The sequence below is a fragment of the Aeromonas sp. FDAARGOS 1416 genome (assembly GCF_019048085.1).
GTDB classification, from domain to species: domain Bacteria; phylum Pseudomonadota; class Gammaproteobacteria; order Enterobacterales; family Aeromonadaceae; genus Aeromonas; species Aeromonas veronii.
In genome coordinates this window covers 3,662,501-3,718,868 of the sequence record NZ_CP077301.1, presented here as the reverse complement: position 1 = coordinate 3,718,868, position 56,368 = coordinate 3,662,501, and the positions used below count along the sequence as shown (strand labels likewise).

Here is a 56,368-nt window from a genome sequence, read left to right as displayed (position 1 = left end):
ATACTCCCCTCAGCGATCTGCTGGAGGCGGGGTTTGAGCGGGATCGGGCGCTGGGCTATACCGGTGTCGGTCCACAGAAAGCCGATGTGCGCCTCAAGGCGAACGGGGTGCCCGCTCAGGATATTTTGTCCCGGGGTCAGCTGAAGTTGCTGGTCTGCGCCATGCGACTGGCCCAAGGGCTCTATTTGAATCAACATAGCAGCCGTGGCTGTATTTTTTTAATTGACGATTTTGCCTCTGAACTGGATGTCGACAAGCGCCGCTTGCTGGCCGCAAGGCTGAAGCAGTGTGCGTCCCAGGTGTTTATCACCGCCATCGACACCGGTCAGCTCGCAGACATGATGGATGCGAATGACTGCAAGTTGTTCCACGTGGAACAGGGTAAAATCTCCGAAACGTTAGAGAAGGCAGAGAGTAAGCTATGAGTGAAAATACTTACGACTCCTCGAATATCAAGGTGCTGAAGGGCCTGGATGCGGTCCGCAAGCGCCCGGGGATGTATATCGGCGATACGGATGATGGCTCGGGTCTGCACCACATGGTGTTCGAGGTCGTCGATAACTCCATTGACGAGGCGCTCGCTGGCTACTGCTCCGATATTCAGGTCAAGATCCATTCCGATGGCTCCGTCTCCGTGCGCGATAACGGCCGTGGTATTCCGGTCGATATTCATCCGGAAGAGGGCCGCTCCGCTGCCGAAGTCATCATGACCGTGCTGCACGCAGGCGGTAAGTTTGATGACAACTCCTACAAGGTATCCGGCGGCCTGCACGGCGTGGGTGTCTCCGTCGTTAACGCCCTCTCTGACAAGCTGTTGCTGACCATTCGTCGTAACGGTCACGTCTACGAGCAGACCTATCATCTGGGTGAGCCGCAGGCGCCGCTCAAGCAGATTGGCGACAGCACCGGCACCGGTACCGAAGTTCGCTTCTGGCCGAGCCCTGCCATTTTCAGCGATACCCTGTTCCATTACGAGATCCTGGCCAAGCGCCTGCGCGAGCTCTCCTTCCTCAACTCCGGTGTCTCCATCCGTCTGCAAGACGAGCGTGATGGCCGCGAGGCGCATTTCTGCTACGAGGGTGGCATCAAGGCATTCGTTGAATACCTGAACCAGAACAAGACCCCGATCCACCCGAAGGTGTTCCATTTCACCACCGAGCAGGATGGTATTGGCGTTGAAGTGGCGATGCAGTGGAACGACGCTTATCAGGAAGGGGTCTACTGCTTCACCAACAACATCCCGCAGCGGGATGGTGGTACTCACCTCGTTGGCTTCCGTACCGCGCTGACCCGTACTCTGAACTCCTATATGGACAAAGAGGACTACAGCAAGAAGGCCAAGTCTGCCGCCAGTGGCGACGACGTGCGTGAAGGTCTGATTGCCGTTATCTCCGTCAAGGTGCCGGATCCCAAGTTCTCCTCCCAGACCAAGGACAAGCTGGTCTCTTCCGAAGTGAAGACCGCCGTTGAGCAGGCGATGGGTGAGAAGCTGGCCGACTTCCTGCTGGAAAACCCGGGCGATGCCAAGATCGTGGTCAACAAGATCATCGATGCGGCCCGTGCCCGTGAAGCGGCCCGCAAAGCCCGCGAACTGACCCGCCGCAAAGGCGCGCTGGATATCGCCGGTCTGCCCGGCAAGCTGGCTGACTGTCAGGAAAAAGACCCGGCTCTCTCCGAACTCTACATAGTGGAAGGGGACTCTGCTGGCGGTTCCGCCAAGCAGGGTCGCAACCGTAAAAACCAGGCCATCCTGCCGCTCAAGGGTAAAATCCTGAACGTAGAGAAGGCCCGTTTCGACAAGATGATCTCCTCGCAAGAGGTGGGCACCCTGATTACCGCACTGGGTTGCGGTATCGGTCGCGACGAGTACAACCCGGACAAGCTGCGTTATCACAACATCATCATCATGACCGATGCGGACGTCGATGGTGCGCACATCCGAACCCTGCTGCTGACCTTCTTCTATCGTCAGATGCCGGAAATCATCGAACGTGGCTACGTCTATATCGCCCAGCCGCCGCTCTACAAAGTGAAGAAGGGCAAGCAGGAGCAGTATCTGAAAGACGAAGACGCGCTGCTGCAGTACCAGACCGCCATGGCGCTGGATGGTGCCACTCTGCACGTTAACGAGTCTGCCCCGGCTATCGGTGGCGAGGCACTGGAGCGCCTGGTCAACCAGCACCGCTCGGTGACTCACCTGATCACCCGCATGTCTCGTCGTGCGCCGGAAGCCGTGCTGACCCAGCTGATCTATCAGCCGGAGTTGAACGAAGCGCTGCTGAACAGCGAGAGCGATCTGCTGGCCTGGTGTCAGGGTATGGAAGCCGTGCTCAACGAGAGCAACCACGGTATCCAGTACCAGATCCAGGTTCGTCGTGACGAAGAGCGCAGCCTGTACGTGCCGCACGCCGTGGTACGTCAGCACGGTGTCGATCGCGAATATCCGCTCAGCTACGACTTCCTGCAATCCTCCGAGTACCGTCAGCTGGTCTCGCTGGGCAAGGAGATCGCCAACCTGATCGAGGAAGGCGGTTACATCAAGCGTGGCGAGAAGGTCAAGCCGGTCTCCAGCTTCGTCGAAGCGGTCGAGTGGCTGATGGGCGAAGGCAAGCGCGGCATCTACATCCAGCGCTACAAAGGGCTGGGCGAGATGAACCCGGACCAGCTGTGGGAAACCACCATGGATCCGGAAGCCCGTCGCATGCTGCGCGTCACCATCGACGACGCCGTCGGTGCTGACCAGCTCTTCTCCACCCTGATGGGTGATGCCGTTGAGCCACGTCGTGACTTTATCGAGACCAACGCCCTGCGCGTAGCCAACCTCGACGTTTAATCGACACTGTCAGCTCGATATAAAAATAGCCGCTCCCTGTGAGCGGCTTTTTGTTTTTGGGCGGAGTAGGTGGCACGTTCCACGTGAAACATCGTGCTTTGGTATCAGGGGTTTTGGCCACGAAAAGATCGTCGCCACTCGCTGGGGGAGATGGCAAAGCGGGCGCGGAAGTGATTGCGCAGGGAGGTGGCACTCTTGAAGCCGACCAGCTCGGCGATGCGGTCGATGGAATGGCCGCTTACCTCCAGCAGCTCCTGACTGCGCCTGAGCCGCTCTGCCAGCAGCCATTCACCCACCGAGAGGCCAGTTGCCTGATGAAAACGGCGGGTAAAAGTGCGCCGACTCATCAGGGTATGGGCCGCCAGAGAGTCCAGGGTGTGAGGCTCGGCCAGATGGGCACGCAGGTGATCGAGCAACTGGTTCATCCGGACATCGCGGGTGGAGGCGGGCACCGGCTGCTCGATAAACTGGGCCTGACCCCCTTCCCGGTGGGGCGGGATCACCAGCCGCCGCGCCACCTTGTTGGCGATGGCCGAGCCGTGGTACTGGCGTACCAGATAGAGGCAGCAGTCCAGCCCGGCGGCAGTGCCTGCCGAGGTGACCAGCCCTTCGTCATCCACATAGAGGGCGTTGGTATCGAGCTGCACGCAGGGAAAGCGGTGGCAGAAATCCTGCTCGTACTCCCAGTGGGTCGATGCTTTGCGACCATTAAGTAGTCCGGCGTAGGCGAGCACATAGGTGCCAAGACAGAGCCCGACCAGCCGGGCACCTCTGGCTCTGGCGGCAATCAGGGCATCGAGCAGCGCTGCGGGTGGCTGTGCTGCCGGGTCGTGCCAGAAGGGGATGACGATGATCTCAGCCTCGGCCAGTACCTCCAGCCCATGGGGAGCCTGAATGGTGAAGCCTTGCGCCGAGTGTGCATGATGGTTGCCATCACCGCAGCAGATCTTGAGCTCGAACAGCGGCTGGCCCGGCAGGATGTCGCCGAAGATGAGACAGGGGACGGCGCAGTGAAAAGGGCTGAAGTGATCGAAGGTCACCACGGCAACGATCGGGGTGGGCATTATGTTGGCTCCTCTCTGTGCGCAGACCACTCATCATAAGCGTCTGGCAGTGAAAGCCGAAGGGCCATGTCTGGCATGGCCCTCCTGCGGGTCACAGTGATATCGCCTCTCCATCTTCTGGCACCCGTACCCGATCCATCATGCCCCGTTCCGCCAGATAGTCGTGCAGCTCCTGGCGTGACAGCACGGCGTGGTTGACCGCCTCCATATGGCTGGCGATCAGCGTGGCTTGCGGTGCGGCCTGATAAACGGCGGCGACATCCTCCTTGCCCATGATGATGGAACCGAGTCCGGGCACCTGTGCATCGCCGCAGTTGAGGATGATGACCTCGGGTTGATGCTGTTGCAGGGCTTGCTCGACCGAGGGATGCCAGATGGTATCACCTACCAGATAGAGGCTCTGTTCATCGGGATGGGAGAAGATCACGCCGCACACTTCTCCCATGCGCTCGCCCAGTACCGCCATCAACTGGTCGCTGCCGTGCTGGCCACCGGTCTGTTGCAGGCGAATGCCGGCAAACTCGGGCTGGTCGCTCAGCAGCCGCACATCCTCAAAGCCACTGGCACGAATGGCATCGGCATCTTTCTGATGTTGCACCAAGAGCGGCAGATGCTTGGGGATCAGGGCTCTGGCGGCGTCATCCCAGTGGTCGGGGTGGTCGTGAGTGACGATCACGGCGTCCACATTGACCAGCTCATCGAGCGGTAGCGGCAGCTCGACCAGCGGATTGCGCAGCTGGCTGTTGGAGGTGCCCTCAAAGCCGGGGAAAGCCCCTTTAGCCGAGAGCATGGGGTCGATCAGAAAGCGGGTGCCGGCATAGTCGAGCAGCAAGGTGGCGTTGCGAACCTGGGTAATCTTCATGGGATGGCTCCATGTTGGCTGGTGGATATGCAACCAATTATGGGGTGCGGAGCGCATTGCCATCAGTGGCCCACGGGTCGATTATCATCACTATCGGGCCAACTGGTTGATGTTCCAAAGGTCGGCGAGGCCATTTAAAAAATTTGAAAAAATCCCCTTGAAAGGAAAAAGTGAGCCCCTATATAGGTAACAAGGCCGGAACGCTCGACAGAGGTTTCGACCAGGTGCCCGTCCATAAGGAGGGCAAACAATCCGTTATCGCTCACAAGAGGGTAATACTATGCGTTCTATCGACTTTTCTCCGCTCTATCGTTCTGCCATCGGTTTCGATCGTCTGGCCAATCTCATCGAATCTGCGGCCAGCAATGGCAATGCCGGTTATCCCCCCTACAACATCGAGCAGCTGGGTGACAACGACTACCGCATCAGCATGGCGGTGGCGGGCTTTACTCAGGAAGAGCTGGAGCTGAGCTTCCAGGAAAATCTGCTGACGGTGAAGGGCAACAAGCAGGCCGACACCGGGCGCAACTATCTCTATCAGGGGATCGCCGAGCGTGGTTTCGAGCGCCGCTTCCAGCTGGCCGACTATGTGAGGGTGAAAGGGGCCGACCTGAAAAACGGCTTGCTGCACATCGAGCTGGTGCGTGAAGTGCCCGAGGCGATGAAGCCACGCAAGATTGAGATTAACGGCTGATAGCCTGAATTCACTGAAATTTTAAAATTTCCCGGGTGCCGATAACGGGCCTGTGGAGAGTTGAACCTGTTGCTTATTAGAAGGATAGGATTATGCGTAACCTCGATTTTTCTCATCTCTATTCCAACGCCGTCGGCTTCGAGCGGATGGCCCGTGAGCTGGAAGGTCTGTTCGAGCAGAAGACCGCCGCTTACCCCCCGTACAACATTGAAAAGCGCGATCAGGATGGCTATCGCATCACGGTCGCCGTAGCTGGCTTCGAGCGCGAAGAGCTGGAGCTGGAGACCGAAAACGGCACCCTCAAGGTGAAGGGGCGCAAAGGGGCTGCGGCCGGTGAGCGTCAGTTCCTCCATCAGGGAATTGCCGAGCGTGACTTCGAGCTCGCCTTCAAGCTGAGCCAGCACGTGGAAGTGCAGGGCGCCAAGCTGGAGCATGGTCTGTTGACCATCGATCTGGCTCGCGAGCTGCCGGAGGCGCTCAAGCCCAGAGCCATCCCCATCGGCAAACCCGAGCAGCTGGCGCTGCCCGGCTAAGCAAACCGGATCGCGATAAATAACAAAGGCCTGCATCTGCAGGCCTTTCTGTTTTTGTATCGCCGGATTGGATTAACCAGCGTAGAGGGTGTTGATCTCGTCGGCCAGAATGGCGATGCCGCGACGCACCAGCTCCTCGCTCTGGGAGTAGTTGAGGCGGATGCACTCCTGGCTGTGGCGCCACTCGGGGTCATCGATACCGGGGAAGAAGTAGTGACCCGGTACGATCAGCAGGTTTTTCGCCTTCAGTCGCTCATAGAGCTCCTGACAGTGGATCGGCAAGCCTTCAAACCAGAGCCATAGGAAGAGGGCGCCTTCCGGCTTGTGAATGTGGAAGCGCGGGTCGGGGATCGCTTCACGCAGCAGCTGCACCGCCAGCTCCGCCTTCTGCTGATAGAAGGGTTTCACCACCTGTTCGCTGAGGGCAATGATATCGCCGCTCTCGATCATCGGGATGGTGATGGCAGGCCCCAGACTGCCCGGTGCCAGATTGATGATGCCGCTCAGGTTGGTGATGGCCTGAATGATCTTCTCGTCGGCGATGACTATGCCGCAACGGGTGCCCGGCAAGCCCAGCTTGGAGAGACTCATGCAGAGGATGGTGTTGGCGTTCCAGAACGGCTTGGCTTCGCTGAAGATGATGCCCGGGAAGGGGACGCCGTAGGCGTTGTCGATCAGCAGCGGAATTCCCTTGTCGCGGGCGATCTGATCGAGATGTTCGATCTCTTCGTCGGTCAACACGTTGCCAGTGGGATTGGTCGGGCGGGAGACGCAGATCACCCCGATATCGTCACCCACCTGCAGGCTCTCGAAGTCCACATGGTACTTGAACTGGCCGTCGGGCAGCTTCTCGATGGTGGGCTTGTAGGCCACGAAGTAGTCGTCGGCCAGCGCCGAGTCGGCATAGCCGATGTATTCGGGGGCGAGCGGGAACAGCACCTTCTTCTTGCGGCCATCAGCAAATTCACCGGCCAGCAGGTTGAACAGGTAGAAGAAGGCATTCTGGCTGCCGTTGGTCAGGGCGATATTGCGGGCCGAGATATCCCAGCCCAGCTCTTTGCTGAGCAGGGCCGCCAGCGCCTTGGTGAACCTGTCCTTGCCCTGGGGGCCATCGTAGTTGGCCATCGCCTTCACCAGTTCGCCGTTGTCGAGCAGGGTTTTGGCCTCGGCCTGAAAGCGCTCCAGCATGGCGGGGATGGGGGCCGGATTGCCACCACCCAGCATGATGGCGTCCGGATTGGTCAGCCCCTGATTGAGGTCATCCATGAGTTGGGTAATGCCGGCGTGGCGAGTGAACTTCTCGCCGAACAAGGAAAATTCCATTCAGTGACAGATCCAGATTTGAGTTACGGGGATGTAGCACCATAGCTCAGTTTAAAAGCGGGTGTCGATCAAAAAGATGGGACGTTCCACGTGGAACATGGTGCAAAAATCAAGCGTGGTTAAAAGCGCCAACTTTTGGTTTAAAAATGACCGAGCGGGATGCATTTTGCGACTCAATTTGGTATCGAGATATAGTTAATTTAAACAAAATCATCATGTTATGAATTGCGTGAGGATTGGCACAACTATTGGAATAGCTATCTGGTCATCTCAACCATACCGGAGCAAACCAGATGAAAAGCCTGATCGCCACCCTGATTGTGAGTGTCCTGAGCCTGAACGTGATGGCCAACGAAAACCCGCGGCCCGAGCTGGAGAGTGTCCAGCTGGAGCAGGATGTGCAGAGCGAGTTGCAACAGGCATCCCATGCCGTGGTGCAGGATGCGTTGCACAATCTCAAGCCGCTGGCGCTGGATACCATGGTGGTGGAAGCGAGCCAGGCTGTGGCGACTCACCCCGAGAGCTGAGATAGCGCAGGGGGGTCTGTCCCGTATGTTGTTTGAAGAAGCTGATGAAGGCGCTGTCGCTGGAGAATTCCAGCGCAGCGGCAATCCGGCTGATGGACTCGCTTTCTGCCAGCAGCTCCATGGCGCGCAACAGCCGCCACTGCTGACGCCACGCCTGATAGCTCATGCCGGTCTCCCGCATGAAGATACGGCCAATGGTCTTGTCACTGGCACCCACCCGCTCGGCCAGACGGTTGAGCCGATCGGGCAGGGCATCCCCCCGTTTCAACTGCTGTAGCCAGCCGCCCAGTCTGGGATCGGTCGGCAGCGGCAACTGCCACGACTCCCGTGGCGCCAGCCCCAACTCCTCCATAAACAGTGCCACCGTTCGTTGCTGCTGCTCTTGCGGTTTGTCCCACGGCCAGAGCGCCATCCGCTCGATCAGTTCGTGCAGCAGCGGATTGACCGCCAGCACCTCCACCGTGCCGGGCAACTCGGGGTGCGGCTGGAAGTAGAGGGAGCGGTAGGCCACCACACCGCGCATCAGTACCCGGTGGGCGGTGCCCGCTGGCAGCCAGGCGGCGCGGGTGGGCGGCAGCAGGCAGACCCGACCTTCCAGCTCCATGGTCATGCAGCCGGATTGGGCGAACAGCAGCTGATGGCGTTGATGTTGATGCAGGCCCGAGTCGTGCCAGCCGAGGGCGGAGGCAATGCCGATCACGCTGCCGGTCAGCTGGTCAGGGTCAAAAGGGTGATCGGGAAGAATAAAGGCCATATGTCCGATTTTTGATGTTTATAGTCCTGCTTATTGTAATCAGACAATTGGCATCTCTCTAGAATGGCGACCTCTTGTGAAGGAGGTTTGTCATGAACAACAAGTTGCCACCGCTCTGGCTGGTGGTGGGATTGATGATGTTTCCCCAGATTGTGGAGACCATCTATAGCCCGGTCCTGACCCACATCGCTACCCAGTTTCAGGTGAGCGAAGGGCAGGCATCCCAGACCCTGTCGGTCTATTTTCTGGCGTTTGCGGTGGGCGTGGTCTGCTGGGGACGGCTCTGCGATCTGATAGGGCGGCGTCCCGCCATGCTGGCGGGTCTGCTCACCTATGGCGTCGGCACCTTGCTGGCGCTGCTGGCCAACCAGTTTGAAACCCTGCTGCTGGCCCGGGTTATCTCGGCTTTTGGCGCCGCGGTGGGATCCGTGGTGACCCAGACCATGCTGCGCGACAGTTATCAGGGCAGCGATCTGGCGCGGGTCTTCTCGGTGATGGGCATAGCGCTCTCACTCAGCCCGGTGCTGGGGTTGCTCAGTGGCGGGCAGCTGGCGAGCGGGTTTGGCTATCTCGGGGTGTTCAGCGGTCTGCTGATTCTGGCGGCTCTCTTGCTGTTGGTTGCCTGCTGGCAACTGCCGGAAACCCGTCCGGCCACCACACGGCAAGTCGCACTCTGGCCGCTGGCGTGCCGGATGATGAAGGATGGCGGGCTCTGGCGCAGTGCCATGCTGGTCGCCCTGTTCAACACCATGCTGTTTGGTTACTACAGTCTGGCGCCGTTCCTGTTTGCCGGATTGGGATTGAGCACCAGCGAGTTTGGTTATTCGGGGATCTTGCTGGCGCTGGCGACCCTGCTTGGCAGCCTGCTCAACAAGCATCTGCTGGGGAGGGGGTGGCTGCCGTCCTCTCTGATCAGACTGGCTTGCGTTTTGGCACTGGTCACCGGGCTGCTGGTCTGGACGACTCAGGCCAGCCTCTGGTTCCTGCTGCCCATGATGGGAATCGTGGTGGCCTTCGGACTGGCGATCCCCAACGTGCTGAGTCAGGCGCTGCTGGCCTATCGCGAGGTAGCAGGTAGTGCAGGCGCCCTGTTCGGGCTTGGTTACTACCTGCTGCTCAGTCTGGGATTGGCGGTGGCGGCCGGATTGCAGGATCTCGGCCTGTTGCTGAGTGGCTGTGGCTTGCTGGTGCTGCTTTGCAGCTGGCGTCGTTCCACGTGAAACGTCAGTTGCCGATAAAGCGGTAGCCGATACCAGATTCGGTCTCGATAAGCGTCGGTTGCTGGGGGTTATCCCCCAGTTTTTTGCGCAGGCTTGCGATAACGATGCGCAGGTAGTGGGTGTCCTCTTTGTGGCTCGGCCCCCAGATGTCGTTGAGCAGCTGGGTCTGCATCACCAGCTTGCCGGGGTGGCATACCAGCGCTTGCAGCAGGGCGAACTCCTTGCGGGAGAGGGGGATCTCCTCCTCCTTCATGGTCACCTTGTGGCTGCTGATATCCAGCGTCAGGCCGCATTGGGGGAAGTGGCGCCGCTCGCCACTGCTGACGCCAGCACGCTGGCGCAAGAGCACGCGAATGCGGGCCATCATCTCGCCGATGCCGAACGGCTTGCTCATGTAGTCGTTGGCGCCGGCATCCAGCAAGCGCACCTTCTCCTGCTCCGAATCACGGGCCGACAACACCAGCACCGGGTTGGGGTGGTGTTCGCGAATGGCCTGCAATACCTGAATACCATCGCCATCAGGCAGGCCGAGATCGAGGATCACCAGATCGGGGTTGAGATGGCGGTATTGCTCCAGCCCCTCGGTGACGCTGACCGCTTCGCTCACCTGATGCCCCTCGGCAATCAGGCTGATCCGCAGAAAGCGACGGATCGCCGCTTCATCATCTATGACCAGAATGTGCGCCATCAAACCTCCGGTGAATTGAGCGCGAGCGGCAGGGATATGCGCATGCAGGTGCCGTTGCCATTGGGGCCGGAGAAGGCCCAAATCTTGCCGCCGTGGGCCTCTATCATAGCGCGGGAAATGGCGAGGCCAAGCCCGGTGCCACGGCTGCCGCAATCACCCACCGGCTGGGTGTAGAAGAGGTTGAAGATCTTCTCCCGATCCGATTCGGCGATACCGACCCCGATATCGATGATGTCGATGATGAGGTCGGGCTCGGCCACCATCACCTTGAACTCGATGGGGGTGCCTGCCGGCGAGTAGCGGGAGGCGTTGTCGAGGATGTTGACCAGCACCTGCTCGATCAGGGCGCCATGGACATAGAGCTGGGGTACATGCTGATCGAAATGGACCAGCAGCTTGTGCTGGCGCCAGGAGGAGTCGAGTCGCTTGCGGGCGCTCTCCACCAGATCCGCCAGATCGACCCAGTCCCGTTTCAGCTGGAAGTCGGGGGAGCCGATGCGGGTCATATCCAGCAGATTCTGCACATAGCTGTGCAGGCGGCGCGCCTCCTCCTGCACCGAGTGAAGCAGTTCGTCACGGTCTTCGGCGGGGATCCGGTCACCATATTCCAGCAGGGTGCTGCCGGCACCCATGATGGTAGCCAGCGGCGTCTTCAAGTCGTGGGAGACCGAGGAGAGCAGAGCGGCCCGCATCCGGTCTGTTTCCGCCTGCAGCTGGCTGTCGGCCAGCCGCTCGTTGAGGTCGATCCGCGCCAGCGCGGCGCGAATGTCGGTGAGCAGCGCCTGCAGCTGATGTTCGGCAGAGGAGGAGAGCGGATTGGCCAGCGTTATACCGATCACCAGGTCATCGCTGAGGTGGTGATACTGCGCCTCGGCGGCATTGAGGGTGGCGGTGTGGGCACCGGCGCTCTGCTTCTGGGCCAGACACCAGTCGATGGCCGCCTTGTCGGTCTGGCCGGGTCTGTGCTTCTCGTTGCCGAGGCGGTCGTGAAAATCCTTGTCGATCACTACGGTCGGCTGGCCCAGCGCCAGCGAGATCGCTTGTGCCCCTTGTCTCAGGACCTCCTCCGGGCTGTTGGCGGTCGCCAGCCCCTGACTGAGGGAGAGCAGGGCATTGCCCAGCTGCTGGGTCTCGCGCAGGCCGATCAGCTGCTGGCGCTGGCGGGAGGCGAGGCGCCCCGCCGTCATGCCGACGATAAGCAGCACGAACAGGGTGAGCAGATCGCTGTGGTTGGCGACGCTCAGGGAGAAGTAGGGGGCGGTGAAGAGCAGATTGTGGGCGATAAAGCCCAGCACCGCCGCCAGCGTGGCGGGTACTAGGCTGGTGGTGAGGGCCGTCGCCAGCACCCCCAGCACGAAGATGAGCGGCAACGCTGCGGGTGGTAGCCAGTAGGAGAGCCCCCAGGCGGCAGCCGAGGTGATCCCCATGATGGTCACCGCCAGCAGGCTGTGGTGAATATCCTTCGGGGTCGGGATGCGCATCCCCACTTCGGGCTTCTGCTTCTCGGTATCGACCAACGTGATTTCGAGCCCCTGAGCCTGCTTGAGCAGGTGTTGCACCAGCGAGCGACGCCACGGTGCCTTGTGGGGTTTGCCGAGCAGCAGCTGGGAGACCTGCTGCTGTTCGGCGGTCTCCAGCAGGGTGTTGGCGACCGCCGGACTGGAGAGGGTCAGCACCTTGGCACCGAGGTGGGAGGCGAGCGCCAGCGCCTGCTCCACATCGGCCGAGCGGCGGCCATTGCTGTCGACATGCACTACCAGCCAGGGGAGTTGGCGGCGCTGGGCAAAGCGGTGGCCGTAGCGCACCAGCGCCGAGCCGTGCAGGTCACCGAGGCAAACCATCAGCTTGCCCCGTAGCGGCAAGGTGCTCTTGCCTGCAGCCTGCCACTGCAGTTGCAGATCGCCCTCCACATGGCTGGCGGCGGTCTGCATCGCCAGCTCCCGCAATGCGGTGAGGTTGTTGAGGGAGAAGAAGGATTGCAGGGCAGCCTTGGCCTGATGGGGCACATAGACCTTGCCCTCCTTGAGGCGGCCGAGCAGCTCCTTGGGGGGCAGGTCGATCAGCACCAGACTGTCGGCTTCCAGCAGCACCTGATCGGGCAGGGTCTCTTTCACCCTGACCCCGGTCAGCTGCCACACCAGATCGTTGAGACTCTCCAGATGCTGCACGTTGAGGGTGGTGTAGACGTCGATCCCGGCGTTGAGCAGCTCCTCTACATCCTGCCAACGCTTCTCGTGGCGGCTGCCGGGGGCGTTGCTGTGTGCCAGTTCGTCCACCACGGCGATGGCCGGTTTGCGGGCGAGCAGGCCGTCGAGATCCATCTCCTCCAGTCGCTGCTGGCGGTGCATGTGGATCTTGCGCGGCATGATGGCGAGCTTGTCGAGCAGAGCCAGGGTCTCCTGCCGGCCGTGGGTCTCCACCACGCCGATCAGGATGTCTACCCCCTCTTTGGCCTGCTCCCGCACCGCCTGCAGCATGGCGTAGGTCTTGCCGACGCCGGGAGCGGCCCCGAGAAACACCTTCAGCTTGCCCTTGTGCTCCTGTTCCAGGCTCGCCAGCAGGGCGTCGGCCCTTACCTCATCACGCATCCCCATGCTCCTGCATCAAACTTGTCAGCAGGGCGTCAGCGCTTGCTACATCAGCCATTGTTATCCCTATCGAGCCAACCGCCCGTTGCGAAAATCGAGGTCATCACCAAACCGGAATGGGCACCATCAGGCGCCCTTTTGATGATCCAGTTGCAGATTCAGCTGGAGAATGTTGACCACCTGCGGGCCAAGGATACCAGCTTGTGTGGCCGACTTGACCTGCTCCGTCAGTTGGGCGGGATCCAGTCCACGTTCTTTGGCGACGCGGTCGACCTGAGCCAGTACCGCATCCAGCGGCAGGTGGGGATCGAGGCCGGAGGCGGAGCGGGTCAGCATGGCGGGGGAGCTGGTTCCCGGCTGTGCCTTGGCGGCCTGTTCAGCAAACTCTGCCCGCAGCGGTGAGCTCATCCCCAGATTGCTGGCGCTGCCGCCTATGGTGTTGAAATCGCTGGCGGAGGGACGGGGATGGAAGTAGTCAGCCCGCTCGAATTTCTGCCCCAGCAGGGCGCTGCCGATCAGTTGCTGCTTGCTGTCGGTCAGCTGGCTGCCGTTGGCCTGCCAGGGGAACAGCAGTTGGGCCAGCCCGGTCACCGCCAGCGGATAACCCACGCCCAGCAGCAGGGTCAGGGTCAACAGGGTTCTGATTGCTATCATGATTCTCTTGCTCCAAAAGGATGGTTGGGGATGCGGGTCTGACCCGCATCCCGGTTATGTCGTTACACCAGACCCAGGCCGGTAATGACCAGATCGATCAGCTTGATGCCGATAAACGGCACCAGCAGGCCGCCGACACCGTAGATCAGCAGGTTGCGGCGCAGCAGGCTGGCGGCCGAGCCTTTCAGGTCGACACCATGCAGTGCCAGCGGCACCAGCGCCACAATGATCAGGGCGTTGAAGATGATGGCCGACAGGATGGCGCTCTGCGGGCTGCCCAGCTGCATCAGGTTCAGTGCCCCCAGTTGCGGGTAGGCGGCGATGAACAGGGCTGGCAGGATGGCAAAGTACTTGGCCACGTCGTTGGCGATGGAGAAGGTGGTCAGGGCGCCACGGGTCACCAGCAGCTGTTTGCCGACCAGCACCACATCCAGCAGCTTGGTGGGGTTGGAGTCGAGATCCACCAGATTGCCCGCCTCCTTGGCGGCCTGGGTACCCTCGTTCATGGCCAGACCCACATCAGCCTGTGCCAGTGCCGGTGCATCGTTGGCACCGTCGCCGCACATGGCGACCAGACGACCATCGGCCTGCTCCTGCCGGATATAGGCGAGCTTCTTCTCCGGCGTCGCTTCGGCGATGAAGTCATCCACCCCGGCTTCGGCGGCGATGGCTGCGGCGGTTTTCGGGTTGTCGCCGGTGATCATCACGGTACGGATCCCCATATGGCGCAGGATCTGGAAGCGAGCCTTGATACCGGGCTTGATGATGTCCTTGAGGTAGACCACCCCCAGCAGTTTCTCCTGAGTACAGACCAGCAGCGGAGTCCCACCCTGACGGGCGATGCTGTCGACTGACTTGAGCACCAGCTCAGGTACCGCCTTGCGGTCGAGGCTGAGGTAGTTCAGCACGGCATCTACCGCACCCTTGCGATATTGATGACCGTTGCGATCCAGTCCGCTCAGCCGGGTTTCGGCGCTGAAGGGGATCACCTTGTCGCTCTCCAGCTGACTCGGCTTGGCCATGCTCTTGCTGGCCAGAGTCAGGATGGATTTGCCCTCCGGGGTGTTGTCACCCAGCGAGGCCAGCATGGCCGCTTGTGCCAGCAGGGCCGGGTCGACGCCGGGGGCCGGGATCAACTCGTCGGCCATCCGGTTGCCGAAGGTGATGGTGCCGGTCTTGTCCAACAGCAGGGTGCGCACGTCACCGGCCGCTTCCACGGCACGGCCAGACTTGGCGATGACGTTCAGCTTCACCAGTCGATCCATACCGGCAATGCCGATGGCGGAGAGCAGGCCGCCGATGGTGGTCGGGATCAGGGTGATGAAGAGAGCGATCAGGTAGAGACGCGGTACCTGGGTGCCGTTGTAGTCGAGGAACCAGGGCAGGGTGGCGACCACCAGCAGGAAGATCAGGGTCAGACCCACCAACAGGGCATCGAGTGCCATCTCGTTGGGGGTCTTCTGGCGCTTGGCCCCTTCCACCAGTGCGATCATCCGATCCAGCGTGCTCTCGCCCGGATTGTTGCTGACGCGCACCCAGATCTCGTCGGAGACGACCGTCGTGTTGCCGGTCACGCCGCTGCGGTCGGTACCCGACTCGCGGATGACGGGGGCGGATTCGCCGGTGATGGCCGCCTCGTTGACCGAGGCGATACCGGCGATCACTTCACCGTCGGCCGGGATCATCTCGCCGCTGCGTACCAGCACCAGATCCCCCTTCATTAGGCTGGTGGCGGGTACCCATTCGCCCTGACCATCTTTGGCATTCGCCACCCGACGGGCCTTGAGCTGGCTCATGCCTGCCTTCAGGCTGTCGGCTCGCGCCTTGCCGCGCCCCTCGGCCAGGGTTTCCGCGAAGTTGGCAAACCAGAGGGTCAGCCAGAGCCAGGCGGTCAACTGCCAGGCCAGTGAGGGAGCAACGCCGGAGAAAGGCTGCCCCATCAGGGACTCCACGGTCGCCATGACTGCGGCCAGCCAGAGGGTGAACAGGATAGGGCTGCCAAACAGCGCCTTGGGATTGAAGCGATAGAGGGCCTCAACCATTGCCTGGATGATCTGTGATTTCTGTTTTTTGCCCTTCACCAACATGGTGTCAGTGCTCATTGCAGTGGACTTGCTCATTGGAAAGCTCCCAGCATCAGATAGTTGGCCATTGGCATCCGGATGGTGATCGACAGGGTCAGGTTCATCAGAATGCTCCTCCGATCAGACTCAGATGTTCGGCCACCGGGCCCAGTGCCAGCACCGGCAGGAAGGAGAGGCCACCTATCAGCAGGACGGTGATGATCAGCAGGGTAACGAACAGCGGGCCGCTGATGGGGAAGTCCCCTTCGCTCGTCTCCTGACGAGGCGCGCGGGCCAGCTGACCGGCGATGGCCAGTACCGGAATGATGTAGCCGAAGCGACCGAGCAGCATGGCCAGACCGATGGCGATGCACTGCCAGTTGTCACCGGCGGCAAAACCGGCGAAGGCGGAGCCGTTGTTGCCGGCAGCCGAGGCGTAGGCATAGATGAGGCGCGACAGACCGTGCGGGCCATCATGGCCGATGATGGTGCTGGCATCCGGCATCAGCAGGGTGACACCACCGATCACCAAAACACCGACCGGCATGACCAGCATGCTGGCGACCACCCACTTCATCTCGGTGATACCGAGCCGTTTGCCCAGATAGGTCGGGGTACGTCCCACCATCAGGCCGCACAGGAACACGGTCAGCAGTACGAACAGCATCATGCCGTAGATACCGGAGCCGACCCCGCCGAAGATGACCTCACCCAGCAGCATGTTGATCATGCCCACCATGCCGCCGAGCGGAGTAAAGCTGTCGTGCATGGCGTTGACGGCACCGTTGGAGGCGGCAGTGGTCGCCACTTCCCAGATGCTGGAGAGCACAGGGCCGAAGCGGCTCTCCTTGCCTTCCCAGTTGCCAGCCATGTTGCTGGCGTCAGTGGTGAGCTGGGCGAGGGCGGGATCCGGTTTCAGCTCTTGGGAGAGGGAGACGAAGAGCCCCAGCACCAGCATGAGGGTCATGGCACCGAGAATGGCGCGGCTGTGGGCCATGTCCTTCACATAGCGGCCCAGAGTAAAGACCATGGCGGCAGCGATGGTGAGCAGGGCGACCATCTCCAGCCAGTTGGAGAGGGCTGTCGGGTTCTCGAACGGATGCGCCGAGTTGATGCCGAAGAAGCCGCCGCCGTTGGAGCCCAGCTGCTTGATGGCGATCTGCGAGGCCGCCGGGCCGAGGGGCAGCAGCTGCTCCTGACCTTCCACACCGTGGAACGGTAGATAGGCGGAGAGGCTTTGCGGCACCCCTTGCCATACCAGCACCAGCGCCATGATCAGCGCGATGGGCAGCAGCACATAGAGGCAGAAACGCACGAGATCCTGCCAGAAATTGCCAAGGTTGATAGTCTGCTGGCGGGCGATACCGCGGAACAGGGCAATGGCGACGGCGGCGCCCGTCCCTGCGGAGACGAAGTTCTGGGTGGTCAGGCCTACCATCTGGCTGAAGTAGGAGAGGCTGGCCTCACCGGAATAGGCTTGCCAGTTGGTGTTGGTCATAAAGCTGACCGCGGTGTTGAATGCCAGTTGCCAGCTCAGACCCGGCAGTTGTTGCGGGTTGAGGGGCAGCAACCCCTGCGCCATCAGGATCAGGAACAGTAGACCGAAACCGGCGCCGTTGAAGGCCAGCAGGCTGAGGGCGTAGGACTTCCAGTCCTGCTCCCGTCCATCGGTGCCACAGCAAGCCAGGGTGGCACGCTCAAGCGGGGCGAGCCAGCGACTCTTGCCTTCAAATACCCGATACAGGTAGTTGCCAAGCAGAGGCGCCGGCAGCAGCACCAGCAGCACGAAGGCCACCGGATAGATTATTTCTTGCCACATGTTCTAGTTCCTCACTCGTGAGTGCGCGTGAGTGCGCGCATCAGATAGGCCATCAAGGCGAGGACGAGCAGCAGATATAGCCAATTCATATCGACTCCATTGAGATAATTAGCTGCGAGAGCCGATGTAAGACCATATCGACTCTGTTGGTGTCATTGACGCTGAAAAGGGTATGTAAAACAGGCGTAAAGGCGCCATAAAGCGCCATGTGGCAGGCGTAAAATCGGCGTAAAGAACGACGGATTTGCGAGAGAAAAAGCGAGGAGGGATCAAAAAAACCCGGCCTGAGCCGGGTTTGGGTGAAGGGGCTACATGGCTGTAGACGCCGGCTGCTCGTGACAGGCCAACTTCATCTGCCCTTAGCGCATAGTGACGAACTCTTCCGCGCTGGTCGGATGGATAGCCACGCAGTTGTCGAAGTCCGCCTTGGTGGCACCCATCTTCATGGCGACGCCAAAGCCTTGCAGGATCTCGTCCATCGCAAAACCGATGCCATGCAGACCGACCACCTTCTCTTCCGGGCCGACGCAGACCAGTTTCATCCGGGTAGGCTGGCGATGCTGGGTCAGTGCCGAGTACATGGCGGTGAACTGGCTGCGGTAGACCTTCACCTGGTCCTCGCCGTATTCGGCGATGGCTTCCGGTTCGGTCATGCCGATGGTGCCGATGGGCGGGTGACTGAACACCACGGTCGGCACCAGATCGTAGTTGAGGTGTTCGTTCGGCTTGTTGTTGAACAGCCGTTCGGAGAGGCGACGGCCCGCCGCGACTGCTACCGGCGTGAGCTGGATGCGACCCGTGTTGTCACCCACCGCATAGATGTTGGCGACTGAAGTGTTCTGGAACTTGTCGGTCGGGATAAAGCCCTTCTCGTCCAGCGTGATGCCTGCGGCGGCCAGATTGAGGTTGTCGGTAGCCGGTACCCGGCCGATGGCCCAGATCAGGCAGTCAACGGTGAGGTGACGACCATCTTCCAGTTGCAGGGTCAGGCTGTTGTCAGCGTTTTTGAGCACGGCTTTGGGAATGGCGTGGGTGTGCAGCTTGGGCCCTTCCTGCGCCATGATTTCTACCAGTGTCTCGTGGATCATGGGGTCGAAGTTGCGCAGCGGCGCGTGCTTGCGCACCACCAGATGGGTCTCTGAGCCGAGTGCCTGCATCACGCCAGCGATCTCGACTGCGATGTAGCCCGCACCCACTACGGCAACCCGCTTGGGTTGGCTTTGCAGGTCAAAGAAACCGTCGGAGTCGATACCCAGCTCGGCACCCGGGATCGCCGGAATTTCCGGGCGGCCACCGGTGGCGATCAGAATGTGATCGGCCGTGTAGTGCTCGCCATTGACCTCGATGGTGTTGCTGCTGACGAAGCGGGCGAAGCCCTTGATGACGGTGATCTGGTTCTTGCCCAGCACGTTCTGATAGGACTGGTGAATGCGGCCGATGTAGGCCTGGCGGGACTCGACCAGCTTGGCCCAGTTGAAGTGGTTGAGGGTGGTGTCAAAGCCGTAGTCGGCGCCATATTTCAGGGCATCGGCGATCTGGCCTGCATACCACATGGCCTTCTTCGGTACGCAGCCTACGTTGACGCAGGTTCCACCCAACTCTTTGGCTTCAATCAGGGCAACTTTCTTACCGTACATGGCAGCCCGGTTGGCAGACGCAATACCGCCGCTGCCGCCGCCGATGGCGATATAGTCAAAATGCTGTGCCATTGCGAGGTTCTCCGCTCATTAAGAATGCAATCACAGCATGATGGGGATAAAGCGGCTGGCTCACAAGAGCCAGCGCTCAGTTATGTTGGATCGGCAGGCGAATATGGAACTGGGCGCCCTGGCGCGGTTCGCTGGCACAGCTGATACGGCCTTTCAGCAGTTGCACCACCAGGTTGTAGATGATGTGTGTGCCCAGACCGCTGCCACCCTGACCCCGCTTGGAGGTGACGAAGGGATCGAAGATTCGCGGCAATATTTCGGGCGGGATCCCGCGGCCATTGTCCGAATAGTCGATAAACAGCTCCTCTCCCTGCTGTTCCACCTTGATGGTGATCTTCTTCGGTTTATCCCAGCTGTCGAACCCGTGGTTGATGGAGTTGAGGATCAGGTTCGAGTAGATCTGGGTAAAACTGCCCGGGAAGGAGAAGATCGACAGCTTGGGATCGCACTGGATATCCACTTCGCACTGGCTCTTCTTCAGTTTGTGGCCAAGCGAGACCACTACCTGATGGAGGTTGTCGGCGAGGCTGAAGTTGTAGCGTGCTTCCGATGACTGGTCGACCGCTACCTGTTTGAAGCTGGCGATCAGCTCGGAGGCGCGCCGCAGGTTGCTCTGCAGCAGCTGCATCGATTCGTCGAGGTTGACGGTGAACTCGTTGAGGTAGGTGCGCGACAGCTGCTTGGAGTCGATATGGGACTTGAAGTCGGCGACCCGCTCCTGCAGGTAGGAGGAGGCGGTCACGCTGATGCCGATCGGAGTGTTGATCTCGTGTGCCACCCCGGCCACCAGCGAGCCGAGGGAGGCCATCTTCTCCGACTCCACCAGGGTCTGCTGGGCCTGTTTCAGGTCGTCGTACGCTTTGCCGAGCTGGTTGTTGGCTTCACTCAGGCTGCGGGTACGTTCCACCACCTTGCCTTCCAGCTGTTCGTTGAGCTGGATTATCTCCCGCTCGACCTTTTTCAGCTGGGTGATGTCGTAGCCGAAGCCGATCTGGTACTTGAGGTTGGGACCATCGTAGAAGGGTACGAAGGTCCATTGCAGTACCAGCTCATGGGCCTGCTGGTCATGCATGATGACCTCTTTGTCGGCCAGTGAACCTTCCGCCGCCAGAATATCGTTCAGCTCTTCCCGTTGCGCCGGGCTGACAAAGAGATCCAGCCAGTTGTGCTGCAACAGCTCCTGCTGGTGGTAGCCGGTCAGCAGGATGGCTGCCGGGTTGATGCTGGCGATGGTCAAATCCGGTTCCATGCAGCAGATGACCATGTTGGCGGAGTTGATCAGGGTGGCGGAGAAGTCCCGTTCCTTTTGCAGTTGTTCGACCGCCCGATGGCGGGCAACCAGCTCGTCACGCAGTCGGGTACGCATCTGGTTGAGGGTGGATACCAGGGTATCCAGCTCATCGGGTTTCTTGCGTGGCTGCGGGCGGCCTTCCAGCTCCAGCGCCATGTCGAGCCGATCGAGGTTGAACTTCTGGGCGTAGTTGGCGATGCGGTTGATGTGCCTGACCACCAGATAGTAAATGATGATCAGGATGCAAAATGAGACCACCAGGGTCTTGATGGTCTGGCTGACCATGATCAGCACCGATTTTTCGATGAGGCGCTGGTAGATCTGCTCGAGAGAGGCGGCAACGAACAGCTTGCCGACAATCTCTCCCTGATAGGTGAGGTTGAATTCTCGGGAGATATCATAGCTTTCCCGCTCGACCCCCTGGGTCAGCAGCGGGACTTCGGAGTTGCCGAGCATCTCCTTGACCATCACGAACTGCATGTTGGGCAGGTTCATGATCCCTTCAATTTGCACTTTGACCTGCTCTTCATCCAGGTTCCACAAGCTGGCGGCGATGGGTTGCAGGAACGAGGCCTCGATCTGGCCGATGCTGTCTTCGATGACGGCGACATCCTTGCGGTAATCCCACGCGAGTTGCAGCGCCGTAATGATCATCGCCAATACGGTACTGCAGACCAGAATGTAGGAGAGCAGGCGATATGAGAGTCCGTTGCGGCCTACGGCCCTGGCGGTCTTGGTGAAGAGTCCTGACATGGCGTCCTTGCGGTCTGGATGTGGTGTTTTTTAGTTTAACTGCTTCATGCACTTATGTCGTCTTTCCTGCGAAGCATAAAAAAGGCCCCGTATCGGGGCCTTCGCATGTGATTGATGATTAATGTCCGCCGTTTGCTTTGGGCGGAATGGTTTCATCGAATACCGGCAAGGGTTTGTGCTCGGAAGCCAGATAGGTGTAGATCACTGGCAGCACGAACAGGGTGAACAGGGTACCGATGGCAAGACCGGCCACGATGACGATACCGATACTGAAACGCTGTGCCGCACCGGCGCCTGCGGCGTAGAGCAGCGGGATCAGACCGGCAATCATGGCGGCCGTGGTCATCAGGATCGGACGCAGACGCACCTTGGCGGCCTGCATAACGGCTTCCATCCGGTTCATGCCGCGCAGCAGCTGCTCTTCCTTCGCTACTTCACAGATCAGGATACCGTGCTTGGTAATCAGACCCACCAGGGTGATGAGGCCCACCTGGGAGTAGATGTTCATGGTCGCCATACCCCATGCAAGGGCAATCAAGGCCCCGCTGATGGCGAGCGGTACAGAGACCATGATGACCAGCGGGTCACGCACCGACTCGAACTGGATTGCCAGCACCAGGAAGATGATGGCCAGTGCCAGCGCGAAGGTGGCATAGAGCGCATTGCCTTCGGTGACGAACTGACGGGCTTCACCCATGAAGTCGTAACGATAGCCTTGCGGCAGCTTCTCGTCGGCGGTGGTCTGGAACCAGTTGATCGCATCACCCATGGCCACGCCCGGAGCCGGAACGGCGCCTATGGTGGCGGAGTTCAGCTGGTTGAAGTGGGGCAGGGCGCGGGGCTCGCCAACCACTTCAATGCTGATCAGGCTGCCGAGCGGGATCGACTTGCCGTCGGCGGCCCGCACGTAGTAGCCCTTGATGGACTCCGGATTGAGACGGTATTTGCGCTCGACCTGCGGGATCACCTCGTAGGAGCGGCCATCCAGGTCGATACGGTTGACGTAACCGTCCGCCATCATGGTGCCCATGGTGATTCCGATATCCTGCATGGTGATGCCGTAGGCACCCGCCTTGTCCTTGTCGATGCGGATCTTCATGGTGGCGGAGTCGTAGTTCAGATCAAGATCCGAATAGACGAACTGACCGTTACTCTGCGCCGCTGCCAGAATTTCACCGGCCACCAGGAACAGGCTTTCGAAGCTGTTCGGGGTGGTGATGACGAACTGGATCGGCAGACCACTCGATGCACCCGGCAGTTCCGGGAACTGGAAGGTGGTGATGGCCATACCCGGGATGTCTTTCACCAGATTGGCGACCCGATCCAGCACCTCTTTCTGGCTCGCTTCACGCTGGCTCCAGGGCACCATGGAGGCGATACCGAACGCCTGGTTGGCGTTGAACACCCCTGAGAAGACCTGGGAGAAGGCTATTTCGGGCTGGTCGTCCAGGATCTTGTTCACATCCGCCATGGTGTTTTCGATGTAGTCCAGGTTGGCGTTAGACGGTGCGGTACCCAGCACGGCCATTACCCCCTTGTCCTCTGACGGTGCCAGTTCGCTCGGGATGAACTTGAACAGCAGCGGCAGGCTGGCGAAGACTATGACGGCGAACACCACGATGACGGGGCGCTTTTTCATCACGGCGTGCAGCATGCTGTCGTAGCGATCGGTCATCCGCTCCAGCAGGTGGTGGACTGTGCTCTCGAACTTGCCCGGCTGCTCGTTGGCCTTGAGCATCTTGGAACACATCATCGGTGACAGAGTCAGGGCGATGATGCCCGAGACGAACACGGCGCCAGCCAGCGTCAGGGCAAACTCCTTGAACAGAGAGCCGGTGATGCCCCCCATCAGGGCGATAGGCGCGTATACCGCCGCCAGAGTAACCGTCATGGCGATAACCGGCACCGCAATTTCACGGGTACCGATAATGGCGGCCCGGAAGGGTTCTTCCCCCTCCTTGATATGACGGTCGACGTTCTCCAGCACCACGATGGCGTCATCCACCACCAGACCGATCGCCAGCACCATCGCCAGCAGGGTCATCAGGTTTATCGAGAAGCCGAACATATCCATCATCATCACTACGCCGATAAGACTGAGCGGAATGGTGATGATCGGGATGATGACCGCGCGGAACGAACCGAGGAACAGGGTGATGACCACCAGAACGATGGCGGCTGCCTCCAGGATGGTTTTGATAACCTCGTGGATGGACTCGTTGATCGCCACGGTGGAGTCATACATCACGTTGAGACGCATGGTGCTCGGCATATTGCGCTCAAGGCTCGGCAGCAACGCCAGCACATCGTGGGCGATGTTGATGGGGTTGGCTGTCGGCGCGGCGTTGACCGCCATGACCACTGCTTCGCGGCCGTTGGCGCTGGCGCGATAGATGTCGTGGCTCTTCTCGAGGGTCACCTTGGCAATGTCGGAAAGGCGGATCACCTTGCCGTCACGGGTAGCAACGACCAGACGCTTCAGCTCGTCGACATCCTTGACCTGGGTCTCGGCGTTGCCGTTGAACAGGGTGAAGTAACCGGTCGCCTGACCTGTCGCGGACTGATAGTTGTTGCTGTTGAGCACCGTCATCACGTCACTGGCCGTCAGGTTGAAGGCCGCCATCTTGGCCGGATCCAGCCATACCCGCAGGGCAAACTCGACACCGCCGTAGAGGTCAACCTTGGAGACCCCGCCCACGGTAAAGAGCTGCGGCTTGATAACCCGCTCCAGATAGTCGGTGATCTGGCTGGAGTTGAGCTCCGGGCTGGTAAAACCGAGGTAGAGTACCGCCGTGGTTGAACCGGTGGAGGAGGTGACCGACGGGTCTTCCGCCTCTTTCGGCAACTGGGAGCGCACCGAGTTCACCTTCGCCAGGATGTCGGACAACGCGGCGTTGGGGTCGGTGTTGAGCTTCATGTACGCAGTGATGGTTGAGCTGCCCAGCTGGCTGGAGGAGGTCATGAAGTCGATGTTGTCGGCTTGCGCGACCGCCTGTTCCAGCGGTTGGGTGATGAACCCCTGGATCAGATCAGAACTGGCGCCATAGTAGCCAGTGCTGACAGTGATCACCGTGTTGGTCACCTCGGGGTATTCCCGTACCTGCATCTTGAAGATGGCCTGAAAGCCCAGCAAGGCGATCAGGAAGCTGAGCGAGATCGCCAGCACAGGCCGTTTTATAAATATGTCAGTAAATCGCATCGCAGATCTCCGCGCTTACAGCATCGGGGTTTGTGCCGGAACGGCCAGGGCATCGTTCTCGACCACATGCACCTTGGTGTCGTTGCTCAGGCGAACCTGACCCGACAGTACGATCTGGTCACCGGCCTGGATGCCGGAGAGCACATGCACATCGTTGCCACGGCGCTCACCGGCCTTGACCACCACCTGCTTGGCTCGCAGCACTTTCACCTTGTTACCCTCTTTGTCGGTCTCTTCGCCCTCTTTGAGCACGTAGACGTTCTGACCGTAAAGGGTGAAGGAGATGGCGGTCTGCGGGATCACGATCTGATCTTTCACCGTCGGCAGAATGATGCTGGCGCGGGCGAACATACCGGAACGGAGCTGACCGTCGTTGTTCGGTATGTCTGCCTGTACCTGGATCAGGCCGCTCTGGAAGTTGACCGCAGGTTCGATGGCGGTGATATGGCCGTCAAACTGGGTTTGTGGATAAGCATCCACATTGATCTTGATGGTCTGGCCCAGCTTGATTTTGGAGATATCGGTCTGGGGCACGGTGAAGCGCAGGCGCATCACGCTGGTATCCTCCAGGCGCACGATATCTGTGCCCGGCTGCAGATACTGACCGAGGAACACATTGCGCAGGCCGACCACGCCGCTAAAGGGCGCACGGACTTCACGACGGGCAATGCTCGCCTTCAGACTCTCGATATCCGCTTCCAGTGAGCGATAGGCCGCTTCCGCCTCATCCAGCTGCTCTTTGGAGATGGAGTTGGTCTTGTAGAGGTTCTGGAAACGATCGAACTTGGCTTTTGCCGCCGGCAGTTTGGCCTGGGAGGCGCGCAGATTGGCCCGCTCCACGGTGGAGTCCAGGCTCAGCAGCAGCTGGTCAGCCTTGACCGGTTTGCCTGATTCGAAGGTGATGGCGTCAATGGTACCGGCCAGTTCGGTGGAGAGGGTCACCCCCTGATTCGGCTCGATGAAGCCGATTGCTTCGATGGTCGGTACCCAATCCTGCGCCTTGGTCACCATGGCGGTGACGGGGAACTCGGGTTCCGGCCGGTTGGCCATGTATTGGGCAATCATCTTCTGTTTGAACAAATTGAAGCCGATGACGCTGCCAAACAAGGCGATCGCTATCAGCAACATAATGGCCATCCACTTTTTCATGAACAGGCTCCTGAGGTGGAAAGATTGGGGGATAAAATGGCATTCCAGCTGGCCCGGATCGCGGTTTCCAACTGCGATTCGGTCAGCGTGATGTTGTGCACCCTGCACTGCAGGGCCAGATGCATGACACTGTCCAGACTCAACACCTGGAGTGCCCGTATCGGTAAATCAATAAACAATCCTTGTTCAACGCCCTGTTCAAAAAATCGGTCCAGAGGCTCCCAGGCAGCCAGAATGACAGGATTGGTCTCCAATTCTGCCCCTAGCGGAGAGCTCTCGTACTGCAATTTGCACCTGATAGCGTTGGGTTCGTTAACAAAAATGGCATGAATATTGAGCCATAATTGGCGAAATTGTTGAAATGAAACTTTATCGATTGCTACATTGGCCATGACCATGGGCACACACTGCAAGATAGTGTGCTGGTGCAGTTGCCGGATCAGATCATCCTTGTCGCCGAAGTAGCGATAGATGGTGCCGGTGGCAACATTGGCCTTCTTGGCGACTTCCGCAATCGACAGACCATGAAAACCCCGTTCACCCAGCACCTCATGGGCCGCGTTGAAGATGCTCTCTTTTTTATCCAGAATCATCAGTGTGACTTTCGATTGAATGAACGTTCATTCATTCTAGATGGGCATCAAATCAAGTCAAGGCAGCAAGGCGATTTGCGACTGCGATCTGCCCCTTTTCGGCTGTCAGCTGGGGAATAGTGGAAGAAAAGTGCGCAATGTGCTTGAAAAAACAACGAACAGTGTTTCGGTGGCAGAAAAGTGTAGACAAACCAGCAACCATCATTAATAATGCGCCCCGTTCGACAGCGTAGCGCCCGTAGCTCAGCTGGATAGAGCGCTGCCCTCCGGAGGCAGAGGTCACAGGTTCGAATCCTGTCGGGCGCACCATCAAAAGTGCGTCGGTTAAACGGGCGTTGTTGTGGAACGAAAACAGCTGTGGTGGCTGTAGCTCAGTTGGTAGAGTCCCGGATTGTGATTCCGGTTGTCGTGGGTTCGAGCCCCATCAGCCACCCCATTTTACAGCTTGTCAGGTACGCGAAGGTGGCGGAATTGGTAGACGCGCTAGCTTCAGGTGTTAGTGCCCCCCGGGTGTGAGGGTTCGAGTCCCTCTCTTCGCACCATACTTGCTGTATGACGAGGATGACCATCAGGTCGTCTTTGTTTTTTTGAAGTAAACTATTTTGAAAGAAATAGCCTCGGTGATTAGCGCAGTCCGGTAGCGCATCTGGTTTGGGACCAGAGGGTCAAAGGTTCGAATCCTTTATCACCGACCACATTTAGAAAAACCTCGCTTCGGCGGGGTTTTTTGCTTTCTGGCCTCCGTTGGGCCAGCATTCTCTCCCTGTTACGTCTGTTTACACTCTATTTGGGCAGCGCGCCCCGCCTTTCGGTTATGCTTCAGTCTCGAGTCACTGACAACCGGATGTCATCGGCCCATTTCAGGCATTTTTCCATGAATAACAAAATTTCCTTTGCTTGCTCTCCTGCCCTGCTGGCTGCCTTGCTGCTAGGGGGCTGTACCATCAAGCCGCCATCCACCGATGTGATGATGGGCTCCATTGCATCACAACCGCAGGAGGAGCATGCGCGCTCCCCCTTGCTGACCAGCGGTGATTTTTGCGTTGCGGTGTCCCAACAGAAGGTGTTGGCACAACCTTGCAGCGGAAAAGACGATCAACTGTTCGAGTGGGATCTGGGTGAGTTGCGCCTGCAGGATCTCTGTTTGCAAGCCAAAAACGACAGCGAGTTGATGCTGGCACCCTGTGACGGTCAGGCGCAGTGGGAGTGGCAGAAAGACAAGCTGTTCAACAGCAAGGTTGCCCGCTGCCTCGATGTGGCCGGGCGACGCCATACCCCCGGCACGCCGCTGCGGCTGGCTGAATGCTACGGCGGGGCGAACCAGAGCTTCAGCTGGCAGCGGCCCAATCCCTGGCTGGAAACCCTGAAAAAACAAAGCCTCACATGGTGAGGCTTTGCTGAATCGGATGTCGGGCTGAAGAGGATCAGGCAGCGCTGACGCTCTCCAGCTCGAACAGCTTCTCCAGATAGACGGCGACGCCATCTTCATCGGAGGTGAGGGTCTGCTCATACTCCGGCAGCGCCATTTTCAGACGGTCATGGGCGTTGCCCATCACGATGCCGCGTCCCACCATGGTCAGCATCTCGAAGTCGTTCATGCCATCGCCGAAGGCGATAGCCTCCGACATATCTAACCCGTTCTGCTCCAGCACGGCACGCACCGCATTGCCCTTATGCACCCCGGCGTGCATCACTTCGAGGCAGTCCGGCAGGGAGAAGGTGACGTTGAGCTGGTCGCCGTAGCGCTGGTTGAGGTGCGCCTCGATCTTCAGCAGTTTCTCGTGGTCGCCGATGTAGAACACCTTGTTGATCTGCTCTTTCGGTTCCTGTTTCAGGTCATCGACCAGGCGGTAGGTGAACCCTGACTCGTCGTGGAACTGCAGCAGCCAGGGCAGCTCCTCTTCCACCACCCAATCATCACCCTGATAGACATTGAGGTGGATAGAGGGGTCGCGCTCCAGCGCAATCAGTTCGGCGGCGATCTCGGTCGGCAGCGGCTGGTTGAAAATCAGTTGATCCTGTTTGTCATGGACCACGGCGCCATTGGAGGTAATGAGGTAGATGTCCATCCCCAGCGCATCGCGGAAGCTGCGAACGTCAACGTGATGACGGCCGGTGGCGACCACGAATTTCACACCTTGTTCTACCAGGCGGTGCAGGGTATCCCGGGTACGGGGAGAGATCTGGTGCTGCTTGTTGAGCAGAGTGCCATCGAGATCGGATACAACTACCTTGAACATCATTACCTCGGCATCGATTGAAAACAGGGGCAGTTTACCTTAGCCCGCACTGTCACCCCATTTATTTAGGGTTACAAAAAATAGCCAGCTCAGAAGCGGGCGAAAAAGTCGACCACCGCGGTCAGGGCGGGCTGGCGCTTGTCATCGGATTCGATAAACAGCTCGTGCCAGGCACCCTCGATGCGCAGTGGTTTGCCCCCTTCACACTTGGCAATGGTGCAGAAGCGATCCTGAGCGGCATTGTCCACCACACTGTCGTCGCCAGCCTGCAGCACCAGCAGCGGCGTCTTGATGGCGCCCGCATCGGCGATGGCGGCATCGGCACCTGTGATCCCCTGATAAATCCAGTGGGCGGTGGCGCCACCCAGCTTGATCTGCGGGTGCTGCTCGTAGATTTGGCGGAAGGCTTGATAGCGGGGCTGGCTGTGAGTCAGCTCGTTATCAGCAAAGCCGTGATCCTGATAGGCGCCCTGACCGGGGCCGTAGGGAGGCTCGCCAATCCAGCCGCCGACCGTGCCTATGGTGCTCGCCAATCCCTTGGCCAGCCACTTGGGCAGACCGCCGAGATTGATGCCCAGCATGGGGGAGGAGAGCACGGCCGCCTTGATATCATCGGGCCAGCGCTCCAGATAGCGGGCCGAGATGGCACCGCCCATGGAGTGGGCCAGCAGGAACAGCTTGGCAGGTTGGTCCGCCATGATGATCTGGTCGTGAAACTGCTTCAGATCGACCACATAATCGTCGAACTGGTCGACATATCCCTTCTGAGGGTCATTCAGCATCCGGCCGGACATCCCCTGACCGCGATGGTCGATGAGATAGAGGCTGTAGCCCTGACGCCAGAGATCCCACGCCAGCTCCTGATACTTGAGGTAGCTTTCGACCCGGCCATTGACGATGAGGATGGCGCGATCGACCTTGGCTTGCCGCAGCGCAGCATAGCGTATTGTCACCCCGTCCTTGCCCTTGAACTCCCCTTCAACCGCATGCTGGCGCCAGAAGTCGGGCAGGGTTTGCTGGTAGAGGCTGGGTACATCGGCTTCGCTGGTGAGCTGATAGGTATTGGTCACGGCAAGGGCTCCGGCAGAAAACAGGGTCAGGGCCAACAGGGAAAGAGAGAGGGGTTTCATCAGGCACACTCCTGTTGCCAATGGTGATAAAGGGCGGCGATATCCCCCGAGCAGAGCAGCGCCATGCAGGCTTGCAAGCGAGGCAGGGGCCAGTCCCACCACTGCATCTCTTGCAGCATGAGGATCTGCTCATCGCTGAAACGGCGGCGGATCGGTTGGGCCGGGTTGCCGCCGACTATGGTGTAAGGGGCCACATCTTTGGTCACCACGGCGCGGGTGGCGATGACGGCGCCATCACCTATGGTGATGCCGGGCATGATCATCGCTTCCGAGCCGATCCAGACATCGTTGCCAATCCGGGTGTCCCCCTTGCGCAGAAAGCCGCTGCGGGCCCCTTCGCCAAAGGTGCCGGGATTGAACGGGAAGGTGGAGACCCAATCCAGCCGGTGGCCCTGATTGCCCGCCAGCATGAAGGTGGCGCCCGAGCCGATGGAGCAGAACTTGCCGATGATCAGCCGGTCCACCTCGCCCCAGAGGCCGCTCTCCCAGGTGTCGCGGGTCGAGCCATCGCCGAGCAGGTAACGGACGCAGTGATCCTCGAACGGCTTACCGTGGTAGTAGCCGGAGTAGTAGCTGTAGTCGCCGGCCTCTATGTTCGGGTTGGTCAGGTGATCACGGATGATTTGCGATTCCAGCCAGCTGCCAAAAGGGTTATCCATCACTCCTCCTGCGGATCGTCCTGCTCGCTCTGCTGTGCCCACCCTTTGCGGGTCAGCTGCATCCGTTGCCACCACTCTTCGTCTGCCAGAATTTCACCGGCCGGACCGAGCTGGGGGTAGGGCATCTCTTTCTCTTTGCAGAGCTGGGCATAGATAGGATAACCCCCCTCGAACAGGATGCTGTTCTGCTCCTCCAGTGTGAGCGGGCAGCCGCGCTGATAGTAACCGGCCAGCTCGCGCTGGCGCTGCGCCTCGTAGAGGATGGCGGCGGCAGCCACCGAGACGTTGAGGGACTGCACCATGCCCACCATGGGGATGACGATATGGTGGTCGGCCAGCGCCAGCGCCTCTTCACCGATGCCGTGTTTCTCCTGACCCACCAGAATGGCGGTCGGTTTGGTGTAGTCGATAGCGCGAAAATCGACCGAGCTGTCTGAGAGGTGAGTTGCCAGGATCTGCATGCCGGAGGCTTTCAGCTCGGCAACGGCTGTGCCGATATCCGGGTGCAGTTTTACATCCACCCAGTTCTGGCTGCCGCGGGCGGTGCCCTTGCGCTTGTGGATCCAGGTTTTGGGCCAGACGGCGTGTACCCGGTGGATGCCGATGGCATCGGCGGTACGCACGATGGCGGCCAGATTGTGAGGTTTGTGGACCTCTTCCATACAGACGGTCAAATCGAGCTGACGCTGGGCCAGCATATCGGTGATGCGCTTGAAGCGTTCGGGGGTCATGGCTTGTCTCTATAAAAGCAGCAGGCGGCTTGCGCCGCCTGTGTTCAGTTCTTCTGTCGGCTCACCTTGAGCACGTTGGGCATCACGCGGATCTTGCGCATGATGTTGGCCAGGTGGATGCGGCTCTTGGTGGTGATGAGCAGGCTGACCTGATAGACCCGGCCATCCTTCTCTTCGGTGCTGATGGCGTGAATGTTGGCACCGGTGGCGGCAATCACGTTGGCCAGCTCGGCCAGCGCACCCTGATGGTTGACGATCTCGATGCTGATGCCGGTGCGGAACTCCTGTTCCTGCTCCTTGTCCACTTCCCACTGCACTGGCAGGTACTTGTCCGGCTCCTTGCTGTAGCCCTTGATGTTGCGGCAGGCTTCCTGATGGATCACCAGCCCCTTGCCCGGGCTGATGTGGGCGATGATGGCATCTCCCGGGATCGGACGGCAGCAGTTGGCGAAGGTGACCAGCATGCCGTCGGCACCCTTGATCGGCATCTTCTTGCTGCTGGTTTTGGGCTGCTCTTCCGGCGGCAGTTCATCCCCCAGCATGCGGCGCGCCACCATGACGCTCATGGCATTGCCGAGGCCCACATCGGCCAGCAGCCCCTGCAGGTTCTCATGCTTGGTATCGGCCAGCACCTGCTTGATGCGCGGCTCGGGGATGTCTTCGATATTCTTGGCGCCCAGCGCATGGTTGAGCAGGCGGCGACCCAGCACCACCGACTCTTCGGTGCGCAGGTTCTTGAGGAACTGGCGGATCTTGGAGCGAGCCTTGGTGGTTACCACGAAGTTGAGCCAGGCTGCATTGGGGCGAGCCCCCGGCGCCGTGATGATCTCCACCGTCTGGCCCGAGTGTAGCGGGCTGCTGAGCGGGTAGGGGTGGCGGTCGACCCGCGAACCGACGCAGGCGTGGCCGATGTCGGTGTGCACCGTATAGGCAAAGTCCACCGGCGTGGCGCCAGCGGGCAGCTCCATGATGCGTCCTTCCGGCGTGAACACGTAGATCTCGTCGGGGAAGAGGTCGGTTTTGACCCCTTCGATAAATTCAAAGGAGCTGCCGGCGCTCTGCTGCAATTCCAGCAGGCTCTGCATCCAGCGCTGGGCGCGGATCTGGGCCGTGGTGCCCGAGCTGTCGCCATCCTGCTTGTAGGCCCAGTGGGCGGCAACCCCTTTGTCGGCCATCTGATCCATGAACTCGGTGCGAATTTGCACCTCCACCGGCACCCCGTGCGGCCCCACCAGCGAGGTGTGCAGCGACTGGTAGCCGTTGGTCTTGGGGATGGCGATGTAATCTTTGAAGCGGCCGGGGCGAGGCTTGTAGAGGCTGTGCATCTGTCCCAGTACCCGGTAACAGGTATCTATGTCCTTCACTTTGACCCGAAAGGCGTAGATATCCATTACCTCATGAAATTGCAGCTCTTTTTTCTCCATCTTGTTGTAGATGGAGAAGAGGTTCTTCTCGCGGCCACTGACCTGATGCTCGATCCCCGCTTCTTTCAGGCGACCGCTGATTTCGCTCTGGATGGAGTCGATGATCTCGCGGCGATTGCCACGGGCGCGGCGCACCGATTCGCGCAGCACGCGGGATCGCATCGGATAGAGCGCCTCGAAGCCCAGCTCTTCCAGCTCGTTCTTCATGGTGTGAATACCGAGGCGGTTGGCGATGGGGGCGAAGATTTCGAGGGTTTCCCGGGCGATGCGGCGGCGTTTGTCAGGGCGCAGGGAACCCAGAGTGCGCATATTGTGGGTGCGGTCGGCCAGCTTGATCAGAATGACCCGGATATCCTGGGTCATTGCCATCACCATCTTGCGGAAGTTCTCGGCCTGCGCCTCTTTGCGATCGCGAAACTTCAGCTTGTCGAGCTTGGAGACCCCGGCCACCAGCTCGGCAACGGCATTGCCAAACTGTTCAGCCAGATCGGCCTTGGTGACAGAGGTATCTTCGATGACGTCGTGCAGTACGGCGGCCATCAGGGTTTCATGATCGAGGCGCATGTCACCCAGGATTCGGGCAACGGCGACGGGGTGGGTGATATAGGGTTCGCCACTGGAACGCATCTGACCCTGGTGGGCATCACGGGCCACCACATAGGCTTGCTTGAGCTTCTCAACCTGCTCTGGTGGCAGGTAGGAACTGGCTATTTCTTTAAGGTTTTCAAATAAATACAAGACAGTCCCCGCAGCGGTGAAACGGCAATTCGTGGAATTGAGGGTATAGCCCTGAGTTTGCGAGGTTTTCGAGCGGTTGTAAATGGGGATGAACAGTCGGCACCCGGGCGGGTGCCAACCGGAGGAATAACTTAACCGCGGCCTTCGGCGATGGCAGCAACGGCAGCCAGCTCGGCGGCTTCCTGCTCTTGCTGTTCGTAGCGGTCCTGGGTGTCCATCACTTGATTGTTCACCAGACCCAGCTCGATCTCACGCAGGGCGATCACAGTCGGCTTGTCGTTCTCTTCGTCGACCAGGGGATCTTTGCCTTGTACCGCGATTTGACGAGCGCGGCGCGCGGCGACCAGCACCAGGTCAAAACGGTTACCTACCTGTTTTACAGCATCTTCTACAGTAACGCGTGCCATGCAGGACTCCAGTGTTTGGGCTTTCTGTATTTAGAAAAGCAGTGTTTAAAAATGACGCAAAAGTTTACTTGTTTTTGGCTTACTCTGCCAGTAGCTGTTGCAGCAAGTTTTTTTGAGCCTGTTGCTGGTGACGCATCTCCAGCCGTTGGCACTCAATAATGGACCTGAGCTGGAACAGCGCCTGCTCGAAGTCTTCGTTGATAATGACATAGTCATACTCGTCGTAGTGCACCATTTCGGCAATGGCTTTCGCCATCCGGCCGGCAATCACTTCGGCGCTGTCCTGACCGCGCCCAATCAGGCGGCGCTCCAGCTCTTCGCGGCTGGGGGGCAGGATGAAAATGGATTTGGTCGGCATCTGCTCGCGGATCTGGCGGGCACCTTGCCAGTCGATGTCGAGGAATACGTCGATCCCCTTGGCCAGGCAGGCTTCGATGGCGGCGCGTGAGGTGCCGTAGTAGTTGCCGAACACTTCGGCCCACTCCAGAAAATCACCACGCTCGATCAGCGCCTTGAACTCTTCCACCTGAACGAAGTGGTAGTGTACGCCGTGCTCTTCGCCCGGGCGGGTGGCGCGAGTGGTGTGGGAAACCGACAGCTGCATCTTGCCAGCTTGATTGTGGTTGGTCAGCAAGGCATTGAGCAGACTGGATTTACCAGCGCCGCTCGGAGAAGAGATGATATAGAGAGTGCCTTGTTGCGCCATATTATTACCTTTAATCGAAACCGCTGTTTTGGTTGTAGCAGAGACCGCCGTCTTGTGCCCGAAAGGGAGACAGCCAAACGCAAAACGCGGAAAATTCTTGAGTCAGGAGGATGTAAAGGCGGCGAATTTTACCAGAATACGGCGAATAAAAAAACGGCCGGAATCATATTCCAGCCGATCAAAGTATTCGTAGCTTGCTGCGGGAGCGTAACCCACATCAGCCTGCATTGTGCCTTTGGCTGAGGGCAGAGGCTATCAGGTTATCCCTGCCTGATGGCTCGGAATTCCCGAGGTGCCCTGTCACTACGGCAGTTGACGATCTGCACAGAGCCGATCGAACGCGGCGGTCACCTGCTCGCTGGTGATTTTTCGCATGGCCTCCGGGTCTTTGAGGCGGGTGCGCCAGCTCAATTCGGCCAGCGGCTTGCCGGTCTCCTGCTCGACCAGCTCCTGATAGACGCTGACCACGTAGTCGCGACAGAGATATGGGCCGGTGCGAGCGGGATTGTGATGGGCATAGAGGCCGATCACTGGCGTGCCCACTATGGTGGCCATATGGGTGGGGCCGGTATCGGGGGCCAGTACCAGACTCGCCTCGCGAATCAGTGCCAATAACTGCTTGAGGTTGGTCTGGCCAACCAGATCGACCGGCTTGCTCTGGCTGAGTTGCCGGATCTCGGCGGCCAGATCCCGCTCCAGCTTGGCAGGCCCGCCACATAGATAGACCTGAAAGCCCTTGTTGGCGGCGTGATCTGCCAGCACGGCATAGCCTGCGGCAGTCCAGTTCTTGAACGCCTTGCTGGCGGCTGCGCAGATAAGCAGAGTCGGTCTGCCGCCAATCTTCTCCCTTGCCCAAGCCTGATGCTCGGCGCTGATGGGCAGTTGCCAGTCCGGGGTTAGATCCTTGATGCCAAGCTCTTTGGCGAAGGCGAGGAAACCGTCCAGCACATGGGGGGAGGCAGGCGAAGGCACCTTGTGGTTGGTGAACAGCCACTGGCCGTCGTTGGCCCGTTCCCGATCAAACCCAAGTTTGACCTTGGCCTTGATGCCGAGGGTGGCGATGCTGGCTCGCATCGCTGCCTGCAGGTGGAGAAGGGTATCGAATTTGCGCCCCTTGAGGGTCTGCCAGAGATCGCGATAGCCGCGCCACCCCTTGCTCTTGTCGAAGGGGATCACCTCGACCCCGGGCAGATCAGCAAACAGGGTTGCCTCGATTTTGCCGGTGATCCAGGTGATGCGGGTTTGTGGCCACTCCCGCTGGATGACGCGCACCAGCGCCAGTGCGTGGCAGCAATCCCCGATGGCGGAGAGCCGCAGGATGCAGATGGAGGAGGGGGGCGTTTGAAATAGCGGCATGTTGTGGCGCACGGCTGGCAAAAAGGGTGGATGGCATTATGCAAACTCCCCTCTGGATTGTAAAATTGCGCACAATCGTCAGCAGGGATAGGCCGGGCCCAGCGCCATGACCTGTTTCTGCACGTCGTTGATTAAAGGCCTCTATTGCGGGCATGCCAGAGCGGCAGCCTCATCGCCAATTGAAAAATTGCGATCCATGACCCACCGAGCGGGATCTCCACGATGCGAGTACAGACCGAACACAACCAGATCTGCTGGTATGCCGAAGGGGCCTTTCGCGACCCCTCTCCCCAGTTATTCGATCCTGCCTGGTGGCAGAACAACCGTCAGGTGGTGGGAACCTCCATCGGGCGGGGGGTGACCTGGTTCGTCAAGGATGAGTCCCGCCATCTGGTGCTGCGCCACTACTATCGCGGCGGTATGGTGGGCAAGGTTGTGCGAGATCGCTTCTGGTTCGAAGGGGTCGAGTCGAGCCGCGCCATGGCCGAATACACCCTGCTGGCCAAGCTTTGTGAGCTGGGGCTGCCGGTGCCGCGTCCGTTTGGTGCCCGCATGGTCAAACAGGGCCCCTTCTATCGTGCCGATATCCTGATCGAGCGAATTCGCGGTGCCAAGGATATGGTGGCGCTGCTCAAGCAGGGGCCGGTGGCGACCGAGGTGTGGCACAAGATCGGTCAGACGGTGCGCCAGCTGCACGATGCCGGGGTCTATCACGCCGATCTCAACAGCCACAACCTGCTGCTCGATAAAGAGGGCAAGGTGTGGGTGATCGATTTTGACAAGGGGGCGATCCGCTCCCCCGGCGAATGGCAGAAGGTCAATCTGGAACGCTTGCTCCGTTCATTCAATAAAGAGTCTCAACTGCACACCAGTTTCCACTTCGTACCGGAGAACTGGCAGACCTTGATGAACGGGTATCAGGGAAAAGCGCTCTGACCCTGTTGCTCGGCGTGAACGCCAATGTTACTTATTGAGCAGGTATTCAGATCCTGTTTCGAGGCGCCCCATGGAAATGCTCAAGACACCTTTGGTCGATGTGACTGCCCGGCTTGATCCGGGTCTGCTGTCTGATGCCATGGCGCTGCTGGAGGCGGGGATCTGGAGCTGGTCAGCCCAACATGGACTGCAGCGTGATCCCTCCTGCCTGCGCCTGTTGGGATTGGGAGAGTGTTGGCCGGATGATCTTGGCTGGCTGGATCGGGTGCATCCCGACGATGTTGCCCGGCTGGAAGATGCCCTGCTCGCCTGCCAGAGCGGCCGCAGCAGCGGTCTGCGCCTCGAATACCGCATTCTGCATCATCACGGTCACTACATCCGGCTGGAAGAGCGGATGCGTCGTGATGAGCGGGGTTATCTGCTGGGGGTCGTCCGTCACCTCGATCCCGCTGCCGTGCTGGTGGAGGAGCGACATGGCACCGATCCGCTGACCGGTCTGGAGAGCCGTGGCCGTTTCGAGCAACTGCTTGAAGAGCGGCTGGCGACCGAGAGCGGCACTTTCAGTCTGCTGCAGTTTTCGGTCGATCACATGGCCAAAATCCAGCAGTTGTTTGGCGAAGCGGCTTGCGACGCCATGCTGGCCAAGCTGGCGCGTATTGTGCGCCACGAGCTGCGGCGGGAAGATCCCTTTGCCCGCTGGGATGAGGACGGTTTTATCCTGATGCTCTCCCAGACCGAGCGGATGAGTGCGCTGGAGATCGCCGAGCGGCTGCGCCTCGAGATTGCCGATGCCAGCCTGCTGTCACAGCGGCCGGTCACCGTCAGCATCGGGCTGGTGCAGAGTCAGGCTGGCGAGCAGCTCGATCATCTGCTGGCCCGGCTGGCCAGCTGTCACAGTCAGGCCAGACGGGAGCACAACACCGTCGTCGGCTGAGTGCGGTCAGGGTTGGCCGCGCTTGTCACGCTGGCAGACCCAGAGCGAGGCCAGCATCAGCAGGCCGCCGATGGTCAGCCGGGTCAGGTCGGTATCCTTGCCCCAGAGCAGCAGATTGACCAGCAAGCCGGCCGGAATGAGCGCATTGTTCATGATGGCCAGCACTCCGCTGGTGACCAGCGTCGCCCCCTTGTTCCAGAGGAAGTAGCCGAGGCCGGAGGCACCCACCCCCAGCCAGAGCAGAATGCCCCACTGCAACCCTGATGTCGGATATTGCGGCTTGCCCAGCAGCCACCAGGCGGGCAATGCGATCACCAGCGCTCCCAGATAGAAGCAGCCGAACACCGCCAGTTGCGGCGGTTGCTCCGCCTCCCTTGCCAGCAGTACCTTGTAGCCCACCTGACCCAAGGCGAAACAGAGGTTGGCCCCCTGCACCACCAGAAATCCCAGCACATAGCTTTCGGTCAGGCCGTCAAAGCGGATGACGGCAGCCCCGAGCACCGCCAGCAGGGCGCCCCACAGATAGGTGGGCTTGAAGCGCCCTTCCAGCAGATCGTGGAGCAGGGTGACGTAGATGGGGGTGAAGATGGTAAAGACCAGCACTTCCGGCACCGTCAGCAGCAGGAAGGAGTGGTAGTAGAAGAGATACATGATGCCGAGCTGGATGGCGCCCAGCGCCATCAGCTTGGCCACCAGATCGGGGCGCAGCCAGCGGCGGCGCAGGAAGGGGAGAAACACCAGACTGGCGAGGGCGATGCGGGTCAGCACCGAGAAGTAGGCATCGACCTGACCAGCGAGGTAGACCCCGATCAGGCTGAAGGAGAATGACCAGAGCAGGGTGACCCCTATCAAGTAGTTCATGTGTTTGATTTATCGTCAGTTGTCAATTTTAAGGGGGCTATGATGGCCGAGATGGAAGCGGCAATCCAGCGTTTATGGGCGCGATTGCCACAGGTCGGAGCATTTTCCTTCACCGCCAGCAATGGCGAGGGGTCGGCGACCGACTGGAGTGGTCGCGGCGAGGGGCGTGTGCAGGTGACCGATCATCATGGTGGCTGGCTATTTAACGAGCAGGGTCGCTACATCACGCCTCATGGCAGGGAACTCGCCATGCACAACAGCTTCTGGTGGCAGCGTAGCGAGCGAGGGATCCGTCTCTCCCATTTGCGTTATGAGGCGCCGGTCGAACTGTTCGAGCTGCTGCCGCAGGGGGATGGCCGCTGGCTGACCGCCGAGCCTCATCTGTGCGGGGCGGATCACTACAGCGCCGAGTTGACCGAGATAGACGGCGGTTTTCTGCTGAGCTGGCAGATCACCGGGCCGCGCAAGAACGAGCGACTCAGCTATCGCTATCTGATCTGACGCCGGCTGGCAGGTATAAAAAAACCGGCGCAGAGCGCCGGTAGCGGGGGACAAATCGGAGGTTTTTTAAAACAGTCCCAAAACAGGAGAGATAGACTCTCGTCACACATTCAGAGATGGACTTCAGGCATTCAGGGCATAGCTCAGCATGGCTTGCAGCTTGCTATCGAAGAACCAGGGCAGCAGTACCATCAGCAGGCCCAGGATCCCGGCCAGCCGCTGGCGATATTGCCAGCCGGCAATCAGTACCAGACCACCGCACAGTGTGGTCAGGATGCCTGACATAGGGAGACCTCGCGCTGCATGCGACGCTGTTGCGCCCACTGGTTCATGGCGACCGAGCCGAGGATCAGGGCCAGGGCCACGCCGGTGGTGGGGTGGATCTGCTCGCCGAGGAACAGGGCACCCAGTATCACGCCGAACAGCGGCACCAGATAGTTGCTGAAGGAGGCGAACGTCGGGCCGGCCTTCTGGATCAGCGCCATGTAGAGGAAGTAGACCAGACCGGTACAGAGGGTACCCAGCACGGTAATTGCGCTCAGGGCCTGGGTGCTCGGCAGGGTCAGGCTGCCGAGATCAACCATGAAGGGGGCGACCAGCAGCAACTGGATTGCCGAGGAGATCAGGATATTGCGGGCGACCACGACCGGATGGTCCTTGGCGAAGCGCTTGATCATCAGCAGGCCGATGGCGAAGCAGCTGGCACCCAGCAGGATGGCCATGGCACCGAGCAGACCGGCGTTCATGCCCTGGGAGAGTTTCGGCCAGAACAGGGTGAGTACACCGGCAAAGCCGATGATCACGGAAAGCAGACCGGTTTTGGTGATTCTTTCACCAGAAATAAACAGCGGTGCAGCCAGAATGGTCACAAACGGGATACAACCCATGACCACGGCAGCGATGGCGCTATCCACATACTGTTGGCCCCAGGCGACCATGATGAAGGGGATGGTGGCATCCAGCAGGGCGATCAGCATATAGGTGCGCCACGGGGTGTGCTCACTCTTGAGTCGCATGAACAGGCAGAGCAGACCCAGGGTCAGGCTGCCGCACAGGGCACGACCGGCAGCCACCAGAATGGGGGGCAACTCGGCAACGGCCTGGTGCATGAAAATGAACTGGGAACCCCACAGCAGGCCAATGGCCAGCAATAATAGATAGCTACGCATTTGAATCTCCGATGTATTAAGCCAGCGCATTCTAGGCAATCTGTTACTATGGTAAAAATGAATTGTTGGCATTTAACTATGGCTAATATCGATGGATAGCTCGCTCGCCCGTCTCGACCTCAACCTGCTCGCCGTATTCGACATGCTGATGCAGGAGCGCAATGTCACTCGTGCCGCCGAACGGCTGCATTTGTCCCAATCCACTGTCAGTCACGCCTTGGGGCGGCTGCGGGGGGCGCTGGATGACCCGCTGTTCGTGATGAGTCGGCGCGAGATGATGCCGACCGAGCGGGCCAAGGCGCTGGCCGGGCCGGTTCGCCAAGCGCTGGCGATGCTGGAGCAGGGGTTGCGGCAGGCCAAGGGGTTTGATCCCGCTACCGCACGGCGGATTTTCCGTATCGCCACCCCGGGCTCGGTGGAGCACGGGCTGGTGCCGGTACTGGTGGAGAGGCTCCATCGGCAGGCCCCTCACTGTCGGCTTGAGGTGTGCGAGCTGGCGGACAGCAACTACGAGCGGGAGTTGGAAAAGGGTGAGCTGGATTTGGTGATCGGTTTTGCCGGGGCGAATCACCTCTCACCGCGCTTGTGGCGGGAGGAGTGGTTCAACAACCCGCTGGTCTGCCTGTCGCCGCTCGGCAGCGAGTTGCCCGATGTGCTGACCCCGGTCGAGCTGGTGAGCCGTCCCCACATCCACACCTCCAGCTGGGGCCACAGTCAGGCGATGGTGGAGCTCTGGCTGGCCCGCTTCGGGGTGGAGCGGGAGTTGGGCGTGCGGTTGCCGAGCTTTATGGCGGTGCCGCCGTTGATGGCGACCGGCCGCTATCTGGTGGTGGTGCCCGAGATGATCGGGCGCCACTTCTGCCGCTATTACCCGCTGCGGATGCATCAACTCGACCCCGCCATCCCCATCGTCTACCTGATGGCGGGGCACCCGCTGACCGCCCATGACGAGGCGATCGGCTGGTTCAAGAGCCTGCTGCACCAGCTGGTGTTCGACCTCTACGGCGACGATGCGCTCGGTACTCCCGCTCAGCGGATGCTGGCGAAGTAGTCGAGCCCCATGGCGCTTTTCACCTCCGCCAATACCTCGTCGGTGATGATGCGAGCCTGCTCGGTGCCCTGATAGAGCAGTTCCAGCAGCATCTTCTTGTCGGCAATGGCCGCGGCCCGGCGCTCCCGCATCGGGGCGAGCAGGGTCTGCAGGCAGTCATTGAGCACCTGTTTGCAGCGCATGTCCCCCAGTCCGCCGCGCCGGTAGTGGGCTTTCATCTCGGCGACCAGCGCCTTGTCGGGGTGGAAAGCATCGAGATAGGCGAACACCGTATTTCCCTCCACCTGACCGGGATCGCTCACCTTGAGGTGGTTGGGGTCGGTATACATGGCGAACACCGCCTGTTTGATCTCTTCCGCCGACATGCCGAGCTCTATGGTATTGCCGAGGGATTTGGACATCTTGGCCTTGCCGTCGATGCCGGGCAGGCGGCCGGTGTCGCTCAGGATCGGCTGGCATTCGGTCAGCACCTCTTTGCCTACCAGAGAGTTGAAGCGGCGGACGATCTCGTTGGTCTGCTCCAGCATCGGCAGCTGATCTTCCCCGACCGGCACATGGCTGGCGCGAAAGGCGGTGATGTCGGCTGCCTGACTCACCGGATAAACCAGAAAACCGGCCGGCAGCGTGCGTTCGAACCCTTTCTGCTGGATCTCCGCCTTGACGGTGGGGTTGCGCTCCAGCCGCGCGACGCTGACCAGATTGAGGTAGTAGCAGGTGAGTTCGGCGAGGGCGGGCAGGGCGCTTTGCAGACAGAAGGTGGTCTTGGCTGGGTCGAGGCCGACCGCCAGATAGTCGGCCATCACCTCCAGCACGTTGTCGGTCACCTTGGCCGGATTGTGGCCGTTGTCGGTCAGCGCCTGCAGGTCGGCGATCATCACGCATTGACGGTAGTGGTGCTGGGCTTCGACGCGCTGGCGCAGGGAGCCGACATAGTGGCCGATGTGCAGTTTGCCGGTGGGACGATCGCCAGTCAGGATTACGGGGTTGTGCATGTCACTCTCTCCAGTTGGGTGAGCCGGGAGGCGACAAAGGGATAAAAACAGTTGACCGCCTCTCGGCGGTCACGGTGTTTTCTTTGGGAAATTTACAATAGAAACGCGGTGCCGCCTGTTTAGGAGCAGCACCACCAGTAGTTGTGATTGAATGAGGTCATGTTCATAGCAAATCAAACTACGCCGGTTTCATTACTTCTGCAAGGGGACGACCAGCAGATCGCAGGGCACCGTATTCATCAGCTGACGGGCGCTGGAGGTGAGCAGGCTCCAGAAGCTCTGGCGATGGCCGCACACCAGCAGGTCGATCTCGTACTCCTTGACTGCCTGATTGACCCGCTCGCTCAGATCGCCGCAGATCACCAGCTTCTTCTCGATGGGGTAGTCCACCGAAGCGAGGAAGGCCTCCAGCTTCTCTTTCGCTTCGGCGATCACCTGATCCTGCACGTTGTCGATATCGATATCGATCATCTCGGTGTAGAGATCCTTGAGGTCCACATCGACATGGATAACCGACAGCTTGGCGCCGTTGGAGCGGGCTCTGTCCACCGCCTTGTCTATCACCTTGCGGTTGTCTTCAGAGAGGTCGATCGCGGCCAGAATATGCTTGTAATAGGTTGTTCCACTCATGGGGGTTCTCCTTACCGATCCTTCAGCCCACTATACCAATCTCTGCTGAAACTAAAATGGTGCCTCAGGCACAGTTTTGGGATTTAAATGAGTTTAATGACGTGTGACACAGGGTCAGCCACTCAGTTATTAACCACCATTTGCCTATAAATTAAACAGGAGTTTGACGCCGGTCACACCCCCCGGCTTGCCGATCAGGGGGGAGAGGCATAGGATGTGCCCGTGCTTCGCAATGAACACAAAACAACAAAAAGCATCTGAATACCGCTTTGGGGAGCCACGTGCTCCCTTTTGTTTATCCGCCTCATTTCCCGCGGCTTTTCTGACTGATAACGATCCGGCATCAAGTTAATCTCTTTCGATTTGGTTATGCTGTAGCCAATTTCTTTGGAGGCCTTCCCATGATCATTCATCCCCAGATTCAAGGTTGTGTTGCCCGCAACTGTCACCCCATCGGCTGTCGCGCCGCCGTGCAGCAGCAGATTGAACGCATCAAGACTGCGGGCCCGTTCAATGGGCCCAAGCGGGTGCTGGTGCTGGGTGCCTCCTCCGGGTTTGGGCTGGCGTCGCGCATTGCGCTCGCCTTCGGCGCGGGGGCCGACACTATCGGCATCTCCTTCGAGCGGGGCCCCTCTGACAAGGGGCTGGGCAGTGCCGGTTGGTACAACAACATCTGGTTTCGCAAGGAGGCGGAGCAGGAGGGGCGTATCGCCATCAACCTGATCGGTGATGCCTTCTCCGACGGCATGCGCCAGCAGGCCATCGACACCATCCGCCAGCAGCTGGGGCAGGTGGATCTGGTGATCTATTCGCTCGCGAGCGGTATCCGGGTGCTGCCTGACGGCACGCAAGTGCGCTCCGTGCTCAAGACTACCGGCCAGCCGTTCAGCGGCTGGGGGCTGGATCTGGAGCGCGATACTCTGGTGCAGCAGTCGCTGGCGCCCGCCACGCCGGAGGAGATCCGCGATACCGTCACTGTGATGGGGGGCGAGGATTGGCAGCTCTGGATGCAGGCGTTGCAGCAGGCCGGTTGTCTGGCCCCCGGTGCGCAAACCGTGGCCTACTCCTACATCGGCCCCGAATCCACCTATCCCCTCTATCGGGATGGCACCATCGGTTATGCCAAGGAGCATCTGCACGCCACCGCCGAGACCATCAACCTGCAACTGGCCGAGATTGGCGGTCACGCCTGGGTGTCGGTCTGCAAGGCGCTGGTGACCAAGGCGAGCGCCTATATTCCGGTGCTGCCGGTTTATCTCGGCTTGTTGATGGGGGTGATGAAGGAGCGCGGTGTGCACGAAGGCTGCATCGAGCAGATGCAGCGACTGTTCGCCGCCAAGATGTACGGGCCCAATGGGGTGGTGGCCGATGGCAACCGGCTGATCCGGATGGATGACCACGAACTCGACCCGGCCATTCAGGCCGCTGTCTCGGCGCTCTGGCCCAAGGTGACGCCGGACAATTTCCACGTGCTGGGGGACTTTGCCGGGCTGCGGCAGGATTTCATGCAGCTCAACGGCTTCGAGCTGCCGGGCGTCGATTATGCTGCGCCGGTGGATGTCGCCTCCCTTGGGGAGCTGACCCCCTGAGCTGAAAGAAACGGGATCTCCCTCTCGTTGGCGGGTTGATTCGCGGCGGGAGTGTGGCGACAATCGATACCAAATCACTGAGGAGAAACAAGATGCTGGCCCAAGCCATGATCGAGAAGTTGAACGAGCAGATTAACCTGGAGTTCTACTCCTCCAATCTCTATCTGCAGATGAGCGCCTGGTGCGAAGACAAGGGCTTTGAAGGGGCGGCGACCTTCCTGCGCCAGCACGCAGTCGAGGAACGCCAGCACATGGAGCGTCTGTTCACCTATGTGAGCGAGACCGGCGCCATGCCCAAGCTGGGTGCCATCGATGCCCCTCCCCACGAGTTCAAGTCGCTGGGCGACGTGTTCCGTACCACCCTGGAGCACGAGTATCACATCACCAAGTGCATCAATGGTCTGGCCCACGTAGCCTTCACTACCCAGGACTACTCCACCTTCAATTTCCTGCAGTGGTATGTGGCCGAGCAGCATGAAGAGGAGAAGCTGTTCAAGAGCATCGTCGACCGTCTGGGTCTGGTGGGTGAAGATGGCAAGGGCCTCTACTTCATCGACAAGGAGCTGGCCGAACTGGCCAAAGGCGCCCCTGCCAGCATCATGGACAGCAACGCCTGATAGTCGTGGACACTTAGTGTTCAGCCAGTACAATAACGGCCCTTTTAAGGGCCGTTGTTTATTCTGGTGGGCAGTCACCGTTGTGATGTCAGCCAGAGGCAATCACGGTTCTGGCCAGGTGCCGTTTCTATTTTGATAAGTGAGTGATGATGAAGCAGGTCGATGTGGTGGTGATCGGGGCCGGTGCGGCCGGATTGATGTGTGCGGCGCAGGCGGGCTACCGTGGCCGCTCCGTGCTGGTGCTCGACAATGCCAAGAAGCCGGGCCGCAAGATCCTCATCAGTGGCGGTGGTCGCTGCAACTTCACCAACCATCAGGCTGGTGCTCACGCCTACCTGTCGGAGAATCCCCACTTCAGCAAGTCGGCGCTGGCCCGCTACACCCAGCAGGACTTTATCGATCTGGTGGACCGCCACGGGGTCAACTATCACGAGCGCACCCTGGGGCAGCTGTTCTGCCTCGAGAGTGCCAAGGATATCGTCGATGTGCTGCTCACCGAGTGTGACTGGGCCGGGGTGACCCTGCAGTTCCAGACCGAGATCCTCACCGTCAGCAAGCAGGACGAGGGCTTTCTGCTGACCACCAGCAAGGGTGAGATCGGCTGCCACTCGCTGGTGGTGGCGACCGGCGGTCTCTCCATGCCCAAGCTGGGCGCTACCCCGTATGGCTTCAAGCTGGCGGAGCAGTTCGGCCTCAAGGTGCTGCCGACCCGCGCCGGTCTGGTGCCCTTTACCCTCCATCAGGCGGAGAAAGAGGCGTTCGCCGATCTGGCGGGCATCAGCCTGCCGGTGGCAGTGACTGCCGAGGATGGCACCCGCTTCAAGGAGGCGATGCTGTTCACCCATCGCGGCCTCTCCGGCCCCGTCATCCTGCAGATCTCCTCCTACTGGCATGCGGGTGAGAAGATCCATATCAACCTGCTGCCGGAGCTGGATATTCCGGCCGCCCTGCGCGAGTGGGCGCAAGCGCACCCCGCGCAGGAGCTGAAAACCGTGCTGGGGCGCGAGCTGCCCAAGCGCTTCGTCGACAAGCTGGTGGAACTGGGCCAGCTGGTCAGCAAGCCAATGCGCCAGTACAACGAGCGGGAGCTTGAAGCGGTGGCCAATCTGCTGGGTGACTGGCAGATCCTGCCCAACGGCACGGAGGGGTATCGCACCGCCGAAGTGACCCTGGGTGGCGTCGATACCAACGAGCTCTCCTCCAAGACCATGGAAGCGCGCAAGGTACCGGGCCTCTACTTCATCGGCGAAGTGGTGGATGTGACCGGCTGGCTCGGTGGCTACAACTTCCAGTGGGCCTGGTCCTCCGGCTGGGTGGCCGGTCAGTACTGTTGATGTCACAGGGGCTGGTTTATCCGGCCCCGATTTATTGGTCAGGGTTATGGTGATCGGTCGGGTTGCCGCAAGGGGGCGCAGATGCTTGAGAATCAGATGATGTTGTTGGCGGTGTTCGAGCGGGCGGCGCTGATGCTGATGACCCTCTTCTTCCTGACCCGCACCCGGCCGTTCCAGCGGCTATTCCAGAAGCGGGATCACACCCCGGCCGAGCTGGTGCTGGTGGCCTCCATCTTCTGCTTGTTTGCGGTGTTCAGTACCTACACCGGCATTCCGGTGGAGGGGGCGCTGATCAACGTGCGGATCATTGCCATCATCTCCGGCGGCATCCTGTTCGGCCCCTGGGTCGGCATTCCGGCCGGGGTCATCTCCGGCCTGCACCGCTATCTCATCGACATGGATGGTCACACCTCCATCCCTTGTCTTATCGCCAGCATCATCGCCGGCCTGCTCGCCACTTGGTTGCACCTGCGATGCCGCAAGTCGCGGCTCTGGCTCTACGGCATTCTGGCGGGGATGCTCTGCGAAGGGCTGACCATGCTGCTCATCTGGCTGCTGACCGAGCCGCATGAGGTGGGGGTGGAGATCGTTAACCACATCGCCTATCCGATGATCGCCGGGGCGCTCTGTATCGGCCTCATCATCAAGCTGGTGCAGGATCTGGATGACGAGAAGGAGCTGATTGCTGCCAAGCAGGCCAAGCTGGCGCTCGATATCGCCAACAAGACGCTGCCCTTCTTCCAGAACATCGATCGCCACTCCCTCAGTCAGGTGTGCGATGTGATCCGGCGCGACATCAGCGCCGATGCGGTGGCCATCACAGATACCCATGACGTGCTGGCCTATGTCGGGGTGGGCAAGGATTACTACGAGCTGGATGAGCACCACGCCATCAGCGGCATGACCCAGCAGGCGGTGCTGCTCGACCAGATCATCATCAACAACGATCTGCGCCAGTATCACCTCTCCGATTTCCACTCGGTCATCATTATTCCGCTGCGGGAAAACGGCTCGGTGAGCGGCACCCTCAAGATCTACTATCGCCGCACCCACAGCATTACCAGCTCCCTGCGGGAGATGGCGGTCGGCCTCTCCCAGCTCATCTCCACCCAGATGGAGGTGTCGCGCATCGAGCAGCTCAAGGAGATGACCCGCAAGGCGGAGTTCACCGCGCTGCAGAGCAAGATTAACCCGCACTTCCTGTTCAATGCCCTCAACGCCATCTCATCCTTGATCCGCATTCGCCCCCAGCAGGCGCGCCAGCTGATCGCCAATCTGGCGGATTACCTGCGCTACAACCTCAACAAGGGGGATGAACTGATCGACATTCAGGAGGAGCTGCAGCAGGTGCGCGACTACGTGGCCATCGAGCAGGCCCGCTTCGGCGATAAGCTGGAGGTGGTGTTCGAGGTGGACGACGTCCACATTCAGGTACCGAGCCTGCTGTTGCAGCCGCTGGTGGAAAACGCCATCCTGCACGGCATCCAGCCCCGCAGCGCGCCGGGTCGGGTCACCATCGAGGTGAAACAGCTGGCGGGCGGCATCCGGGTGGCGGTGCGGGACACCGGCTATGGCATCAGTCAGGAGGTGATCGACGGGGTGGCCGCCGGGCGGGTGGAGAGTCGCAGCATCGGCCTGATGAACGTGCATCAGCGGGTCAAGCTGCTCTATGGCGATGGCCTGCACCTCAAGCGGCTGGAGCCGGGTACCGAAGTGAGTTTCTATCTGCCGGATCAGGAGTCGATGCCATGCTGAGTGCCATCATGGTTGAGGATAAGTGTGTGCCGCGAGAGGTGTTGTCATGCTGAAAGCGATCATAGTGGAAGACGAATGTTTGATTCGTGAGGAGCTTGCTTCTCCTGTGCTCCTTCAGGGGGCAATGTCATGTTGAAAGCCATCATAGTGGAAGACGAGTATCTGGCTCGCGAGGAGCTCATCTATCTGGTGAATCAGCACAGCCAGATCGAGATAGTGGCGAGCTTTGAGGATGGGCTGGAGGCGTTCAAATACCTGCAGGATCACGAGGTGGACGTGGTGTTTCTGGATATCCAGATCCCCTCCATCGACGGCCTGTTGCTGGCCAAGAACCTGCACAAGTCGAGTCATCCGCCCCACATCGTCTTCGTCACCGCCTACAAGGAGTTTGCGGTGGAGGCGTTCGAGCTGGAGGCGTTCGACTACATCCTCAAGCCCTACAACGAGCCCCGCATCATCAATCTGCTGCAAAAGCTCGAGCATGCGGGCAAGTCGCAACCAGCCACCACGGGGGAGGCGAGCGGTGAGGGGAGCAGCCCGCACAATCGCACCGTCAATCTGGTGAAGGGGGAGCGCATCATCGTCACCCCCTGCGAGCAGATCTACTACGCGGAAGCAGACGAGAAGCTTACTTATGTCTACACCCGCGATGACCGCTACGTGATGACCATGACCATCAGCGAGTTTGTCAGCCGGCTGCCTGCCGAGGGGTTCTTCCGTTGCCACCGCTCCTACTGCGTCAACATCAACAAGATCCGCGAAATAGTCCCCTGGTTTAACAGCACCTATCTCATCCGGCTCCATGATCTGCCGTTCGAGGTGCCGGTCAGTCGCAGCAACATCAAGGCGTTCCGTCAGCTGATGCGGCTCTGATTGTCATTCATTCCCGCCGATCTGCATTTCATGCCTTAATCGATCGGCGCGAGCTGCGTCTTGCCTATAGTGGCCTCAATTTCCTTAAGGCCATCGACCGAGACGCATCATGACCAAAGAGATGAATCGCACCCGGTACCTGACACTGATCGGTACCATCATCACCCAGTTTGCACTGGGTTCTGTCTACACCTGGAGCCTGTTCAACGCCCAGCTCTCCGACAAGCTGGACGAGCCGGTGAGTCAGGTCGCTTTCGCTTTCGGCCTGCTCAGCCTCTCGCTGGCGGTCGCCTCCTCCATGGCGGGCAAGCTGCAGGAGCGATTCGGGGTGCGCAACGTGACCTTGGGCGCCGGTGTGCTGCTCGGCATCGGCTTCTTCCTCACCGCCCACGCCAGCAATCTGGCGATGCTCTACCTCTGCGCGGGCATTCTGGTCGGTTTTGCCGACGGTACCGGTTACCTGATGACCCTCTCCAACTGCGTGAAGTGGTTCCCGGAGCGCAAGGGGCTCATCTCCGCCTGCTCCATCGGTGCCTATGGTCTCGGCAGTCTCGGTTTCAAATATATCAACCTGCTGCTGCTCTCCAGCTCCGGCCTTGAGACCACCTTCCAGCTGTGGGGCTTGATTGCGATGTCCATGGTGCTGGTGGGCGGCATGCTGATGAAGGATGCGCCCAAGCAGGCCGCCTCCGTGCAGCAGAGCGAGAGCCGTGACTTCACTCTGGCCGAGGCGATGCGCAAGCCGCAGTACTGGATGCTGGCGCTGATGTTCCTCACCGCCTGCATGAGTGGCCTCTACGTCATCGGCGTGGCCAAGGACATCGGCGAGAAGATGGTGGGTCTGCCAGCAGTGGTGGCTGCCAATGCCGTCGCCATCATCGCCATGGCCAACCTGGGTGGCCGTCTGGTGCTGGGTATCCTCTCCGACAAGATGTCCCGCATCCGGGTCATCACCATCGCCCAGCTGATTACCCTGGCGGGCATGGCGCTGCTGCTGTTCGTGCCGCTCAACGCCAACCTCTTCTTCGTGGCGGTGGCCTGCGTGGCATTCAGCTTCGGTGGCACCATCACCGTCTACCCCTCGCTGGTGAGCGACTTCTTCGGTCTCAACAACCTGACCAAGAACTACGGCGTCATCTATCTGGGCTTTGGTCTGGGCAGCATCATTGGCTCCATCGTGGCCTCCCTGTTTGGCGGCTTTATGGCGACCTTCCACCTGATCCTGGTGTTGCTGGTGGTGGCGCTGGTGCTCTCCCTCACCATCCGCCTGCCGGCACCGGTAGCGGTGGAGCGGGCCTGATAAGCCTCCCTGCCACAGCAAGCAAAAACAGAGACCCGGGCCATGCCCGGGTCTTTGCATTTCCGATGCTCGATCAGCGTGGCGCTAGCCCCAGCAGCTGGCGGGCCTGACGGCAGCGCTCCTCCACCGTTGACCACTCATCACCGGTTACCGTGATATGGCCCATCTTGCGGCCGGGGCGGGGTTCGCCTTTGCCATAGAGGTGCAGATGCAGGCGGGGCAGCGTCAGCAGGGCGGCCCAGTCTGGCGTGCCGTTTTGCCAGAGATCCCCCAGCAGGTTGATTAACAGGGCGGGGCGCACGGCGATCTGCTCCGGCAGCGGCAGATCGCACAGGGCCCGCACCTGCAACTCGAACTGGCTGCATGCGGCGTTGTCGAGGCTGGGGTGACCCGAGTTGTGGGGGCGGGGTGCCAGCTCGTTGACCAGCAGTCGCCCCTCCACCAGAAAGAACTCCACCGTCAGCACCCCGACGTAATCGAGGGCGGCAATCAGTCGCTCAGCGATCCCTTTGGCCTCGCGCTCCAGCGCCGGCACCTTGGCCGGGGAGCGGGTCTGATCGAGGATGCCACCGCTGTGCCAGTTCTGCACCAGCGGCAGGGCGCTGATGGCGCCGCTCGGACTGCGGGCCAGGGTCAGGGCAAATTCCCCCTCCAGTGCCAGCCGTTTTTCCAGCACGCAGGGCACACCACTCGCTGCCAGCGCCGTCGCCAGCTCATCCAGGTCGTTCACTTGCCACTGCCCCTTGCCGTCGTACCCCTCGCGGGCCGTCTTGAGGATGGCGGGGAAAATTTCGCTGGCCTGTGCGGGGATGGGCTCTTCCGGCAATAGCACCAGATAGGGGGCGATCGGGATGTTGGCCCCGCGCAGAAAGGCTTTCTCTTCACGGCGATCCTGACAGACCTGCACCGCGCTGGCGGCCGGGCGCACCGGCTTGTGTTTTTCGAGCAGTGCGAGGGTGGCGGCGGGCACGTTCTCGAACTCGCAGCTGATGGCCTCGCAGCGGCTGGCCAGCTCGAGCAGGGCGTTCTGGTCGCCATAGGGGGCGACAATATGGTGATCGGCTGCGGCACCGGCGATGCTGGCCGGATCGGGATCCAGCACCACCACTTTGTAGCCGAGCCGATGGGCGGCCATCACAAAGTAGCGACCGAGCTGGCCGCCGCCGAGCATGCCGAGGGTGGCGGGTGGCAGTATCATGTCGGCTCCTCCAGTTGCAGCGTCAGCACCCGATCTCGCTCGTGGGTGCGGAAGTCGTCGAGCTGCTGCCGGTAGCGGGGGGCGTCGTCATCCCGGGCGACCGAGAGCAGAGAGACCGCAAACAGGGCGGCGTTGGCGGCGCCCGCCTCGCCGATGGCGAAGGTGGCGACCGGCACTCCTTTGGGCATCTGCACAATGGAGAGTAGCGAGTCCATCCCCTTGAGATGGCGGGAGGGGATGGGCACCCCCAGCACCGGCAGCGTGGTCTTGGCGGCGACCATGCCCGGCAGGTGAGCGGCGCCACCGGCCCCGGCTATGATGGCGCGCAGGCCGCGCTCGCGGGCAGTGGCGGCATACTCGAACAGCAGATCCGGGGTGCGATGGGCCGAGACCACCTGCGCCTCGTAGGGCACGCCGTGCTCCTTGAGGATGCGGGCGGCAGCCTGCAGCACGGGCCAGTCGGAGTCGGAGCCCATTACCAGGCCGATCAGGGGAGGGGTGTTCATTTTCTCTGAATCCTTGCTGTTAAACGTTTGCTTTTGGTGAACAAAAAGAGCCGGCAAGCCGGCTCAGAATTTCTCGGGTCGTACGATTTCGACCGGTTGCAGAAAGGCGATCATGGCGTAATCGGGGTAGTAACGACTCTGCAGATGGGCCAGCAACCGCTCCGCCTGCTCCCGGCTGCAGATCGCCTCCAGCCGGATGTTGCCGCTCTCGCTCCAGCTGGCGTTGCGCTCGCCATGATCCCCCCGGCCACGGGCATCCGTGATGGTGTAGCCGCGCAGCCCCTCGCGGGTGAGGGTGCGCAGCAGGGTGGGCTCCAGATTGGCTTCCGTGATGATGGTCAGCAGGGTGCGGGTCTCGGTCTGCATGTGGCTACTCCGTGAAGTGGCGGGCCCAGCTGTGGTAGAGCGGGATCCCCAGCATGATGTTGAACGGGAAGGTGATCCCCAGCACGGCGCTGAGAGAGAGCCCCGGGTTGGCCTGGGGCACGGCGATGCGCATGGTGGCCGGCACGGCAATATAGGAGGCGCTGGCCGCCAGGGTGGCCAGCAGGGTCAGGCCGCCGAGGGAAAGCCCCATCAGCTGGCCAGCAGCCAGTCCCAGTCCCGCCGAGGCGAGCGGCATCAACAGGGCGAAACCGAGCAGGAACAGGCCATGGCGGCGCAGATCCTGACACTGACGGGCGACGATGAGGCCCATCTCCAGCAGGAACAGCGCCAGCGCCCCCTTGAACAGGTCGACAAACAGCGGTTTGAGCGGGGCAATTCCGTCCGGCCCGGCCAGATAGCCGATGGCCATACCGCCGAGAAGCAGGGTTACCCCTTTGCCGAGGAAGGTCTCGTGGGCCAGCATACGCCAGCGGGTCTCGCGACTGATGCCGCGGGCCAGCACTATGCCCACCAGAATGGCGGGGATCTCCATCACCGCGAGGAAGATGGATAGCTGGGATTCAAAGCTGATGCCTCGCTCGGTGAGCCAGTTAACACCGACCGCAAAGGTGGCGACGCTGACCGAACCATAGTGGGCGGCGGTGGCGGCGGCATCGACCCGGTTCATCTTGAGGCGCAGCACGGCAAAGCCGAGCAGGGTCTGCACCACGCCGAGCAGGATCACCAGCGCCAGTTGTGGCAGCAGAGGTTGCAGGGATTGCTGGGCCAGACCGACGCCGCCCTTGAGGCCGATGGCCAGCAGCAGAAAGAGGGAGAGGGTGTCGTAGAGGGCGGGCGGCAGCTTGAGCTCGGAGCGCACCAGACCGGCCAGCAGACCAAACAGAAAGAAGAGAACAACGACGTCCAGCATGATGGTTCGCAGGGCAGTTCAGATAATGGTTGCATGCTAGAGCCCGCAATGTTTCGATAAAATCAGATTCTCGCTGATGGTTGTTCGGTAAAAACTGATAGGGAACGGCATGCTCAACTACAAACAGCTCTACTACTTCTGGCATGTGGCACGCAGCGGCAGCGTGACGCAGGCCGCCGAACAGCTGCATCTCACGCCGCAGACCATCAGCGGTCAGGTCGCCGAGCTGGAGCAGTCCCTCGGAGTGGCGCTGTTCAACCGGGTCGGGCGGCGTCTGGTGCTGACCGCTGCCGGACGGCAGGCGCAGGAGCAGGCGGGGGCGATTTTCTCGCTCGGCGCCGAGCTGGAGCACACCCTGCGCCACGCCAGTCAAGAGTTGACAATGCAGGTGGGGATCGCCGATTCGGTACCCCGTACTCTGGCGTTCGAGCTGCTGGCCCCCGCCATGGCGCTGGCGACGCCGCTGCGGCTGGTGTGTCACGAGGAGCGAGCCGAGCAGCTGTTCAGCGAACTGGCCCGTCACAAGCTGGATATGGTGCTGATCGATCGCCCGCTCCCTCCCGACAGCGGCGTGCGCGGCTACAACCACGAACTGGGGCGAACCCCGCTGGCGCTGTTTGCCAGCCCGGAGCTGGCGGCGCGGGCGCGGGATGGCTTTCCCGCCTCGCTGGAGGGGTTGCCGCTGCTGATCCCCGGAGAGAAATCGGCTACCCACGATCGGCTGCTGGCCTGGTATCGCCAGCAGGGCACTCATCCCCATCTGGTGGGGCAGTTTGATGACTCCACTCTGATGAAGTCGTTCGGCAAGGCGGGGATGGGGATCTTCCCGGCGCCGCTGGCGATGGCTGACGAAATTGGTCGCCTCTACGGAGTGGAGCGGATTGCGACCCTCACCGACGTTACCCTCTCTTATTATCTGGTCTCGGCAGGGCGCCATCTCTCCCATCCCGGGGTACAGGCGGTGATGGAGGGGGCCCAGCAGCGGTTGGCGGCGCTGGCGGGGAATAAATAGAAATCTGGATGGCTATACATCCAGCTTTGCTCTGCCTATAATCCTCCCGCTTTGGCGCATCATGCTTAATAGGGAATCCGGTGAGAATCCGGAGCTGGCGCGCAGCGGTAAGGGGGAACGAAGCGACATCAGGGCACTGCCGTCAGGCGGGAAGCCGTCGCCGTAGGCTATCAGCCCCCGAGCCCGAAGACCTGCCAGAGTTCGTATTTCGGGCCGAGAGAAACCGGCCACGAAGTAGATACTTACGCGAACTTAAGGATCTCTCATGTCGAAGAAATTTCTGGCGGCTGCCCTGTTGCCGACGGCGGCGTTTGCCCAAACTACCATCCCCATCAATCCAACTCTGGTCATTACGGCCAACCGCGTGGAACAACCGGTCAGCTCGGTGCTGGCGCCCGTTGTGGTGATCGATCGTGCCGAGATCGAATCTCGTCAGGTGCAGAGTTTGCCTGATTTGCTGAAAACCCTGCCCGGCGTGCAGATGGCGACTCTGGGAGGCCGGGGGCACATCAGCAGCCTGTTTATCCGTGGAACCAACTCCAACCACTCTCTGGTCTTGATGAATGGTCGCCCGATTGCCGCCATGGTGGCGGGCACGCCCGATCTCAGCCAAATCCCGCTCGGCAATATCGAGCGCATCGAATATATCCGTGGCCCACGCGCGGCTGTGTATGGTTCCGATGCCATTGGCGGCGTTATCAACCTCATCACCAAAACATCCGCCAAAAATGGCAGCGAGACACATATCAAAGGCGGTGCTGGCAGCAATGGTTATGGTCAGGGCGAGCTAAGAACGGTTCAGTCATTGGGCCAAAAAACCGATATGAACATGCTGATCGGCTACGAGCGTACCGATGGTTTTGATGTTGTAGCCAATACCAAACAGCCGGATCGGGATGGTTTTGCCAGCCGTAATGGCCAAATTGGTTTGAACCACGCTTTTAATGATGCTTGGAGTGCGGACTTCAATGCTCAGGGCTATGACAATCTCACCGACACAGATGGCAGCACGGACCAGAGTCGGGTACAGGCTTTCCAATATGATGGTGGTCTCAAGTTCCAGGGTAAGGATCTGATCAGTCGACTTGAAGCCAGTTACGGTGAGAACAAGCTGAAGACTTGGCAGGAGGCTAAAGGAGAGGCTAGCGGTGAGCCTATTCATACTGGTTTAACCCGTTTCTCCTGGATCAATAGTTGGAACGGTATCGAAGGGGTTAATCTGACCGGTGGCGCAGATTGGCAGCGTGAGGAGATGAAATCAGACTCCCGCGGCTATGGAAAAACCTTCAACGCTCCTGATCGTGACAATACCGGTCTGTTTGCTGTGGGAAGCTATCGTTGGCAGGCGCTGTTATGGGAACTGTCCGGTCGGACCGATGACAACCAGCAATATGGTCGTCACAACACCTGGTCTGCCGCCAGCGGGCTGGATATCGATGAGAACCATAATGTCCGGTTGAGTTACGGTACTGGCTTCAAGGCCCCCACCTTCAACCAGCTCTATTATCCAGGGTCTGAGAATCCGACACTCAAGCCGGAAGAGAGCAAAAACCTGGAGTTGGGCCTGTCAGGTCGCTATTCGGCCTGGGATTGGTCTGTGAATCTGTATCGCAACCGCATCGACAATCTGATTTATTGCCTGACCAGCATGAGCTACACCTGCAACCCCAAAAATACCACGGCGGATATCAAAGGAGTGGAAACGGAGCTCGGCATCGACACCGGACCTGTGCATCATCGTTTGAGCTACGACTACACCAGAGCCAAAGATACGGGTAACCAGGATTTGCAGCTGCTGCGTAGAGCTGAACATAAAGGCAGCTGGATCGCAGATACCCGATTCGATGCCGCAACACTAACTGCTGAACTGCTCTATGTGGGCAAGCGCTATGACAACAACTGGGCGACTAGCCAGCGGGTGGAACTCAGTGCCTATACGCTGTTGAACCTGGCTACCAGTTACGAGGTGACTCAGCAATTTACCTTGGGTGGACGTATCGATAACGTGTTCGATCGTGATTACGCCCCCGCTTATGGTTACGCATCGCCGGGTACCGAGTTCAAAGTGACTGCCGACTACCGCTTCTGATGCTTTATTCGGTTCAT

50 protein-coding genes, 4 tRNA genes and 1 riboswitch (1 of these 55 only partly in view) are annotated in these 56,368 nt (G+C 60.1%); of the genes, 23 read left to right on the top strand and 31 right to left on the bottom strand.

What is annotated here, in order from left to right:
• Positions 1-425, top strand: the end of a protein-coding gene (gene recF, locus I6L46_RS16885; protein WP_216976447.1) for a DNA replication/repair protein RecF. The gene continues 679 nt to the left of window position 1, outside the view; only the last 425 of its 1,104 coding nucleotides appear in the window; its start codon lies beyond the left edge, outside the window; its stop codon occupies positions 423-425.
• A complete protein-coding gene (gene gyrB / locus I6L46_RS16880) occupies positions 422-2,833 on the top strand; it encodes a DNA topoisomerase (ATP-hydrolyzing) subunit B (RefSeq protein WP_216976445.1) in 2,412 nt (803 codons plus the stop codon). The genes recF and gyrB overlap by 4 nt, the downstream gene beginning before the upstream one ends.
• Before the next feature lie 104 nt (positions 2,834-2,937).
• On the opposite strand, the gene I6L46_RS16875 is transcribed toward gyrB, so the two are convergent.
• The gene (locus I6L46_RS16875) at positions 2,938-3,897 is read right to left on the bottom strand and encodes a helix-turn-helix domain-containing protein (protein WP_158114269.1); all 960 of its coding nucleotides are present in this window, start codon (positions 3,895-3,897) and stop codon (positions 2,938-2,940) included.
• Between the two features lie 91 nt (positions 3,898-3,988).
• Entirely contained in the window at positions 3,989-4,759 is a 771-nt protein-coding gene (locus tag I6L46_RS16870; protein WP_216976443.1) for an MBL fold metallo-hydrolase, read from the bottom strand.
• 280 nt (positions 4,760-5,039) lie between these two features.
• Between I6L46_RS16870 and I6L46_RS16865 the strand changes: the two genes are divergently transcribed.
• Positions 5,040-5,453: an Hsp20 family protein gene (locus I6L46_RS16865; protein WP_005339298.1), complete on the top strand. Its 414-nt coding sequence runs from the start codon at positions 5,040-5,042 to the stop codon at positions 5,451-5,453.
• Positions 5,454-5,545: 92 nt separating this feature from the next.
• Complete coding sequence (locus I6L46_RS16860; protein ID WP_005339297.1) at positions 5,546-5,986, top strand: Hsp20 family protein; 441 nt, start codon at positions 5,546-5,548, stop codon at positions 5,984-5,986.
• Positions 5,987-6,058: 72 nt separating this feature from the next.
• Here I6L46_RS16860 and I6L46_RS16855 read toward each other — a convergent pair whose 3' ends face one another.
• The gene (locus I6L46_RS16855) at positions 6,059-7,309 is read right to left on the bottom strand and encodes a valine--pyruvate transaminase (RefSeq protein ID WP_216976441.1); all 1,251 of its coding nucleotides are present in this window, start codon (positions 7,307-7,309) and stop codon (positions 6,059-6,061) included.
• 293 nt (positions 7,310-7,602) lie between these two features.
• Between I6L46_RS16855 and I6L46_RS16850 the strand changes: the two genes are divergently transcribed.
• Positions 7,603-7,836 (top strand): hypothetical protein, encoded by a 234-nt coding sequence (locus I6L46_RS16850; protein WP_216976439.1) that lies wholly within the window; start codon positions 7,603-7,605, stop codon positions 7,834-7,836.
• Here I6L46_RS16850 and I6L46_RS16845 read toward each other — a convergent pair.
• The gene (locus I6L46_RS16845; RefSeq protein ID WP_216976437.1) at positions 7,766-8,590 is read right to left on the bottom strand and encodes a helix-turn-helix domain-containing protein; all 825 of its coding nucleotides are present in this window, start codon (positions 8,588-8,590) and stop codon (positions 7,766-7,768) included. The two genes, I6L46_RS16850 and I6L46_RS16845, sit on opposite strands and share 71 nt — an antisense overlap.
• A 92-nt stretch (positions 8,591-8,682) precedes the next feature.
• Between I6L46_RS16845 and I6L46_RS16840 the strand changes: the two genes are divergently transcribed.
• Positions 8,683-9,810, top strand: a complete 1,128-nt coding sequence (locus tag I6L46_RS16840; protein WP_216976434.1) for a multidrug effflux MFS transporter — start codon at positions 8,683-8,685, stop codon at positions 9,808-9,810.
• A gap of 4 nt (positions 9,811-9,814) precedes the next feature.
• Here I6L46_RS16840 and I6L46_RS16835 read toward each other — a convergent pair whose 3' ends face one another.
• The 10 genes from I6L46_RS16835 to I6L46_RS16790 form a co-directional block, all read right to left on the bottom strand.
• The gene (locus tag I6L46_RS16835) at positions 9,815-10,498 is read right to left on the bottom strand and encodes a response regulator (RefSeq protein WP_033115265.1); all 684 of its coding nucleotides are present in this window, start codon (positions 10,496-10,498) and stop codon (positions 9,815-9,817) included.
• Positions 10,498-13,086, bottom strand: a complete 2,589-nt coding sequence (locus I6L46_RS16830) for a sensor histidine kinase KdpD (protein WP_216976432.1) — start codon at positions 13,084-13,086, stop codon at positions 10,498-10,500. Before I6L46_RS16830 ends, I6L46_RS16835 begins: the two co-directional genes overlap by 1 nt.
• Before the next feature lie 126 nt (positions 13,087-13,212).
• Positions 13,213-13,740: a potassium-transporting ATPase subunit C gene (locus tag I6L46_RS16825; protein WP_201991000.1), complete on the bottom strand. Its 528-nt coding sequence runs from the start codon at positions 13,738-13,740 to the stop codon at positions 13,213-13,215.
• Between the two features lie 62 nt (positions 13,741-13,802).
• Complete coding sequence (kdpB, locus tag I6L46_RS16820; protein ID WP_216976430.1) at positions 13,803-15,860, bottom strand: potassium-transporting ATPase subunit KdpB; 2,058 nt, start codon at positions 15,858-15,860, stop codon at positions 13,803-13,805.
• 67 nt (positions 15,861-15,927) lie between these two features.
• Positions 15,928-17,622, bottom strand: coding sequence for a potassium-transporting ATPase subunit KdpA (gene kdpA / locus I6L46_RS16815; RefSeq protein ID WP_216976428.1), 1,695 nt, complete (start codon positions 17,620-17,622; stop codon positions 15,928-15,930).
• Between the two features lie 359 nt (positions 17,623-17,981).
• Complete coding sequence (gorA, locus tag I6L46_RS16810; protein ID WP_042054367.1) at positions 17,982-19,331, bottom strand: glutathione-disulfide reductase; 1,350 nt, start codon at positions 19,329-19,331, stop codon at positions 17,982-17,984.
• Between the two features lie 76 nt (positions 19,332-19,407).
• Positions 19,408-21,375: an ATP-binding protein gene (locus tag I6L46_RS16805; protein WP_216976426.1), complete on the bottom strand. Its 1,968-nt coding sequence runs from the start codon at positions 21,373-21,375 to the stop codon at positions 19,408-19,410.
• Between the two features lie 118 nt (positions 21,376-21,493).
• On the bottom strand, positions 21,494-24,574 hold the full coding sequence (locus I6L46_RS16800; RefSeq protein WP_005355755.1) for a multidrug efflux RND transporter permease subunit: 3,081 nt from the start codon (positions 24,572-24,574) through the stop codon (positions 21,494-21,496).
• Positions 24,575-24,589: 15 nt separating this feature from the next.
• Positions 24,590-25,723 (bottom strand): efflux RND transporter periplasmic adaptor subunit, encoded by a 1,134-nt coding sequence (locus I6L46_RS16795; RefSeq protein ID WP_216976423.1) that lies wholly within the window; start codon positions 25,721-25,723, stop codon positions 24,590-24,592.
• Positions 25,720-26,316, bottom strand: coding sequence for a TetR/AcrR family transcriptional regulator (locus I6L46_RS16790; RefSeq protein ID WP_150995763.1), 597 nt, complete (start codon positions 26,314-26,316; stop codon positions 25,720-25,722). The genes I6L46_RS16795 and I6L46_RS16790 overlap by 4 nt, the downstream gene beginning before the upstream one ends.
• A gap of 232 nt (positions 26,317-26,548) precedes the next feature.
• Between I6L46_RS16790 and I6L46_RS16785 the strand changes: the two genes are divergently transcribed.
• From I6L46_RS16785 to I6L46_RS16765, 5 genes are all read left to right on the top strand, one after another.
• Positions 26,549-26,625, top strand: a tRNA-Arg gene (locus I6L46_RS16785).
• Positions 26,626-26,676: 51 nt separating this feature from the next.
• Positions 26,677-26,752, top strand: a tRNA-His gene (locus I6L46_RS16780).
• Between the two features lie 20 nt (positions 26,753-26,772).
• A tRNA-Leu gene (locus I6L46_RS16775) sits at positions 26,773-26,858 on the top strand.
• 76 nt (positions 26,859-26,934) lie between these two features.
• Positions 26,935-27,011, top strand: a tRNA-Pro gene (locus I6L46_RS16770).
• A 179-nt stretch (positions 27,012-27,190) separates the two neighbouring features.
• A complete protein-coding gene (locus tag I6L46_RS16765; protein ID WP_040069576.1) occupies positions 27,191-27,706 on the top strand; it encodes a ricin-type beta-trefoil lectin domain protein in 516 nt (171 codons plus the stop codon).
• Positions 27,707-27,740: 34 nt separating this feature from the next.
• Here the strand turns inward: I6L46_RS16765 and I6L46_RS16760 are convergent, their stop codons facing one another.
• The 8 genes from I6L46_RS16760 to I6L46_RS16725 all read right to left on the bottom strand — a co-directional run bounded on the left by I6L46_RS16760 (position 27,741) and on the right by I6L46_RS16725 (position 35,707).
• Complete coding sequence (locus I6L46_RS16760) at positions 27,741-28,556, bottom strand: Cof-type HAD-IIB family hydrolase (RefSeq protein ID WP_216978068.1); 816 nt, start codon at positions 28,554-28,556, stop codon at positions 27,741-27,743.
• An 89-nt stretch (positions 28,557-28,645) separates the two neighbouring features.
• Positions 28,646-29,686, bottom strand: a complete 1,041-nt coding sequence (locus I6L46_RS16755; protein WP_216976421.1) for an alpha/beta fold hydrolase — start codon at positions 29,684-29,686, stop codon at positions 28,646-28,648.
• Complete coding sequence (locus I6L46_RS16750; RefSeq protein WP_216976419.1) at positions 29,686-30,345, bottom strand: CatB-related O-acetyltransferase; 660 nt, start codon at positions 30,343-30,345, stop codon at positions 29,686-29,688. The genes I6L46_RS16755 and I6L46_RS16750 overlap by 1 nt, the downstream gene beginning before the upstream one ends.
• A complete protein-coding gene (trmH, locus tag I6L46_RS16745; protein WP_123174060.1) occupies positions 30,345-31,076 on the bottom strand; it encodes a tRNA (guanosine(18)-2'-O)-methyltransferase TrmH in 732 nt (243 codons plus the stop codon). The genes I6L46_RS16750 and trmH overlap by 1 nt, the downstream gene beginning before the upstream one ends.
• A gap of 44 nt (positions 31,077-31,120) precedes the next feature.
• Positions 31,121-33,238: a bifunctional GTP diphosphokinase/guanosine-3',5'-bis pyrophosphate 3'-pyrophosphohydrolase gene (spoT, locus tag I6L46_RS16740; RefSeq protein WP_005339255.1), complete on the bottom strand. Its 2,118-nt coding sequence runs from the start codon at positions 33,236-33,238 to the stop codon at positions 31,121-31,123.
• Positions 33,239-33,369: 131 nt separating this feature from the next.
• On the bottom strand, positions 33,370-33,645 hold the full coding sequence (gene rpoZ / locus I6L46_RS16735; RefSeq protein ID WP_005307060.1) for a DNA-directed RNA polymerase subunit omega: 276 nt from the start codon (positions 33,643-33,645) through the stop codon (positions 33,370-33,372).
• Between the two features lie 79 nt (positions 33,646-33,724).
• Entirely contained in the window at positions 33,725-34,351 is a 627-nt protein-coding gene (gmk, locus tag I6L46_RS16730; RefSeq protein ID WP_005339253.1) for a guanylate kinase, read from the bottom strand.
• 303 nt (positions 34,352-34,654) lie between these two features.
• Positions 34,655-35,707, bottom strand: coding sequence for a glycosyltransferase family 9 protein (locus tag I6L46_RS16725; RefSeq protein ID WP_216976417.1), 1,053 nt, complete (start codon positions 35,705-35,707; stop codon positions 34,655-34,657).
• Positions 35,708-35,929: 222 nt separating this feature from the next.
• On the opposite strand from I6L46_RS16725, the gene I6L46_RS16720 reads away from it, so the two are divergent.
• Positions 35,930-36,643, top strand: a complete 714-nt coding sequence (locus I6L46_RS16720; RefSeq protein WP_216976415.1) for a 3-deoxy-D-manno-octulosonic acid kinase — start codon at positions 35,930-35,932, stop codon at positions 36,641-36,643.
• A 70-nt stretch (positions 36,644-36,713) separates the two neighbouring features.
• Positions 36,714-37,577: a sensor domain-containing diguanylate cyclase gene (locus tag I6L46_RS16715; protein WP_040069586.1), complete on the top strand. Its 864-nt coding sequence runs from the start codon at positions 36,714-36,716 to the stop codon at positions 37,575-37,577.
• A 6-nt stretch (positions 37,578-37,583) separates the two neighbouring features.
• Here the strand turns inward: I6L46_RS16715 and I6L46_RS16710 are convergent, their stop codons facing one another.
• Positions 37,584-38,438, bottom strand: coding sequence for a carboxylate/amino acid/amine transporter (locus I6L46_RS16710; RefSeq protein WP_069555093.1), 855 nt, complete (start codon positions 38,436-38,438; stop codon positions 37,584-37,586).
• Positions 38,439-38,477: 39 nt separating this feature from the next.
• Here I6L46_RS16710 and I6L46_RS16705 point away from each other — a divergent pair, with 39 nt between their 5' ends.
• On the top strand, positions 38,478-38,939 hold the full coding sequence (locus tag I6L46_RS16705; RefSeq protein ID WP_216976413.1) for a DUF6314 family protein: 462 nt from the start codon (positions 38,478-38,480) through the stop codon (positions 38,937-38,939).
• A gap of 123 nt (positions 38,940-39,062) precedes the next feature.
• On the opposite strand, the gene I6L46_RS16700 is transcribed toward I6L46_RS16705, so the two are convergent.
• Together I6L46_RS16700 and I6L46_RS16695 are read right to left on the bottom strand one after the other, a co-directional pair.
• A complete protein-coding gene (locus tag I6L46_RS16700) occupies positions 39,063-39,224 on the bottom strand; it encodes a hypothetical protein (protein ID WP_005339236.1) in 162 nt (53 codons plus the stop codon).
• Positions 39,209-40,108 carry a DMT family transporter gene (locus I6L46_RS16695; protein WP_216976411.1) on the bottom strand — a complete coding sequence of 300 codons (900 nt, stop codon included), beginning with the start codon at positions 40,106-40,108 and terminating at the stop codon, positions 39,209-39,211. Before I6L46_RS16695 ends, I6L46_RS16700 begins: the two co-directional genes overlap by 16 nt.
• 91 nt (positions 40,109-40,199) lie before the next feature.
• Here I6L46_RS16695 and I6L46_RS16690 point away from each other — a divergent pair, with 91 nt between their 5' ends.
• On the top strand, positions 40,200-41,159 hold the full coding sequence (locus tag I6L46_RS16690; RefSeq protein ID WP_139735942.1) for a LysR family transcriptional regulator: 960 nt from the start codon (positions 40,200-40,202) through the stop codon (positions 41,157-41,159).
• Here I6L46_RS16690 and trpS read toward each other — a convergent pair.
• A complete protein-coding gene (gene trpS / locus I6L46_RS16685) occupies positions 41,138-42,151 on the bottom strand; it encodes a tryptophan--tRNA ligase (protein ID WP_216976408.1) in 1,014 nt (337 codons plus the stop codon). The genes I6L46_RS16690 and trpS overlap by 22 nt on opposite strands.
• A gap of 192 nt (positions 42,152-42,343) precedes the next feature.
• Complete coding sequence (locus tag I6L46_RS16680) at positions 42,344-42,781, bottom strand: universal stress protein (RefSeq protein WP_005339229.1); 438 nt, start codon at positions 42,779-42,781, stop codon at positions 42,344-42,346.
• Between the two features lie 401 nt (positions 42,782-43,182).
• On the opposite strand from I6L46_RS16680, the gene fabV reads away from it, so the two are divergent.
• The 6 genes from fabV to I6L46_RS16650 all read left to right on the top strand — a co-directional run bounded on the left by fabV (position 43,183) and on the right by I6L46_RS16650 (position 50,249).
• Positions 43,183-44,370, top strand: a complete 1,188-nt coding sequence (gene fabV / locus I6L46_RS16675; protein WP_216976406.1) for an enoyl-ACP reductase FabV — start codon at positions 43,183-43,185, stop codon at positions 44,368-44,370.
• 92 nt (positions 44,371-44,462) lie between these two features.
• Positions 44,463-44,987: a non-heme ferritin gene (gene ftnA / locus I6L46_RS16670; protein WP_005339225.1), complete on the top strand. Its 525-nt coding sequence runs from the start codon at positions 44,463-44,465 to the stop codon at positions 44,985-44,987.
• A gap of 149 nt (positions 44,988-45,136) precedes the next feature.
• Positions 45,137-46,321 carry an NAD(P)/FAD-dependent oxidoreductase gene (locus I6L46_RS16665; protein ID WP_080768653.1) on the top strand — a complete coding sequence of 395 codons (1,185 nt, stop codon included), beginning with the start codon at positions 45,137-45,139 and terminating at the stop codon, positions 46,319-46,321.
• Between the two features lie 81 nt (positions 46,322-46,402).
• Positions 46,403-48,076: a sensor histidine kinase gene (locus I6L46_RS16660; protein WP_216976404.1), complete on the top strand. Its 1,674-nt coding sequence runs from the start codon at positions 46,403-46,405 to the stop codon at positions 48,074-48,076.
• Between the two features lie 129 nt (positions 48,077-48,205).
• Entirely contained in the window at positions 48,206-48,949 is a 744-nt protein-coding gene (locus I6L46_RS16655) for a LytTR family DNA-binding domain-containing protein (protein WP_058052680.1), read from the top strand.
• Between the two features lie 109 nt (positions 48,950-49,058).
• Positions 49,059-50,249, top strand: coding sequence for an MFS transporter (locus I6L46_RS16650; protein ID WP_040069602.1), 1,191 nt, complete (start codon positions 49,059-49,061; stop codon positions 50,247-50,249).
• 73 nt (positions 50,250-50,322) lie between these two features.
• Here I6L46_RS16650 and I6L46_RS16645 read toward each other — a convergent pair whose 3' ends face one another.
• From I6L46_RS16645 to I6L46_RS16630, 4 genes are all read right to left on the bottom strand, one after another.
• Entirely contained in the window at positions 50,323-51,447 is a 1,125-nt protein-coding gene (locus tag I6L46_RS16645; RefSeq protein WP_216976402.1) for a 5-(carboxyamino)imidazole ribonucleotide synthase, read from the bottom strand.
• The gene (gene purE, locus I6L46_RS16640) at positions 51,444-51,953 is read right to left on the bottom strand and encodes a 5-(carboxyamino)imidazole ribonucleotide mutase (protein ID WP_075116260.1); all 510 of its coding nucleotides are present in this window, start codon (positions 51,951-51,953) and stop codon (positions 51,444-51,446) included. The genes I6L46_RS16645 and purE overlap by 4 nt, the downstream gene beginning before the upstream one ends.
• Positions 51,954-52,016: 63 nt before the next feature.
• Positions 52,017-52,319, bottom strand: coding sequence for a nitrogen regulatory protein P-II (locus tag I6L46_RS16635; RefSeq protein WP_033138869.1), 303 nt, complete (start codon positions 52,317-52,319; stop codon positions 52,017-52,019).
• 4 nt (positions 52,320-52,323) lie between these two features.
• The gene (locus tag I6L46_RS16630) at positions 52,324-53,250 is read right to left on the bottom strand and encodes a sodium-dependent bicarbonate transport family permease (protein ID WP_216976400.1); all 927 of its coding nucleotides are present in this window, start codon (positions 53,248-53,250) and stop codon (positions 52,324-52,326) included.
• 109 nt (positions 53,251-53,359) lie between these two features.
• Here I6L46_RS16630 and I6L46_RS16625 point away from each other — a divergent pair, with 109 nt between their 5' ends.
• Both I6L46_RS16625 and I6L46_RS16620 read left to right on the top strand, forming a co-directional pair.
• Entirely contained in the window at positions 53,360-54,262 is a 903-nt protein-coding gene (locus I6L46_RS16625) for a LysR family transcriptional regulator (RefSeq protein ID WP_040069611.1), read from the top strand.
• Between the two features lie 35 nt (positions 54,263-54,297).
• A riboswitch (cobalamin riboswitch) is annotated at positions 54,298-54,476 on the top strand.
• Between the two features lie 51 nt (positions 54,477-54,527).
• Complete coding sequence (locus tag I6L46_RS16620; RefSeq protein ID WP_216976398.1) at positions 54,528-56,351, top strand: TonB-dependent receptor; 1,824 nt, start codon at positions 54,528-54,530, stop codon at positions 56,349-56,351.
• Positions 56,352-56,368 lie beyond the last annotated feature (17 nt).

Excerpts from the sequence above, each read along its gene's own strand:
- I6L46_RS16665 (WP_080768653.1), top strand. The coding sequence starts at position 45,137 with ATGAAGCAGGTCGATGTGGTGGTGATCGGGGCCGGTGCGGCCGGATTG.
- gorA (WP_042054367.1), bottom strand. The coding sequence starts at position 19,331 with ATGGCACAGCATTTTGACTATATCGCCATCGGCGGCGGCAGCGGCGGT.
- I6L46_RS16660 (WP_216976404.1), top strand. The coding sequence starts at position 46,403 with ATGCTTGAGAATCAGATGATGTTGTTGGCGGTGTTCGAGCGGGCGGCG.
- kdpA (WP_216976428.1), bottom strand. The coding sequence starts at position 17,622 with ATGTGGCAAGAAATAATCTATCCGGTGGCCTTCGTGCTGCTGGTGCTG.
- I6L46_RS16695 (WP_216976411.1), bottom strand. The coding sequence starts at position 40,108 with ATGCGTAGCTATCTATTATTGCTGGCCATTGGCCTGCTGTGGGGTTCC.
- I6L46_RS16860 (WP_005339297.1), top strand. The coding sequence starts at position 5,546 with ATGCGTAACCTCGATTTTTCTCATCTCTATTCCAACGCCGTCGGCTTC.
- I6L46_RS16725 (WP_216976417.1), bottom strand. The coding sequence starts at position 35,707 with ATGCCGCTATTTCAAACGCCCCCCTCCTCCATCTGCATCCTGCGGCTC.
- I6L46_RS16620 (WP_216976398.1), top strand. The coding sequence starts at position 54,528 with ATGTCGAAGAAATTTCTGGCGGCTGCCCTGTTGCCGACGGCGGCGTTT.
- I6L46_RS16755 (WP_216976421.1), bottom strand. The coding sequence starts at position 29,686 with ATGAAACCCCTCTCTCTTTCCCTGTTGGCCCTGACCCTGTTTTCTGCC.
- kdpB (WP_216976430.1), bottom strand. The coding sequence starts at position 15,860 with ATGAGCAAGTCCACTGCAATGAGCACTGACACCATGTTGGTGAAGGGC.
- I6L46_RS16680 (WP_005339229.1), bottom strand. The coding sequence starts at position 42,781 with ATGAGTGGAACAACCTATTACAAGCATATTCTGGCCGCGATCGACCTC.
- I6L46_RS16750 (WP_216976419.1), bottom strand. The coding sequence starts at position 30,345 with ATGGATAACCCTTTTGGCAGCTGGCTGGAATCGCAAATCATCCGTGAT.
- I6L46_RS16825 (WP_201991000.1), bottom strand. The coding sequence starts at position 13,740 with ATGATAGCAATCAGAACCCTGTTGACCCTGACCCTGCTGCTGGGCGTG.
- I6L46_RS16790 (WP_150995763.1), bottom strand. The coding sequence starts at position 26,316 with ATGATTCTGGATAAAAAAGAGAGCATCTTCAACGCGGCCCATGAGGTG.
- I6L46_RS16830 (WP_216976432.1), bottom strand. The coding sequence starts at position 13,086 with ATGCGTGATGAGGTAAGGGCCGACGCCCTGCTGGCGAGCCTGGAACAG.
- I6L46_RS16705 (WP_216976413.1), top strand. The coding sequence starts at position 38,478 with ATGATGGCCGAGATGGAAGCGGCAATCCAGCGTTTATGGGCGCGATTG.
- I6L46_RS16760 (WP_216978068.1), bottom strand. The coding sequence starts at position 28,556 with ATGTTCAAGGTAGTTGTATCCGATCTCGATGGCACTCTGCTCAACAAG.
- I6L46_RS16850 (WP_216976439.1), top strand. The coding sequence starts at position 7,603 with ATGAAAAGCCTGATCGCCACCCTGATTGTGAGTGTCCTGAGCCTGAAC.
- I6L46_RS16805 (WP_216976426.1), bottom strand. The coding sequence starts at position 21,375 with ATGTCAGGACTCTTCACCAAGACCGCCAGGGCCGTAGGCCGCAACGGA.
- I6L46_RS16645 (WP_216976402.1), bottom strand. The coding sequence starts at position 51,447 with ATGATACTGCCACCCGCCACCCTCGGCATGCTCGGCGGCGGCCAGCTC.
- I6L46_RS16855 (WP_216976441.1), bottom strand. The coding sequence starts at position 7,309 with ATGGAATTTTCCTTGTTCGGCGAGAAGTTCACTCGCCACGCCGGCATT.
- I6L46_RS16710 (WP_069555093.1), bottom strand. The coding sequence starts at position 38,438 with ATGAACTACTTGATAGGGGTCACCCTGCTCTGGTCATTCTCCTTCAGC.
- ftnA (WP_005339225.1), top strand. The coding sequence starts at position 44,463 with ATGCTGGCCCAAGCCATGATCGAGAAGTTGAACGAGCAGATTAACCTG.
- trpS (WP_216976408.1), bottom strand. The coding sequence starts at position 42,151 with ATGCACAACCCCGTAATCCTGACTGGCGATCGTCCCACCGGCAAACTG.
- I6L46_RS16690 (WP_139735942.1), top strand. The coding sequence starts at position 40,200 with ATGGATAGCTCGCTCGCCCGTCTCGACCTCAACCTGCTCGCCGTATTC.
- I6L46_RS16865 (WP_005339298.1), top strand. The coding sequence starts at position 5,040 with ATGCGTTCTATCGACTTTTCTCCGCTCTATCGTTCTGCCATCGGTTTC.
- I6L46_RS16715 (WP_040069586.1), top strand. The coding sequence starts at position 36,714 with ATGGAAATGCTCAAGACACCTTTGGTCGATGTGACTGCCCGGCTTGAT.
- trmH (WP_123174060.1), bottom strand. The coding sequence starts at position 31,076 with ATGACCCCCGAACGCTTCAAGCGCATCACCGATATGCTGGCCCAGCGT.
- rpoZ (WP_005307060.1), bottom strand. The coding sequence starts at position 33,645 with ATGGCACGCGTTACTGTAGAAGATGCTGTAAAACAGGTAGGTAACCGT.
- I6L46_RS16635 (WP_033138869.1), bottom strand. The coding sequence starts at position 52,319 with ATGCAGACCGAGACCCGCACCCTGCTGACCATCATCACGGAAGCCAAT.
- I6L46_RS16700 (WP_005339236.1), bottom strand. The coding sequence starts at position 39,224 with ATGTCAGGCATCCTGACCACACTGTGCGGTGGTCTGGTACTGATTGCC.
- I6L46_RS16795 (WP_216976423.1), bottom strand. The coding sequence starts at position 25,723 with ATGAAAAAGTGGATGGCCATTATGTTGCTGATAGCGATCGCCTTGTTT.
- I6L46_RS16650 (WP_040069602.1), top strand. The coding sequence starts at position 49,059 with ATGACCAAAGAGATGAATCGCACCCGGTACCTGACACTGATCGGTACC.
- I6L46_RS16840 (WP_216976434.1), top strand. The coding sequence starts at position 8,683 with ATGAACAACAAGTTGCCACCGCTCTGGCTGGTGGTGGGATTGATGATG.
- gmk (WP_005339253.1), bottom strand. The coding sequence starts at position 34,351 with ATGGCGCAACAAGGCACTCTCTATATCATCTCTTCTCCGAGCGGCGCT.
- purE (WP_075116260.1), bottom strand. The coding sequence starts at position 51,953 with ATGAACACCCCTCCCCTGATCGGCCTGGTAATGGGCTCCGACTCCGAC.
- I6L46_RS16630 (WP_216976400.1), bottom strand. The coding sequence starts at position 53,250 with ATGCTGGACGTCGTTGTTCTCTTCTTTCTGTTTGGTCTGCTGGCCGGT.
- gyrB (WP_216976445.1), top strand. The coding sequence starts at position 422 with ATGAGTGAAAATACTTACGACTCCTCGAATATCAAGGTGCTGAAGGGC.
- I6L46_RS16720 (WP_216976415.1), top strand. The coding sequence starts at position 35,930 with ATGCGAGTACAGACCGAACACAACCAGATCTGCTGGTATGCCGAAGGG.
- I6L46_RS16765 (WP_040069576.1), top strand. The coding sequence starts at position 27,191 with ATGAATAACAAAATTTCCTTTGCTTGCTCTCCTGCCCTGCTGGCTGCC.
- I6L46_RS16835 (WP_033115265.1), bottom strand. The coding sequence starts at position 10,498 with ATGGCGCACATTCTGGTCATAGATGATGAAGCGGCGATCCGTCGCTTT.
- I6L46_RS16870 (WP_216976443.1), bottom strand. The coding sequence starts at position 4,759 with ATGAAGATTACCCAGGTTCGCAACGCCACCTTGCTGCTCGACTATGCC.
- I6L46_RS16655 (WP_058052680.1), top strand. The coding sequence starts at position 48,206 with ATGTTGAAAGCCATCATAGTGGAAGACGAGTATCTGGCTCGCGAGGAG.
- I6L46_RS16845 (WP_216976437.1), bottom strand. The coding sequence starts at position 8,590 with ATGGCCTTTATTCTTCCCGATCACCCTTTTGACCCTGACCAGCTGACC.
- I6L46_RS16625 (WP_040069611.1), top strand. The coding sequence starts at position 53,360 with ATGCTCAACTACAAACAGCTCTACTACTTCTGGCATGTGGCACGCAGC.
- I6L46_RS16875 (WP_158114269.1), bottom strand. The coding sequence starts at position 3,897 with ATGCCCACCCCGATCGTTGCCGTGGTGACCTTCGATCACTTCAGCCCT.
- fabV (WP_216976406.1), top strand. The coding sequence starts at position 43,183 with ATGATCATTCATCCCCAGATTCAAGGTTGTGTTGCCCGCAACTGTCAC.
- I6L46_RS16800 (WP_005355755.1), bottom strand. The coding sequence starts at position 24,574 with ATGCGATTTACTGACATATTTATAAAACGGCCTGTGCTGGCGATCTCG.